The 57671-nt window shown below is 60.3% G+C and carries 50 protein-coding genes and 1 riboswitch (1 of these 51 running past the window's edge); of the genes, 36 read left to right on the top strand and 14 right to left on the bottom strand.

The features are described 5' to 3' along the window. The 12 genes from JMJ95_RS10515 to JMJ95_RS10460 form a co-directional block, all read left to right on the top strand. Nucleotides 1–469, top strand: partial view of a branched-chain amino acid ABC transporter permease gene (locus tag JMJ95_RS10515; protein WP_290685130.1) — the 3' portion only. The gene continues 383 nt to the left of window position 1, outside the view; the window shows 469 of its 852 coding nt (coding positions 384–852); its start codon lies beyond the left edge, outside the window; it ends in the stop codon at nucleotides 467–469. Continuing rightward, nucleotides 469–1242, top strand: a complete 774-nt coding sequence (locus tag JMJ95_RS10510; protein ID WP_290685128.1) for an ABC transporter ATP-binding protein — start codon at nucleotides 469–471, stop codon at nucleotides 1240–1242. The genes JMJ95_RS10515 and JMJ95_RS10510 overlap by 1 nt, the downstream gene beginning before the upstream one ends. Beyond that, the gene (locus JMJ95_RS10505) at nucleotides 1239–2003 is read left to right on the top strand and encodes an ABC transporter ATP-binding protein (protein WP_290685126.1); all 765 of its coding nucleotides are present in this window, start codon (nucleotides 1239–1241) and stop codon (nucleotides 2001–2003) included. The genes JMJ95_RS10510 and JMJ95_RS10505 overlap by 4 nt, the downstream gene beginning before the upstream one ends. Before the next feature lie 411 nt (nucleotides 2004–2414). Continuing rightward, nucleotides 2415–2858, top strand: coding sequence for an Rrf2 family transcriptional regulator (locus JMJ95_RS10500; protein WP_290685124.1), 444 nt, complete (start codon nucleotides 2415–2417; stop codon nucleotides 2856–2858). A gap of 24 nt (nucleotides 2859–2882) precedes the next feature. Next, entirely contained in the window at nucleotides 2883–4076 is a 1194-nt protein-coding gene (gene nifS / locus JMJ95_RS10495; protein ID WP_290685122.1) for a cysteine desulfurase NifS, read from the top strand. 4 nt (nucleotides 4077–4080) lie between these two features. Then, a complete protein-coding gene (nifU, locus tag JMJ95_RS10490; RefSeq protein WP_290685120.1) occupies nucleotides 4081–4512 on the top strand; it encodes a Fe-S cluster assembly scaffold protein NifU in 432 nt (143 codons plus the stop codon). 3 nt (nucleotides 4513–4515) lie between these two features. Then, on the top strand, nucleotides 4516–5094 hold the full coding sequence (locus JMJ95_RS10485) for a DNA-3-methyladenine glycosylase I (protein WP_290685119.1): 579 nt from the start codon (nucleotides 4516–4518) through the stop codon (nucleotides 5092–5094). A gap of 618 nt (nucleotides 5095–5712) precedes the next feature. Further along, complete coding sequence (locus JMJ95_RS10480) at nucleotides 5713–6048, top strand: hypothetical protein (RefSeq protein WP_290685118.1); 336 nt, start codon at nucleotides 5713–5715, stop codon at nucleotides 6046–6048. Further along, nucleotides 6021–6323: a hypothetical protein gene (locus tag JMJ95_RS10475; protein ID WP_290685116.1), complete on the top strand. Its 303-nt coding sequence runs from the start codon at nucleotides 6021–6023 to the stop codon at nucleotides 6321–6323. Before JMJ95_RS10480 ends, JMJ95_RS10475 begins: the two co-directional genes overlap by 28 nt. A 195-nt stretch (nucleotides 6324–6518) precedes the next feature. Beyond that, on the top strand, nucleotides 6519–6794 hold the full coding sequence (locus JMJ95_RS10470) for a hypothetical protein (protein ID WP_290685114.1): 276 nt from the start codon (nucleotides 6519–6521) through the stop codon (nucleotides 6792–6794). Between the two features lie 10 nt (nucleotides 6795–6804). Beyond that, nucleotides 6805–7275, top strand: a complete 471-nt coding sequence (gene msrB, locus JMJ95_RS10465) for a peptide-methionine (R)-S-oxide reductase MsrB (RefSeq protein WP_290685113.1) — start codon at nucleotides 6805–6807, stop codon at nucleotides 7273–7275. Between the two features lie 40 nt (nucleotides 7276–7315). Beyond that, entirely contained in the window at nucleotides 7316–7885 is a 570-nt protein-coding gene (locus JMJ95_RS10460) for a carbonic anhydrase (protein WP_290685112.1), read from the top strand. On the opposite strand, the gene larE is transcribed toward JMJ95_RS10460, so the two are convergent. Beyond that, complete coding sequence (gene larE / locus JMJ95_RS10455; protein WP_290685111.1) at nucleotides 7784–8695, bottom strand: ATP-dependent sacrificial sulfur transferase LarE; 912 nt, start codon at nucleotides 8693–8695, stop codon at nucleotides 7784–7786. The genes JMJ95_RS10460 and larE overlap by 102 nt on opposite strands. 160 nt (nucleotides 8696–8855) lie before the next feature. On the opposite strand from larE, the gene mnmA reads away from it, so the two are divergent. The 3 genes from mnmA to JMJ95_RS10440 all read left to right on the top strand — a co-directional run bounded on the left by mnmA (nucleotide 8856) and on the right by JMJ95_RS10440 (nucleotide 11854). After that, on the top strand, nucleotides 8856–9977 hold the full coding sequence (gene mnmA / locus JMJ95_RS10450) for a tRNA 2-thiouridine(34) synthase MnmA (protein ID WP_290685109.1): 1122 nt from the start codon (nucleotides 8856–8858) through the stop codon (nucleotides 9975–9977). Next, nucleotides 9965–10801 carry an XdhC family protein gene (locus JMJ95_RS10445; RefSeq protein WP_290685108.1) on the top strand — a complete coding sequence of 279 codons (837 nt, stop codon included), beginning with the start codon at nucleotides 9965–9967 and terminating at the stop codon, nucleotides 10799–10801. The genes mnmA and JMJ95_RS10445 overlap by 13 nt, the downstream gene beginning before the upstream one ends. Nucleotides 10802–10918: 117 nt before the next feature. Next, nucleotides 10919–11854, top strand: a complete 936-nt coding sequence (locus JMJ95_RS10440) for a DnaJ C-terminal domain-containing protein (protein ID WP_290685107.1) — start codon at nucleotides 10919–10921, stop codon at nucleotides 11852–11854. On the opposite strand, the gene pbpC is transcribed toward JMJ95_RS10440, so the two are convergent. Both pbpC and JMJ95_RS10430 read right to left on the bottom strand, forming a co-directional pair. Further along, entirely contained in the window at nucleotides 11838–14090 is a 2253-nt protein-coding gene (gene pbpC, locus JMJ95_RS10435; RefSeq protein WP_290685105.1) for a penicillin-binding protein 1C, read from the bottom strand. The two genes, JMJ95_RS10440 and pbpC, sit on opposite strands and share 17 nt — an antisense overlap. A gap of 4 nt (nucleotides 14091–14094) precedes the next feature. Continuing rightward, nucleotides 14095–19443: an Ig-like domain-containing alpha-2-macroglobulin family protein gene (locus tag JMJ95_RS10430; RefSeq protein ID WP_290685103.1), complete on the bottom strand. Its 5349-nt coding sequence runs from the start codon at nucleotides 19441–19443 to the stop codon at nucleotides 14095–14097. A 468-nt stretch (nucleotides 19444–19911) separates the two neighbouring features. Here JMJ95_RS10430 and clpB point away from each other — a divergent pair, with 468 nt between their 5' ends. The 3 genes from clpB to JMJ95_RS10415 all read left to right on the top strand — a co-directional run bounded on the left by clpB (nucleotide 19912) and on the right by JMJ95_RS10415 (nucleotide 24242). Then, the gene (gene clpB / locus JMJ95_RS10425; protein ID WP_290685101.1) at nucleotides 19912–22554 is read left to right on the top strand and encodes an ATP-dependent chaperone ClpB; all 2643 of its coding nucleotides are present in this window, start codon (nucleotides 19912–19914) and stop codon (nucleotides 22552–22554) included. 28 nt (nucleotides 22555–22582) lie between these two features. Then, nucleotides 22583–22894: a hypothetical protein gene (locus JMJ95_RS10420; protein WP_290685099.1), complete on the top strand. Its 312-nt coding sequence runs from the start codon at nucleotides 22583–22585 to the stop codon at nucleotides 22892–22894. Between the two features lie 157 nt (nucleotides 22895–23051). Continuing rightward, nucleotides 23052–24242: an MFS transporter gene (locus JMJ95_RS10415; protein ID WP_290685097.1), complete on the top strand. Its 1191-nt coding sequence runs from the start codon at nucleotides 23052–23054 to the stop codon at nucleotides 24240–24242. Between the two features lie 55 nt (nucleotides 24243–24297). Here the strand turns inward: JMJ95_RS10415 and ablA are convergent, their stop codons facing one another. The 7 genes from ablA to JMJ95_RS10380 all read right to left on the bottom strand — a co-directional run bounded on the left by ablA (nucleotide 24298) and on the right by JMJ95_RS10380 (nucleotide 30210). Continuing rightward, on the bottom strand, nucleotides 24298–25620 hold the full coding sequence (gene ablA, locus JMJ95_RS10410) for a lysine 2,3-aminomutase (RefSeq protein ID WP_367153794.1): 1323 nt from the start codon (nucleotides 25618–25620) through the stop codon (nucleotides 24298–24300). Nucleotides 25621–25681: 61 nt separating this feature from the next. Next, nucleotides 25682–26143 (bottom strand): N-acetyltransferase, encoded by a 462-nt coding sequence (locus JMJ95_RS10405; protein WP_290685096.1) that lies wholly within the window; start codon nucleotides 26141–26143, stop codon nucleotides 25682–25684. Beyond that, nucleotides 26137–27171 (bottom strand): ATP-grasp domain-containing protein, encoded by a 1035-nt coding sequence (locus tag JMJ95_RS10400; RefSeq protein ID WP_290685095.1) that lies wholly within the window; start codon nucleotides 27169–27171, stop codon nucleotides 26137–26139. The genes JMJ95_RS10405 and JMJ95_RS10400 overlap by 7 nt, the downstream gene beginning before the upstream one ends. Further along, nucleotides 27168–28244 carry an ATP-grasp domain-containing protein gene (locus JMJ95_RS10395; protein ID WP_290685094.1) on the bottom strand — a complete coding sequence of 359 codons (1077 nt, stop codon included), beginning with the start codon at nucleotides 28242–28244 and terminating at the stop codon, nucleotides 27168–27170. The genes JMJ95_RS10400 and JMJ95_RS10395 overlap by 4 nt, the downstream gene beginning before the upstream one ends. A 254-nt stretch (nucleotides 28245–28498) precedes the next feature. After that, on the bottom strand, nucleotides 28499–28885 hold the full coding sequence (locus tag JMJ95_RS10390) for a rubrerythrin family protein (protein WP_290685153.1): 387 nt from the start codon (nucleotides 28883–28885) through the stop codon (nucleotides 28499–28501). Nucleotides 28886–29047: 162 nt separating this feature from the next. Further along, nucleotides 29048–29839, bottom strand: a complete 792-nt coding sequence (locus JMJ95_RS10385; RefSeq protein ID WP_290685093.1) for a family 1 encapsulin nanocompartment shell protein — start codon at nucleotides 29837–29839, stop codon at nucleotides 29048–29050. Between the two features lie 35 nt (nucleotides 29840–29874). Then, a complete protein-coding gene (locus tag JMJ95_RS10380; RefSeq protein ID WP_290685091.1) occupies nucleotides 29875–30210 on the bottom strand; it encodes an encapsulin-associated ferritin-like protein in 336 nt (111 codons plus the stop codon). A 1150-nt stretch (nucleotides 30211–31360) separates the two neighbouring features. Then, nucleotides 31361–31480, top strand: a riboswitch (molybdenum cofactor riboswitch). Between the two features lie 104 nt (nucleotides 31481–31584). On the opposite strand from JMJ95_RS10380, the gene JMJ95_RS10375 reads away from it, so the two are divergent. Beyond that, nucleotides 31585–32409 carry a substrate-binding domain-containing protein gene (locus JMJ95_RS10375; protein WP_290685152.1) on the top strand — a complete coding sequence of 275 codons (825 nt, stop codon included), beginning with the start codon at nucleotides 31585–31587 and terminating at the stop codon, nucleotides 32407–32409. A gap of 55 nt (nucleotides 32410–32464) precedes the next feature. On the opposite strand, the gene JMJ95_RS10370 is transcribed toward JMJ95_RS10375, so the two are convergent. Continuing rightward, nucleotides 32465–32950, bottom strand: a complete 486-nt coding sequence (locus JMJ95_RS10370; protein WP_290685090.1) for an Hsp20/alpha crystallin family protein — start codon at nucleotides 32948–32950, stop codon at nucleotides 32465–32467. Nucleotides 32951–33246: 296 nt separating this feature from the next. On the opposite strand from JMJ95_RS10370, the gene JMJ95_RS10365 reads away from it, so the two are divergent. Beyond that, nucleotides 33247–33822 carry a flavin reductase family protein gene (locus JMJ95_RS10365; RefSeq protein ID WP_290685088.1) on the top strand — a complete coding sequence of 192 codons (576 nt, stop codon included), beginning with the start codon at nucleotides 33247–33249 and terminating at the stop codon, nucleotides 33820–33822. An 89-nt stretch (nucleotides 33823–33911) separates the two neighbouring features. Here JMJ95_RS10365 and JMJ95_RS10360 read toward each other — a convergent pair whose 3' ends face one another. Both JMJ95_RS10360 and JMJ95_RS10355 read right to left on the bottom strand, forming a co-directional pair. Continuing rightward, nucleotides 33912–35795, bottom strand: coding sequence for a TRAP transporter permease (locus JMJ95_RS10360; RefSeq protein ID WP_290685086.1), 1884 nt, complete (start codon nucleotides 35793–35795; stop codon nucleotides 33912–33914). Nucleotides 35796–35914: 119 nt separating this feature from the next. Further along, a complete protein-coding gene (locus tag JMJ95_RS10355) occupies nucleotides 35915–36922 on the bottom strand; it encodes a TAXI family TRAP transporter solute-binding subunit (protein ID WP_290685085.1) in 1008 nt (335 codons plus the stop codon). A gap of 139 nt (nucleotides 36923–37061) precedes the next feature. Here JMJ95_RS10355 and pepF point away from each other — a divergent pair, with 139 nt between their 5' ends. Continuing rightward, nucleotides 37062–38915, top strand: coding sequence for an oligoendopeptidase F (pepF, locus tag JMJ95_RS10350; protein WP_290685083.1), 1854 nt, complete (start codon nucleotides 37062–37064; stop codon nucleotides 38913–38915). A 25-nt stretch (nucleotides 38916–38940) separates the two neighbouring features. Here the strand turns inward: pepF and JMJ95_RS10345 are convergent, their stop codons facing one another. Then, nucleotides 38941–39849 (bottom strand): LysR family transcriptional regulator, encoded by a 909-nt coding sequence (locus JMJ95_RS10345; RefSeq protein ID WP_290685082.1) that lies wholly within the window; start codon nucleotides 39847–39849, stop codon nucleotides 38941–38943. 389 nt (nucleotides 39850–40238) lie between these two features. Between JMJ95_RS10345 and JMJ95_RS10340 the strand changes: the two genes are divergently transcribed. The 15 genes from JMJ95_RS10340 to JMJ95_RS10270 form a co-directional block, all read left to right on the top strand. Further along, nucleotides 40239–41468 (top strand): YgeY family selenium metabolism-linked hydrolase, encoded by a 1230-nt coding sequence (locus JMJ95_RS10340; RefSeq protein ID WP_290685080.1) that lies wholly within the window; start codon nucleotides 40239–40241, stop codon nucleotides 41466–41468. A 16-nt stretch (nucleotides 41469–41484) separates the two neighbouring features. After that, nucleotides 41485–42732, top strand: a complete 1248-nt coding sequence (locus tag JMJ95_RS10335; protein WP_290685078.1) for a threonine synthase — start codon at nucleotides 41485–41487, stop codon at nucleotides 42730–42732. Further along, the gene (gene glyA, locus JMJ95_RS10330) at nucleotides 42726–43985 is read left to right on the top strand and encodes a serine hydroxymethyltransferase (RefSeq protein ID WP_290685077.1); all 1260 of its coding nucleotides are present in this window, start codon (nucleotides 42726–42728) and stop codon (nucleotides 43983–43985) included. Before JMJ95_RS10335 ends, glyA begins: the two co-directional genes overlap by 7 nt. Before the next feature lie 11 nt (nucleotides 43986–43996). Then, entirely contained in the window at nucleotides 43997–45472 is a 1476-nt protein-coding gene (locus JMJ95_RS10325; protein ID WP_290685076.1) for a pyridoxal-phosphate dependent enzyme, read from the top strand. 138 nt (nucleotides 45473–45610) lie between these two features. Beyond that, nucleotides 45611–46648 carry a DctP family TRAP transporter solute-binding subunit gene (locus JMJ95_RS10320; protein WP_290685075.1) on the top strand — a complete coding sequence of 346 codons (1038 nt, stop codon included), beginning with the start codon at nucleotides 45611–45613 and terminating at the stop codon, nucleotides 46646–46648. Nucleotides 46649–46683: 35 nt separating this feature from the next. After that, complete coding sequence (locus JMJ95_RS10315; RefSeq protein ID WP_290685074.1) at nucleotides 46684–47307, top strand: TRAP transporter small permease; 624 nt, start codon at nucleotides 46684–46686, stop codon at nucleotides 47305–47307. Then, the gene (locus tag JMJ95_RS10310; protein ID WP_290685072.1) at nucleotides 47304–48593 is read left to right on the top strand and encodes a TRAP transporter large permease; all 1290 of its coding nucleotides are present in this window, start codon (nucleotides 47304–47306) and stop codon (nucleotides 48591–48593) included. Before JMJ95_RS10315 ends, JMJ95_RS10310 begins: the two co-directional genes overlap by 4 nt. 40 nt (nucleotides 48594–48633) lie before the next feature. Next, entirely contained in the window at nucleotides 48634–49842 is a 1209-nt protein-coding gene (locus JMJ95_RS10305; protein ID WP_290685070.1) for a YgeY family selenium metabolism-linked hydrolase, read from the top strand. 28 nt (nucleotides 49843–49870) lie between these two features. Next, a complete protein-coding gene (locus JMJ95_RS10300; RefSeq protein WP_290685069.1) occupies nucleotides 49871–50857 on the top strand; it encodes an ornithine carbamoyltransferase in 987 nt (328 codons plus the stop codon). Nucleotides 50858–50968: 111 nt separating this feature from the next. Then, on the top strand, nucleotides 50969–51958 hold the full coding sequence (locus JMJ95_RS10295; RefSeq protein WP_290685067.1) for a BMP family protein: 990 nt from the start codon (nucleotides 50969–50971) through the stop codon (nucleotides 51956–51958). A gap of 77 nt (nucleotides 51959–52035) precedes the next feature. Further along, nucleotides 52036–53559, top strand: a complete 1524-nt coding sequence (locus JMJ95_RS10290) for an ABC transporter ATP-binding protein (protein ID WP_290685066.1) — start codon at nucleotides 52036–52038, stop codon at nucleotides 53557–53559. Continuing rightward, nucleotides 53556–54668, top strand: coding sequence for an ABC transporter permease (locus JMJ95_RS10285; protein WP_290685065.1), 1113 nt, complete (start codon nucleotides 53556–53558; stop codon nucleotides 54666–54668). The genes JMJ95_RS10290 and JMJ95_RS10285 overlap by 4 nt, the downstream gene beginning before the upstream one ends. Continuing rightward, nucleotides 54665–55585 carry an ABC transporter permease gene (locus JMJ95_RS10280; RefSeq protein WP_290685063.1) on the top strand — a complete coding sequence of 307 codons (921 nt, stop codon included), beginning with the start codon at nucleotides 54665–54667 and terminating at the stop codon, nucleotides 55583–55585. The genes JMJ95_RS10285 and JMJ95_RS10280 overlap by 4 nt, the downstream gene beginning before the upstream one ends. Nucleotides 55586–55600: 15 nt before the next feature. Further along, nucleotides 55601–56950, top strand: coding sequence for a dihydropyrimidinase (gene hydA, locus JMJ95_RS10275; protein ID WP_290685062.1), 1350 nt, complete (start codon nucleotides 55601–55603; stop codon nucleotides 56948–56950). A gap of 401 nt (nucleotides 56951–57351) precedes the next feature. Next, the coding region (locus tag JMJ95_RS10270; protein WP_367153795.1) for a formate--tetrahydrofolate ligase at nucleotides 57352–57671 on the top strand (320 nt) is incomplete at its 3' end.

Here is a 57671-nt window from a genome sequence, read left to right as displayed (position 1 = left end):
CCTCGCCTTTTTCCTGGTGCTGGCGGTTTTCATGTTCAACCTGATCAACAGCCGTTTCGGCAGGGCCTGCAAGGCTTGCAGGGACGATTACATCGCCTCGTCCCTGCTCGGCTTTAACACAGCACGGATACGGGTGCTCAGTCTCATGATCTCCGCTTTCTACTGCGGCGTGGCCGGAGCCCTCCTCGGAGGATTCCTCTCCTTCATCCAGCCCGTCATGTTCGACATGCTCAAGTCCACGGAGCTCACCGCCGTGGTGGTCTTCGGCGGACTGGGGTCCATGAGCGGATCACTCCTGGGGACAGCGGTGATTACCTTGGTGACGGAACTTTTCCGTCCCATTTCCCAGTACCGCATGCTTATCTACGGAGCGGTTCTCGTCATTATCATGGTCCTTCGGCCCGAGGGAATCATGGGTAACCGTGAGTTCCTCTCCTGGGTGAAGGCGCCCTTCCGGAGGCGTGCCTGATGAGCTCATTCTTCGAACTTTCCGGCGTAACCAAGAACTTCGGCGGCGTGCAGGCGGTGAGCAAAATGACCTTCTCCCTAGAGAAGGGGGAGCTCGCAGGCCTCATGGGCCCCAACGGAGCGGGAAAGACCACGGTGTTCAACTTGATCACCGGCGTCTATGACCCGGACGAAGGGAGCATTTTCTTCAAGGGAGAAAACCTCGTTCCGCTGAAGACCTACCAGGTCACGGCACGGGGAGTGGCCCGGACATTCCAGAACCTCCGGCTCTTCCAGCGCTCCACGGTCCTCGAGAACGTGATGACCGCGGCCCAGCACCACGTGCCCTATACCTTCGTGGAGGGGATCACTCACCTCGGCAGGTGGCGGGCAAAGGAGCGGGAGATCCGGAAAAAAAGCATGACCCTCCTGGAGCGGGTGGGGCTGGCCGACAGGGCCGAGCAGGCGGCGGGGACCCTCCCCTACGGCTACCAGCGGAGGCTCGAGATCGCCAGGGCCCTTGCCCTTGACCCGGAGCTTCTTCTGCTTGACGAACCTGCGGCAGGAATGAACGCCGAGGAAGTGGCCTCCCTGAATATTCTGATACAGGACATTCACAGGGATTTCGGACTGACCATCCTCGTCATCGAACATCACATGGACCTCGTGATGGAAATCTGCCCGCACATCATCTGCATGAACTTCGGGGCGAAAATCGCCGAGGGCCCCCCCGGGGAGATTCAGAACCACAGCGAAGTGCTCAAGGCCTATCTCGGAGAGGAGGAAGACGAATGACCGGGACTGAGGAAAGAAACGTCCTCCTCGAAGTGAAGGATCTGCATGTCAGCTACGGGGCGATCAAGGCCCTTTCGGGGGTGTCCCTGAAGGTTTTCGAGGGTGAGATCGTCAGCGTTATCGGTTCGAACGGCGCGGGAAAGTCGACCCTCATGAACGCCATCATGGCCATGGTGCGCCGGGAGAAGGGGGAAGTGCTCCTCGGCGGCGTTCCCCTCGAGGCAAAGAGCTACAGGGTCGTCCAGCAGGGTGTTTCCCTGAGCCCAGAGGGGCGGAAGGTCTTTGCCCCCCTCACCGTCCTAGAAAATCTTCGGATGGGGGCGTTCCCGAGAGGAAGCGATACAAAGGTCGAGGAAGATCTGGAATGGGTTTTTTCCCTCTTCCCGAGGCTGAAGGAGCGGATCGGCCAGTACGCCGGCACCCTGTCCGGAGGAGAGCAGCAGATGCTGGCCATAGGCAGGGCCCTTATGGCCAGGCCGAAGGTTCTGCTTCTTGACGAACCGTCTCTCGGACTGGCCCCTATCATCATCAGGGACATATTCAAGGAACTGCGGAGGATCAACAACGAAGGGGTCACCATCCTCCTGGTGGAGCAGAACGCCCGGCAGGCCCTTCTTCTTTCCCACAGGGGATATGTCCTGCAGACGGGGCGCATGGTCCATGAAGGTTTGTCGGAGGAGCTTCTTGTCAACGCCGACATCAAGGCGGCCTATCTCGGCGGAGCCCACGGAGGCGGAAAGACCACCCGGGCCCTTTCCTAAGGCGTTCACAAAAAGAAAAGAGCCTGCCGGATTTCCCCGGCAGGCTCTTTTCTTAAATCAGCACCTCAGCGGGAGCGTCGCCGGGACTCGCTTGGGCGGGGGGTGCAGATTGTCGCCTTTGACAACTGCCCAAGCGAGTTCCGCGGCTCCCTGCGTTCGCCGGCTGCCTGCCTGTGAAACCGACATCCGTGTCGGTTTCACTCACCTCAGGCGCCCTCCCCCAGGGGCCTCTCCGCAAGGAGCGCGGAGCGAGATCTCTTCGCCCCTGGGGAGGGCGAATTCACCGTATGCCCGGCGACGCTCCCTCTGCCTGAAAAATGAGCGGATTTAGGCGGGCCATATAAAGTTGACAAAAATAGTAGGATATAGTATATTCTCTCCGGAAGATACAGGCAGGGGATGTGATAGGAAATGAAACTCTCCACCAAGACGAGGTACGGCCTCAGGGCCCTTTTATACATGGCCGAACGGTACGACGGGGACCGGGCTGTCCCCGTGGGTGAAATCGCGAAGGAACAGCAGGTTTCGGAGAAATACCTTGAACAGCTTTTCATCAAGCTGCGGCGCAAGGACATCATTGCAAGCGTCCGGGGAGCCCAGGGAGGATACGTGCTCCGGAGGCATCCCACGGAGATAACTGTAGCCTCGGTGGTGGAGGCCCTCGAGGGTGACATCACCTTTGCGGACTGTCTCAGCGCGGTAGGATGCAGAAACAAAGGGTCCTGCGCAACCCACGATCTCTGGAGCAGGCTCAAGGACAGCATCGACGGAATTCTGGAAGACACCACCCTTTTTGATCTCGTAAAAAAACGCGGGAGCGGGGAAGACGACGCCCCCGGTGTAGCGAACGGCTGAAGCCGAAGAAAGGAGCAACCCGGAATGTCAAGGCAGGTTTATCTCGATTATGCCGCAACAACCTTTACAGCGCCCGAAGTGGTTTCCGCCATGGCACCCTATTTTACCGAATCCTTCGGTAACCCTTCGTCCATCTATTCCTTTTCCGAAAGGAACAGGAAGGCTATCGAAGCCGCCCGGCAGAAAGTAGCGGATGTTCTTGGAGCCTCGAAGGAAGAGATTTATTTTACCAGCGGGGGAACCGAGTCGGACAATTGGGCCCTGAAAGGCGTGGCGTGGAGAAACCGTTCAAAGGGCAACCATGTGATCACTACAAAGATTGAGCACCATGCCGTGCTCCACACGGCCCAGTTCCTCCAGGAAAACGGCTTTGACGTGACCTTTCTCGGCGTGGATGCCGAAGGGCGCATCAGCCTTGACGACCTGAAGAAGGCCGTGACGGACAAAACCGTTCTTGTGTCGGTGATGTTCGCCAACAACGAGATCGGAACCATGCAGCCGGTAGCGGAGATCGGTGCCTTCTGCAGGGAAAAGGGGATTTCGTTCCATACGGATGCGGTTCAGGCAGTGGCCCATGTGCCCATCGACGTGAAGGCCATGAACATCGATCTTCTGTCCCTTTCGGCCCATAAATTCTACGGACCCAAGGGCGTCGGGGCCCTCTATATACGGAAGGGTGTCAGGATTGACACCTTCATGCACGGCGGGGGACAGGAAAGAGGACGGCGGGCCACCACGGAGAACGTGCCCGGGATCGTAGGCCTGGGCGCCGCCATCGAGATGACGGCGGGCAGGATGGAAACAGCATCGGCACGGATCGGCAGGCTGAGGGACATGCTCGTGGAAGGCGTCATGAAGAGCATCCCCCACGCGAAACTGAACGGGGCGCCCTCCGGAGAGCGGCTTCCCAACAACGCCAACTTCAGCTTCATCGGCATTGAAGGGGAGACCCTTATCCTCGACCTGGACGGGGCGGGAATCTACGGGTCCACCGGCAGCGCCTGTTCCTCGGGATCCCTGGATCCCTCCCACGTGCTCATGGCCATCGGCCTGTCCCATGAACAGGCCCACGGTTCCCTCCGCCTCACCCTCGGCGAGGAAACCACGGAAGAAGATATACGGTATGTCCTCTCGACCCTTCCCGGGATCGTGAAGCATCGAAGGGAAATGTCTCCCCTCTGGGAGGACTACCTTAAGAGCAGAGAAGGAGGAAGGTGATTTCATGTACAGCGAAAAGGTGCTGGACCATTTTCAGAATCCCAGGAACGTGGGAGAGATAGAGAACCCTGACGGAGTCGGGCAGGCGGGGAACCCCAAGTGCGGCGACATCATGAAGATCTACCTGCGGGTGGAGAACGACGTCATTACTGACATCAAGTTCAAGACCTTCGGCTGCGCCTCGGCCATAGCCTCGTCGAGCATGGCCACGGAACTTGTGAAGGGCAAAACGGTGGAGGAGGCATGGAATCTCACCAACAAGGCGGTGGCCGAGGCTCTTGACGGACTTCCGCCTGTGAAGATGCACTGCTCCGTTCTCGCCGAGGAGGCCATCCACGCCGCCATAAACAACTACAGGAGGAACAGGGGCCTTCCCGTATGGGAAGAGGAGAGCCACGACGAACTGGTGGACCGCCACGCCCATCACCACGCCTGAGCCATGGCGGACGGTACGCTCGCCCGGTGTCCCTGGCCGGGTTCCGATCCCCTCTACGTGGCCTACCATGACGAGGAGTGGGGGACGCCTGTCCGCGACGACGGGAAGCTCTTCGAATTCCTTCTTCTTGAGGGAGCCCAGGCGGGGCTCTCCTGGATAACCATCCTCAGGAGACGGGAGGAGTACCGGCGGGCTTTCGACGGCTTCGCCCCGGAAAAAATCGCCCGGTACGACGAGGGAAAGATAGATGCCCTGCTTAAGGATTCCGGGATTATCCGGAACAGGAGAAAGATCGAGGGAGCTGTGAAAAATGCCAGGGCGTATCTCCGCCTTCGGGAGGCCAAGGGGTCCCTTTCATCCTTTCTTTGGGGATTCGTGGACGGAGAGCCGGTGGTCAACCGGTGGAAAAGCCTTGAGGAAATTCCGGCCGTCACTCCCTTGGCGGAGAACATCAGCAAAACCATGAAGCGGGAGGGGTTCGTGTTCTTCGGTCCCGTCATAGCATATGCCTATATGCAGGCCACAGGGCTTGTAAACGACCATCTCGTTTCCTGCTTCCGGCATCCGGACGCGGGACAGTAGAAATACAGGGGAGACCCGCATGTGGCGAGGTCTCCCCTTATTTCCTCTAGCGGAGGCCTTCAAAGGGGCCTCTCCACCGAATTTCAGACGGCGAAAAGGAGGCTGGTTCGGGAGCCTCCACCTTCCTCACTGCGGAAAAGCCTTCAAAAGGGCCCCTCCAACTGACTGAAAACATGCCGTTGAGGTGCCGGTCGTCCCGACGGTAAAACTCGCACTGTCCTTCCGTTTCCCTCATGCCAGTTTCCATCATGCCGGTGTGTTTCTTTTCCATTTTCTGCATCTCCCTTCCGAAATAAAAAAGATAATGACAGGCCGAAAACAAGCCACAAAAAACCGGGGACCCCTTTGAAAGCGGTCCCCGGTTCCGGTGTCTGGTGTACGGCTCAGGTGCCGAACCCACCGGAAGGGGGACCGCCAATAATGATAAGTACGAGGAGCAGAACAAGGGAAGACCGTGAAGCTCTCATTATGTATCCTCCTTTCCGGCGATATGCCTGTCTGAATATTGGAGGAGATGGTACCTTCTTTCTTGAGGGCTGTCAAGGCTGTTAATGACAGACTTTTCACTTCAATTCAATGCCGCGAAGCCGGAGTCCCGGAGCAGGCCGGCGACCTTTCTTGGCCTGCTCCGCGAACATCGGCTCGGCGCTGACGCTCATCGGCAATCCCCAGGACATGCTCATCGGCCAGTACCTCGGTCTTCCCTTCGGGGGATACCTGGTCTTTGCCGCCCTTGCCGACCGCCCTTTCGCTGCTCTTTCTCCAGGGCATCGTCCTCGTGCTCTTCCGGGGAAAATTTCTTCTTCCCAGGGCGGTGAAGGAGGAGCCGGAACGGCCCTTCAACGCATGGCAGACGGCGAAGGGAAGAACCCGTCCTCGGGACGGTGGTACTCCTTTTTCTCTTCACCTCCCTTCATCGGGATCTCGTGGCTCCCTCCCGGCTCTACGGGCTGACCACCGTCCTGTCAAACCCGGTGTCCAACGTGTCCGCGGTCATGCTTCTCCTGCCCCTGGTCCGGGACATTTCGGAGGCCGGGTATATTCTTGCGGTGTCACGCACTTTCGCAGGGAACCTGCTCATCGTGGGGAGCCTTGCCAATATCATTGTCGCAGGGAAAACGCCCGGCCGTCATGAAAGGGGCCGGCAGGCATCCGTAATGGGGCAGAAGGGGCGCCGTCCGGCGGCTATGGAAAAGACGGTCATTCCCCCATGGCCACATAAAACATGAGGTCACTGCTGTCCAAAATAAATCGAAATCAAAAAATAGCACCCTGAATTTCCAGGGCTTTGCGGAGCTGTTTGAGACAGATTTGGGAAAGAACCGCTTTTTCACCGATTTTCCATTTGCCCCATGATCTTTTTCCATCGATGGCGTAAAATAAGAATATATTTCCCGTAACCGGGGAGGGGAGGATATTTCTCAATGGAGCATGTATCCGCTATCATTACCCGTTTTATCCGTCAAAACATAGAAGAGAGAGGCTTGGTGCTGTATTTTACCGATGACGACAAGCTGCTTGCCATGGACGACCGGTTCGAAACCCATTTCAAATTCGACCTCATCTTTTCGGACAACGACTTCAGCTGCCAGGTCCTCGCGAGGGGAGAGAAGAGCCTGGAGGTCAGGCAGAGATTCAACATTTCCTGGACCAATGGGAAGGGCATCCGGGAATTCATGGACTATGTCCGGGCGTTGTAGGAGAGGGAGCATGACCGCCGTCCTGCTCATCCTGGCGGGGGTTTCCCTGCTGGTCCCGGTTCGGGCATGTCCTGCGGCCGTCCCCGACAGGGTGGAGAAGTCCGAGGAAGAATGGAAGGCTCTCCTCACCCCCGAACAGTTCCAGGTCACCCGGCTGAAAGGGACGGAACCTCCTTTTTCCGGGAAATACTTGGACTTTCATGAAAAGGGTATTTACGCCTGTGTCTGCTGCGGCGCGGAGCTCTTTTCCTCCAGGGACAAATTCGATTCCGGTTCGGGCTGGCCCAGTTTTACCGCCGCCCTGGAACACGCCCCCATAACGGAAAAAAGGGACTTTTCCTACGGCATGATCCGTACCGAAGTCCTGTGTGCCCGCTGCGACGCCCACCTGGGGCACCTTTTCAGCGACGGGCCGCCTCCCACGGGGATGCGGTACTGCATCAACTCCGCCTCCCTCCTGTTTCATCCAGAACCCAGGTAAGGGATACAACTTTATTTCGAGAAAGGTCGCTGTTATCTTTATGGACACTCTTCTTCAGGGATACAGTCGGTTCCGGGCGCGGGCCGACAGAAACGCGTACCGCGCCCTCTGCTCCGGGCAGGCTCCCCATTCTCTCGTCATCACGTGCTCCGACAGCAGAATAATTCCGGAGGATATTTTCGACGCCCGGCCAGGGGAGCTCTTCGTTCTCAGGAACGTGGGCAATCTTGCCAGGACAGATGAACCGTCCGTGGCGGCCGCCCTCGACTATGCTCTGCTGCACCTGGGAGTGAAAAACGTGGTGGTGCTTGCCCATGCGGACTGCTGTGCCGTCAAGGCAAGCCGCAACCCGGAGCACCTGGACACGGAAGGGCTCCGGCTCTGGCTCGGAGAGGAACATTACGACGGGACGGACGCGGAGGAAGCCGCCAAAGAGACAGGCGTGAGGCAGCTCGACCGGGTTCGGAAATACCCTCTCTTCAGGAAGCTCGAGGGGGAAGGAAAGACGTCAGCGTCCCTGTGTTTCTTCAATATCGGAACGTGCAGCCTTGAAATCTACCTCAACGGCCAGTGGGTCACTCCCGGAACGGTTTCGGCGATCTGCAAGTAGCTCGTTCATGCTGCCCATGCGGTAGCCGGCGAGATCCAGGGTAACCCAGGCAAATCCGAGGGCGGCGAGGGATGCGGCAATCCGGGCCGCCCTTTTCGGTTCGGCGAGCAGGTGAAGGACCTGAGGCGCAGCCTCTATCCTGGCGAGGGCACCGTGATGGCGTACCCTCACCTGGACATTTGGGGGGCAGCAGGACCGGACGATTTCCTCAGCCTGTTCGACCTGGCGGAGATTTTCCGCGGTGATGGGGGTACCGTAGGCTATCCTGCTCGCAAGGCATGCCGCTGCGGGTTTCTCCCAGGACGGAAGGCCCCATTCCCTGGAAAGTTCTCGTATGTCCGCCTTGGAAAATCCCGCCTCAAGAAGAGGACTTCTCACCCTGTCGATTTCGTCCACAGCCCTCATCCCGGGCCGGTAATCCCGCAGGTCGTCGGTATTCGATCCCTCGATCACCCAGAAAATGTCCTGTTCACCGGCCCAGCGGCAGAGCAGCTCGAAACGGTATTTCTTGCAGTGGTAGCATCGTTCGCCGTCGTTTCGGACAAACTCGGGGCGCTCCAGTTCCGAGATGGGCAGCACCACGTGCCGTATGCCGAGACGGGCTGCGAACCGCTCGGCGTCCTTCAGCTCCCATGCGGGAAGGGTGGGCGAGGCGGCAGTGACCGCCACGGCATTGTTCCCCAGGACCTTTGCTGCGGCGGCGGCGAGGAGCGTGCTGTCAGCCCCTCCCGAAAAAGCGACGGCGGCTTTCCCCAGTTCCCGCAGAAGGGCCGTCAGGCGCTCCGTTCTCTGTTCTACAGAAGTGTTCATGGTTTTTCTCCTCCCGAATTCGATGCCCGTCCTCCAGGAATGGGCCCGGTTCCGATGCCCTTCCCCTGCGAGGGGGCGGAGAGTTTCCCTTGTAGGGTTTCCCGCTTTTCCCTATACTACACGAGAAAGGAATTCAATCCAATCAATCCCGGAGGAAAAAATGAACATACGCCCTTCAACAGGCTTTTCATCCCCTTCGCCGTCCTTCGGCCCCCGGTCGGTGGTGGTTTTGATGAGCGGCGGCGTGGACAGCTCCGTCACGGCGTGGCTCCTGAAAAGGGAGGGATGGCACGTGGTGGGGCTTACCATGAGAATACCAGGTCAGGACGGCCCGTCCTCCCGGTCTTGCTGTGGCCGCGACGCCGCCGCGGTGGCCCTTTCCCTTTCCATTCCCCACTACGTGGCCGACCTTGAGGATGAATTTCGGGAATCGGTCATCTCCCCCTTCGTGGAAAGCTATCTGGCGGGCGAAACCCCCAACCCCTGCGCCGACTGCAACGCCGTCCTGAAGTTCGGACGCCTCTGGGATGCCGTGGAAGACGCCTTCGGTCCCGTCTCTCTCGCCACGGGCCATTACGCCAGGGTTCTCCGTTCCGGGGAGGGATGGGCCCTCGCCAGGGGAGCGTATGTATCGAAAGACCAGAGTTACTTCCTCTACGGAATCAGGAGGAAACGACTTCCGAAACTTTTCCTCCCCCTTGGGGACAGGAGCAAGGAAGAGGTCAGGGAGCTTGCCCGGGAGGCGAAGATTGCCGTGGCGGAAAAAAAGGAAAGCATGGAGATTTGTTTCGCCGGTGAGGGCGACTACCGGCACATAATAGGTGACCGGTCCTTCCGGCCCGGGCTCATCGTGGACGAGAACGGCGTCCCCCTGGGCGCCCACGACGGAGTGTCCAACTTCACCGTAGGGCAGAGAAAGGGACTCGGCATCGCCTCTCGGCAAGGGCTGTACGTGCTCGGAATCGACGGCGAAAAGAACCTGGTGGTTGTGGGTCCCAGGGAGCGGGCTTTCCGCAGGATGGTCAGGGCGGAGGATACGAACGTCCTTCTTCCGGACCTGCTTGTTCCCGGCGCGGCCCTTTTCGGGAAGACCAGGTCAAGGGGGGAGCCTCAGCCTCTCACCGTTCTGGAATGCGAAGGGGGCGAACTCCTTGTCCGGTTTGCGGAGCCTCATTTCGCCCCGGCTCCCGGGCAGCGGCTCGTGGTGTACGATAAGGACGGACGGGTGACAGGCGGAGGCGTCATCCGCCGCCGGAAGGAGGAAGTAGAATGGACAGCGTGATTTCCAGGCGTCTTGCCGGTCTCTACGAAGAAGGACAGGCGGCGGTCCTTTGTATGGTGGTGGAGGAATCGGGTTCCACACCAAGGAGCATCGGATCGTCCATGCTCGTATTTTCCGATGGGGCCATCGAAGGAACCGTCGGCGGAGGCATCACGGAGCACCGGGTGATCGAAAAGGCCATGGAACTCCTGAGAAAAGGCACCGGATCCCTGATGTACAGAGAAACCCTGACCGCCACGGAGGCGGCTCTCGAAGGCGCGGCCTGCGGCGGATCCATGGGGGTCTACCTCGAGGTGGTCGGCCGGCGGAGAGAGCTTGTGATCTTCGGCGGCGGGCACGTAGGAAAGGCCGTCGCCAGGCTCGGAGACATGACCGGGTTTGCCGTTACCGTCTGGGACGAGCGGGAGGAGTTCGCAAACCCTGAACACATTCCCTGGGGAAAAACCCTCTGCTGTTCCCTGGAGGAACTGCCCGGCAGGATGCCCCGGTTTCACGGGGACACCTATGCGGTCATCGTGACCAGGGGCCATGCCCTGGATGCCGAAGTGGTGAAACTCCTTGAGGGCAGGGAGGCGGCCTACATGGGCATGATAGGGTCGCGCCGGAAGATCGCCTTCGTTCGGGAGCGCCTTCTCGGCCAGGGGGTCTCCCCGGAATTCCTGGACGGAATTTACCAGCCCGTGGGACTCCCCATCGGGGCTGAGACCCCCGAGGAGATCGCCGTCTCCGTCCTGGCGGAAATCGTGGCTGTGGCGAGAGGAGCGGATGTGCAGGCCCTTCGGAATGCTGTGAAAGTGAAAAATGGAAAAAATCAGAGCAAATAAAAGATAGAAGCGGAAAACAAGCCTTTATTCCCCTCCGGTGTGTTTGAGATGACGGCAGAAAAGGGTAGAATATAAAGGTCAGCATTGGTTAGATTTTTTAGGAAAGCAGGTGGGAACATGGCCGTCTCGTACAAGGACTACTACGAAATACTCGGCGTCAGCAGGACGGCTTCCCAGGAGGAAATACGGAAGGCCTTCAGGAAGCTGGCGAAGGAATACCATCCCGATGTCAACAGGGATGCCGGCTCCGGGGAGAAATACAGGGAGATCAACGAAGCCTACGAGGTCCTGAGGGACCCGGAAAAGCGAAAGAAATACGACACCCTGGGCGCAAACTGGAGCTCGGGGCAGGATTTCACTCCTCCTCCGGGATGGGGCGGCGGGGTGCATATGGATTTCGGCGGGGATGCCGGCGGCTTCAGCGATTTTTTCCGCACCATCTTCGGCGGGTTTTCGGGAGGAGACCGTTCCGCCTCCATGGAGGGCATGTTCTTCGGCGGCGGAGCAGGCAGAGGAGGGGACCAGGAGATGGTTCTCGAGCTTTCCCTGGAGGAAGTGCTGAAGGGCGGCACGAAGACGCTCTCCTTCGAAAGGGCCGAGCCCGGGCCGGACGGAAGGCTGCGGAAAGCCAGGAAAACGATGAAAGTAAACCTTCCCGCGGGAGTGACGGACGGATCCAGGATTCGCCTGAAGGGACAGGGCAGCGGAGGCGGGGATCTCTTTCTTCTCATCAGGATAGCTCCCCATCCCCGGTTCACCGTGGAGGGGTACAACATCTCCACCACCCTGAAGGTGTCCCCCTGGGAGGCGGCCCTCGGGGCGAGCCTTCCCGTGGAGACGCCCTCAGGTTCTGTCATCGTGAAGCTTCCCGGCGGTACTCAGGCCGGGAAAAAGCTCCGTATCAAGGGGAAAGGGCTTCCGAGGAGGAAAGGCGCCCTTCCGGGCGACCTTCTCGTCAGGGTGGAGATCGTTATCCCGGAGAAGCTGACGGACAGGGAGCGGGAGCTGCTGGAAGCTCTGGCGAGGGAATCCCGGTTCAATCCACGGGTGTAAGAAGAAGGGGTGAAGGGCCGGGGCGCTGCTCCGGCCCTTTTTCAATGGCCTCGACAATTACCCACGAGGATGCCGTTCTGCCCCGGGAATCCACCAGGGATACGGTGTGGCGCCCCTTTCTGAGCCTCCAGAACAGGGGGATGCTTCCTTCCTGCCTGCCTGCGAAGGTGCCTCCCACGAACCAGTACACCGGCGGGACAGCTCCCTCTGCCTTCAAAGCCGTTTTCTGCTCCCCTCCGAGGGGAGTGAGGAAATAGCGGGACCCCGGAAGAGGGGAGACGATGGATACGGTCCTTCCCGTTTCGAATTCCAGCGAGCGGCGAAGAGCAAACTCCTCGAGTTCCGCCGGCCAGCGCTCCGCCGGTGAGCCGTTCCGGATTACGTGCAGGGTGCACGGTGTGGTGGACGAAATGCCGGCAATGGCGTATTCAGTCCGGGTTGAGGGGCAAACGGGAGACGGAGGGGCCCCGGACAGGGTGCAGACGGTGCGGGATTCCACTCCGGGGGGCGGTTCGTACCAATCTGTTGCGGGAAGGGCCCTGAGAATCTCGACGATGGCCGGCGCCGCGGCGGAGAGCCCCACGAGTTCAGGGTGGGATCCCCCCGACGGGTCGCCCATCCAGACCACCACCGTGTGCCGGGGATTGTAGGCCGCCGTCCAGGCATCCCGGTACCCGTAGGATGTGCCCGTCTTGAAGGCGAACCAGTCCCTCCGGCTCTCTATTCGCCTGCCGTGGACGGGGAGCAGCCGCCCAGTGTCCTTCAGGATGTCTGCCACGAGAAAGGGAGCTGCCTCCGGAAGGATTCTTCTCTCGGGGAGACCTTCTCCGGCCAGAAAGCGGGGCTGCCGGCGTATGCCGAGGGTGGCGAGGACACCATAGGCCTCCGCCATCTGGAGGAGAGTGACTTCGCACCCGCCGAGGATGAGGGAGTCTCCGTAATGGCCGGTGGGGTGGACCAGGGAGCGGAAACCGGCGTTCCGCAGCAGGTCGAGCACCAGTTCAGGCCCCGCCGCCCGGAGCACCCTCACAGCGGGGACGTTGAGTGAATCGGCCAGGGCGGTCCGTGCCGTGACGGGGCCCCGGTAGGTCAGGTCGAAATTTCTCGGGGCCTGGCCGGAGAAGGCGAGGGGAGTGTCCGCCAGGAGGCTTGACGGGGTGAGAATACCCCGGTCGAAGGCGGCGAGATAAGCGAAGGGTTTCAGGGCCGATCCCGGGGACCTGGGGCTCCCGGCGCAGTCGACCCAGCTTCCCGGCAGACCGCTCCCAAGCCTTCCGTTTCCCAAGTAGGCAAGGATGTCCCCCGTGTCGTTGTCCATGATGATGCCGGCCGCGGTCACTTCAGGCGGCATGGAAGAAAGGGCGGAGGCGAGGGTTCTCTCCAGGAGGGCCTGCACCGAAGAATCCAGGGTGGTCCGGATCGTTCCGCCCTCCTTCCTATCCCCCAGGGCGGCAAGGGCAAAATGCCACGCCTTCGCCGGGAGATTCCCTTTCGACGGAAGCAGCTTTTCCGCCAGGGCGTGGGTGAGCTGGTCCTGAGTGATCACCCCCCTGTCGGCAAGGGAAGTGAGGATAGCGTTCCTGCGTCCGATGGCCGCTTCCGGATTGCGATCCGGCCTGTAGACTGAGGGGCCCCTGAGCATGCCCACGAGCAGGGCGGCCTCGGCGAGGGAGACTTCCGCGGCGGATTTGGAAAAATAGATCCTGGCCGCCGCCTCCACCCCTCGGATGTTGCCGCCGAAGGGAGCCCGGTTCAGGTACAGTTCGAGAATGCGGTCCTTGGAAAAATGCCGTTCTGTCTTCACCGCGGCGGTGAACTCGAGAATTTTCGTTTTCACGGTCCTCTGCCGGGGTTCTGAAAGGCGCACGAGCTGGCTGGTGATGGTGGAAGCGCCGGAGACCACCCGGCGGGCCCGGGCATTCTGAATGGTAGCCCGGAGCAGGGCGGTCCAGTCTATTCCGCTGTGTTCCCGGAAGCGGCGGTCCTCCACCTCCACGGCCACGAGGGGCAGCCATTTCCCCATGGTGTCGAGGGGAACAGGGATGGACCATTCCGAATCCCCGGAGAGAAAAACGGCGAAGACTCCGCCCTTTCCATCGAGCAGCACGGGCGAGGTCGGCCACCGGGTTATTGTGTCCTCCGAATAGGGAAGGGATGCCAGGAAGAAAAAGGCTCCTCCCGCCAGAACCACCGTCAGTACGATGGCCCGAAGGAGGAGGCGGAAGGAGCCTCTCATGGCGTCAGCGGATTTCCACCGTACCGGCGGCGGTCACTGCACCGGTGTCGGGAGCGTACATTCCCTCCGCAGCCAGGGGCGGAAGGGTGAAGGTCCCCCTGCTGACGGCTCTGACGAGGTACCTGTACTGGAGGGGCTTGTCCAGATAGTCGATGAAGAGAAGCATCCGGTCGTCCCGCATCTCCGCCCTGACACCGTAGGTCCTGTTCGGGGACGGCGGCAGTTCCGCTCCTCCGGAAAGGCGCAGGTTCTCTATCTCCATCCCTCCCGGGAGCATGTCGATGACCACAAGATCCCTCAGGGGAGCCGACGGGGTGATGGTAAGGGTGACCTCGATGCTGTCGCCCCGCTCCACCGGGGTTCCCTTGGGAAGGGGGGTTCCTTTCCTGTCAGTCCATGTCCGGCTCACAGTGACTCCCCGCGAGCCGGGAACCGGAGCCTTTTCCGGCACTCCGGCGGCGGCCCAGGCGTAATAGGCGGTTCCATCTCCCGTCAGTTCGAGGGAGAGCGGTCCTTCGGGGAGATCATTCAGGAGGAGGGACATCCTCTTCCCGTCGGAGAAAGAGGCGACCCGGGCTCCCGACTGATCCCTGAGGACCGCCGTGAAGGGTTTCCCGGCTTCCTTCGTCCGCTCGATCCACCGCCCCAGGGCGAGGACGCTCATGGCGTTGTCCTGGGTGGTGCCCCACGCTTTTTTTCTCGCCTCGCTGATGAGCTTTCCGGCAAGTTCGGCCGCGGGGGCGGACAGGGGATCCACCTCCGTCCACATGAGCAGTTTCAGGGCATCGGTCCTGGAGACCGATTCCAGGGTGGAGATGTCCCCCTCCCGGAGGGAGGGTGCCGAAGTTCCCAGATCCTTCAAAGGTTCGGATGTTTTCGACGAGAGAGCGTAGGCGCCGGCGAGGAACACCGTCCCCGATTCCCTGAGCAGGTTTTTGTGTTCGCTGATGTGGGCCATCCACCCAAGGGGAGGTTCTCCCGCAAGGGCAAGGACATAGGAAGCATAGGCCTTCAGCGTCATGTTTTCCCTCATTCGCCATTCGCTTTCATCGTCCGGCATCAGGGGCAGAAGGGCCCTGACGTAGGAGAGGGCCCCGCCGACAAGGTCTTCAGGGACCGGAATTCCGCTCTTTTGCGCCTCCACGAGGAAGTGGGCAGTGTAGACGGATCCCCATGGGTAGGCCGAGGAGCTTCCCGGCCATGAGGCGAAGGCGCCGTGGTAGAGCTGCATGGCGCCGATCTGCCGTATTCTGAGAGCCAGGGCGGCGTCAAGTTCGTCCCTGTTCACCAGGGCGGGATCGATGTCGGCGGCCAGTTCCGGTAGGACGAGAAGGGGCCATGCACCGGAAACGGTCTGTTCCAGGCATCCGTAGGGATAGGTCATGAGGAATACGGAGGGGCCCAGGAGATCCAGCTCCGGGAGGTCGGAAAGGACCAGGCGCCCTTCCTCCGTTCCGCTGAACCATGCCCTGGGGATGGCGATCTCTCCGCTCTCGCCTCCCATGACGACTCCCGACCCGGAAAGGGCGATCCTCGGGAAAGCGGGGCGTACGGGGAGATCGAGCTCCTGGGTGAAGGTGCCTCCCTCCCACTCGGTGACCACCGAGAGAGAGGCCATTCCCGCCTCGGGCCCCGCGGTGAACCGGGCGGTGAAGAGGGCTTCATCCCCGTCCTTTTTCAGATCGGCGATGAACTCCCTTTTGCCGTTGACGGAGAGAGGACCTTCCGCGGCGATCTTCACCGTGGCTCTCCGTTCTCCGGAAGCCCCTGAAAAGATCTTCAGGGGCGCGAAGAAGTTGTCGCCGGGCGAGACTGCTCTCGGCAGGGACAGTTCCGCGGTGATCTCCCGCGCCATGACGATGCGGGTCTCCGCCATGCCGAAAGCGTCTCCGGATGCGGCCACGGCCATGAGCCGGCCCTTGCCGCTGAACTCGGGCAGATCAAGCTCCGCTTCGAAAGCGCCCCGGTCGTCGGTGGTGATGTTACCGGCGAAAACGGACAGGAGCAGGAACGACCGGGCTGAAAGGGGCGACAGACCGGCCCTGAGGGCGGCCACGGCATCTTCCCCCGCGCCTCCGCCGGGCTTCAGGAGAGGCGTTTCCCTGGATTCCAGGGGAAGGAGCAGGTCGTACATGTCATGGACCGAAAGGCCGAGAGCCCGCTTGGCCATGAAGTGTTTCCAGGGATCGGGGGTGGCGAAGCCGGTGAGGGAGAGGATACCCTCGTCCACGAAGAACAGGGAGACTTCGCCTTTTCTCGGGATGCCGGCCCCGTCCTCCAGAGTTCCGGTGACCTTCACCTTTTCGCCAGGAAGGACGCGGTCCGGAGCCTGAAGAAAGACGGAGAGCTTTTTCTCCGGCCGCTCCACGGGAACGGGGAGGGTTCCCAGTGCCCTGTGGCTGCCCCACGTTTCGCCCTCCTTGACGGGCCGGATGACCCACGCGGTGATGTAAGCGTTGGGTATCATCTCGTCTGACAGGGGGATGTCAAGGGTGATCTCCCCCTTGTCGAAGGGGATGACCTTCCGGAAAAGCTCCCTGTCGGTGTCCACCGTCACGAGGAGGTTGCCTGCGAAGGGGCTCCGGAAGGAGACGGAGGCCGTTTCACCGGGAGCGTACTTTTCCTTGTCGGTCCTGATGAGGACCCTGTCGATAAGGGAAGAGCCCGCCGTCTCAGCCGTTCCGTAGGGAGCCCAGGCGTACATCCGGGTGGAAGCCGTGCTTCCGGAGGTCTCGTCCGAAAAATGGACCACGTACTCTCCCCAGCTTTTCGGGGTGAAGGAGAAGATGCCTATACCATCCTTCAGGACGACCGTTCCTTTCGACTGGGGGATAAGTTCTGTCTGGACCTGCATCCTGGTCTGGTTGTCCATCCTCACCAGGTTGTAATGGCGCTGCACGAGGAAGAGGGTTCCCACCACTCTCTCGAGGTTGGCGGGGGCTCCCTCCGGGGTTACCGCCGCCAACCTGACGGATGTCTCCTTGCCGGGAACTGCGTCTCCGGAAGGTTTTTCGATGCCGAGGTAGACAGGGTAGGGGTGGAAGGGAATGGAAAGGGAGGTGGAGACCCACCGGCCGCTTTCCTCCATGACCCTCAGGAGGAAGAGGAGGTTCACCGAGGCCGGAGGCGACCAGCCTTCCGGAGCCTCGAAGGACACCCTTCCCTTTCCCGTCTCGTCGAGGGTTCCGTTACCGACGAACTCGGCGAAGGGTTCGAACTTCTTCTCCGTGTCGCCGAAGGAGAAGGCTTCCCATCCTTCTGGCCGGAAGGGTGCGGACGAGGCCCGGACTTCCGCTTCGAAAGGAAGGGCCGCCGCCGATGCGCCGAAGAGATAGGAGGATACGATTTCCACGCCCGCTGTCTCTCCCGGGAGAAGGTATTTCGTTTCGGACGCTGCCTTCACCTCGAGGCGGGGAGCGACGAAATCTTCCACGAAAAACGATGTGCGGCCGAGGGGGTTCTTTTCGTCGCCGGGAAGGGACACTTCCGCGCTATAGTTCCCTGTGGGCGATCCCGGGGCCAGGGCCGCATGGAAGGAGGCCATTCCCTCGGGGGAAAGCAGAGCCGTTCCCCGGGCGACTTCCCGCCCGAGGGACGAGCGTACCACGTAGAGTACGGGGAAGGGGTCGGGAGGCATCCTGCGGGCATCCCGGACGATGGTTGAAAAATCCACCCGTTCTCCGGGCCGGAAGACTCCTCTCGGAGTGAATACCATGGCGTCGTACCCGGTGCTCCAGGACCGGCCGCCGGTGTCGAACCCACCGTCGGCGAGGAGGTTGGTATCCAGCTTCAGGAAGGAGAGGTCGTCCCCCTTTTCCACGGTGACGATGGCGGGGACGAGCTGGGGATCCCAGGGGTCCTTCCCGCTCCAGGACCAGATGCCGACACCGTCGGTGGACCCGGAGGCGATCAGCTGGTTGCTCTTTGAATACACCTTGACGGAAGCATTGTCCACGGGCTTCATTCCGAGAATGGTGTTCACCCAGACGGTGATTCCCGCCGAGGCGACCCTCGCCGTGATGCCGAGGTCGGTCACGGCCACGAGCTGTTCTGCCTCGCCCCAGTATTCGCCGGAGACGTCTGAAGCTGTGAGAAGGAAGACACCCTTGGATTCACCGGCGAGCTCCCTCAGGTCGATGGCCCTGCGGACGGGCGTGTTCAGCGCTCCTTCAGGCCGGGCATTCTTCGTGACGATTCTCCTCGTGAGGTCCCGGGGAACGGAATACCCCTGCATGGTCATGGCCAGGGGGATGTTGTTCTCGTACACCCTCCAGAGGCTCAGGCTGATTTCCTCGATATTCACCGTTTCTATGGGGACTCTCAGGTCGCCGGCGGGAGAGAGAAAGGTGCCGGCGGCGGGGAAGAGAAGCACCGGGTACATGTCGGGGAAGATGACCGCCTTCGTGTAGTCGGCTTCGAGTTTCGGGCCGTCCCTGGAAGGAAGCCCCTTTTTCAGGGTCACTTCGAAGCGCTGTCTGGGCTTGAAGTCTCCCAGGATGGTGAAGCCGTTGTATTCCGGTTCCACTGTGAAGGGGACCTTCGGGGAAAGCTCCACGAACCGGGCCGCCGAGGCCATGTCCGCACCGATGGAGGTGTTGATGGTGATGCCGCTCTGTTCGGGATAGTTGCTGGAAGCGTAGGCTCCCCGTATTTCCATCTTCCGGGTGACCATGACTTCCTGCCGGACATCCTTCTCTATTCCGAGGGGGCCGGCATCGCTGGTCATTCCGGCGGCCAGGATCACGTGGAGTTTCCGCTCGCTGAAGGGGCCGGTGAAGACCTGGATGCGGGATGACGGGGCGTTGCCGGAGAAAAAATACTCCACAGCCTGATTTTTGTCGTTGACCAGAACAAGGTATCCCCGGAGCCTGAAGGGCGATACGGGAAGGTTGAAGGTCAGTTCGAGAACGGCGTTGCCGTTTTCGGTGAAGTCCACCTGCTGGACCCGTAAAAGCTTGAGGGATTCTGTGGAGAATTCCCAGCTCTGCCTGCCGACGAGCCTGCGTCCCGACGTGTCCCTGAGATCATCCCTGAGGGTGGCCCGGAAGAGCGTGGCGGAAGGAAGGTTTGCCAGGGGAGTGAAGACGAAGGTTTTGGCATCGGTCCATTTCCCTTCTCCCCGAATGGAAGGGGAAAAAACCACTGGATGCCGGTCCGCCGGGAGGGTCTTGCCGATCAGGTTTTTCGGGACCGCCGGCTGGGAAAACACGATCTTGACGGGGGGTCTCCCCTTGACCGTCCCCGAAGGGGAGAACGAAAGGACAGAGAACTCGTCCGCCGGAGCTCCTTCGGAGAGTCCGGTTCCCCCCGCGAGAAAAAACAGCGCCATGAACACCAGGACCAGTCTTCTCATGCATATCCTCCTCTTCCGCTGTGTTTCGGCATATTGATCTTTTGTCAAAGGGGCGCAGGAATCCTAAATCCGCAGGCGGCGGGGAGCACCGGCGACGCTCCCCGCCGCCTGCGGATTTAAGGGACCATCTGTATTATACCCCTTTTCCCCAGGGGGATGCCTCACCCTGAAACCACCTCAAATCCGCAGCTTTTCCCGGCAGAGGAAGTTTCTTCCAGCCACCGGCTGAATCCGCACCCCAGAGGGAGCGCCGGCGACGCTCCCTCTGGGGTGCGGATTTGGAACCACCCGTTCGGGTGGTCTTGAAAGGTGGTAGGACGGCTCTTTCCGCTTACGGGACGAAGGACGGCATACAGGGGGAGAAAAAACGTTTTTCTCCCCAAAAAATTCGTTTCCCCTCTTGCATAAGGGAAAAAGTCCGTTATAATCATATTGGTTAGTAAAGGTCAATAAAAAGGAGGCCTTTCGATGGACTTTGCAAAACTCACGAAAAAATCACAGGAGGCCCTGTCTGAAGCGCAGAACAAGGCCATTTCCTACGGACACGCCGATGTGGACGGAGAGCATCTGCTCCTTGCCCTCCTGGAACAGCCGGAGGGGCTCATTCCCCGCATTCTTTCCAGGGCGGGTGCGGATCCTTCCGCCATCGCCGGAAGGATAGAACAGGATCTTTCCCGGCGGACGAGGGTCAGCGGTCCCGGCGTGGAGCCGGGGAAAATCAGGATATCCCCCCGCCTGTCAAGGCTCCTTCTGAAAGCGGAAGAACGGGCGGACAGGCTGAAGGACGAATACGTTTCCGTGGAGCATCTCTTCGCGTCCTTTTTCGACGAGGGTCGAACCACGGCGGCAGGCCGCATTCTGGCCGAGGGCGGGGTCACCGAGGAGAAATTTTTGTCGGCCCTCACTGAGGTTCGGGGCCGGACCAGGGTACGCAGCGACAATCCCGAGTCAACCTACGAGGCACTGGAGAAATACGGCCGGGACCTGGTGGCCATGGCCCGGGCGGGGAAGCTGGACCCCGTAATCGGGAGGGATGAGGAGGTCCGGCGGGTCATCCGGATTCTCAGCCGGAAGACGAAGAACAATCCCGTGCTCATCGGCGACCCAGGGGTGGGCAAGACCGCTATCGTAGAGGGTCTCGCCGGGCGGATCGTGAACGGTGACGTGCCCGAAGGGCTTCGGGACAGGTCCATCTTCGCCCTTGACATGGGGGCGCTGGTGGCCGGAGCCAAGTTCAGGGGCGAGTTCGAGGAACGGCTGAAGGCCGTCCTCAACGAGGTGAAGGAGAGCGACGGAAGAATCATTCTCTTCATCGACGAGCTCCACACCATCGTGGGGGCCGGAGCCGCCGAGGGGGCCATCGATGCGGGGAACATGCTCAAGCCCATGCTTGCCAGGGGAGAGCTTCACTGCATCGGCGCCACTACGGTGGATGAGTACAGGAAGCATATCGAAAAGGACGCCGCCCTTGCGAGGCGGTTCCAGCCCGTACTGGTGGAGCAGCCCTCCGTGGAGGACGCCATCTCCATCCTGAGAGGACTGAAGGAGCGGTTCCAGGTCCACCACGGAGTGAAGATCAGGGACAACGCCCTCGTGGCGGCGGCGGTGCTGTCGAACAGGTACATCACGGAACGGTTCCTTCCGGATAAGGCCATTGACCTGGTGGACGAGGCATGCGCCATGATCCGCACGGAAATAGACTCCCTTCCGGCGGAGCTCGACACCGTCTCCAGGAAGGTAATGCAGCTCGAGATCGAGGAGGCGGCTCTGATGAAGGAAAAGGACGCCGCCAGCCTCGGGAGGCTGAAGGATCTCCGGGCTGAGCTCCAGGAGGCCAGAGAGGAGCAGGCTGCCCTCAGGGCGGGGTACGAGGCGGAAAAACAGGCTCTGGCTGAAGTCCGGGAACTCCGGGAGCAGATCGAATCGGTCCGGAGGGAGATCGCGAAGGCGGAAAGGGAATACGACCTCAACCGGGCCGCCGAGCTGAAACACGGCACCCTCCCCCAGCTGGAGGACCGTCTCAGGGCGAAGGAGGAGGAGATCCAGGCCCGCGGGAAGGGAACCAGGATTCTCAGGGAGGAAGTTACGGAGAACGAGATCTCCGAGATCGTGAGCCGCTGGACGGGGATTCCGGTAAGCAGGCTCCTGGAAGGGGAAAAGGAAAAACTCCTCAGGCTGGGGGACATCCTCCACCGGAGGGTGATCGGCCAGGACGAGGCTGTGGACCTGGTGGCGGATGCCGTGCTCCGGGCACGGGCGGGAATCAAGGATCCCAGGCGGCCCATAGGTTCTTTCATCTTCCTCGGCCCCACGGGCGTGGGGAAGACAGAACTCGCCAAGACCCTTGCCGAGGCCCTCTTCGACAGCGAGGACAATCTCGTCAGACTGGACATGTCGGAATACATGGAGAAGCACTCCGTCTCCCGAATGGTGGGGGCGCCTCCGGGCTACGTGGGGTACGACGAGGGCGGGCAGCTTACCGAGGCAGTCAGGAGGAAGCCCTACTCGGTGCTCCTCTTCGACGAGATCGAGAAGGCCCACCCGGACGTGTTCAACATCCTGCTCCAGATTCTCGACGACGGCAGAATCACCGACAGCAAGGGGCACGTGGTGAACTTCAAGAACACGGTGATCATCATGACGAGCAACATCGGGGCTCCCTTTCTGCTCCAGGGCATAACGTCGGACGGGGAAATCCGGGAGGATGCGAGAAAGGCCGTGATGGACGAGCTGCGGCGTTCCTTCAGGCCGGAGTTTCTGAACCGGGTGGATGACGTGGTCCTCTTCAAGCCCCTCACCCCGGCCGAGATTGCACGTATCGTCCGCCTGCTGGCCTCGGCTCTTTCGGACCGCCTCAAGGAGCGGAACATTTCCCTGGAGATCACTGACCGGGGAGCGGCCTTCATTGCAGCCGCGGCATACGATCCCGTGTACGGCGCCCGGCCGCTGAAACGGTACATGGTCAGGAACATCGAGACCCCCGTGGCCAGGATGATCATCTCAGGAGAGGCCGGGGACGGAACGGTCATCACGGTGGACGAAGCGGAGGGGAAGCTGGTGCTTCGGACGGCGCACTCAGATGAGGAGGATGTTCAGCCGAATAACAGGTAAAGACGTTTCGCGAAGGGGGATGGCGGAAGTGGAAATCGAACCGATCCGGAGCGGAGGCATCCTTCCTCCTCTCCCGGCCGTGGAAGGCGGCCCAGACAGGGAGGAAGCCCTGAAAAAGGTGGAGAAGGTCAGGCGAAAAGTGGAAAGAGAGAGGCTCGACATCATGGACCGCCATCACGAGACAGTGAAAAAATCCGCCGAGACCTACGAAAAGCTAGTGAAGAAGAAGCTCCTGGAGGAGGAGATCGAAAAGCGGCGGCTCCTCCTGAGGGAATTCCTCGAAGAACGGGCGGAGGAAGCGAAGGTCCGGAGAAAACAGGAGGCTGACAGGCCGGATTGACGGCGTTCGCTGCGAAACAGCGGTTCAAAAAACCGGAAGGCTGATCATGCCTTCCGGTTTTTGTATTATGTATTTTTTAAGGCCGGGTGGTATTACAGATTCCTTCATTCGTGGTACTATTTGCCTCGATCATTATCCAAAGGAGTGATTTTTCTTTATGACGTCAAAAACTTTCCGCCTCTTCCACACCGAGAGCTCGGGGTTCAAGTTGTCCATGCTCTCGGTGGGGCATTTTTTTAACGACCTGTACGCCTCCTTTCTGCCCACCTTTATTCCCACGCTTATATCCCGCCTGGGCATCACCATGGCCCAGGCCGGTTTTTTCAGCACCCTCCTCGGCGTGATCCATATCGTCTTCCAGCCCGTGATAGGCTACCTTTCCGACCGGTCAGCCAATCCCTGGCTGATCATCTGGGGTCCCATCCTCACCTGTTTCGGAGCCACCATGATCCCCCTGTCGCCCACCTACGGCGCCGCTCTCTTCTTTGTCGGTCTCTGGGGACTGGGGAGCGCCATGTTCCACCCCCAGGGACACGGAGGGGTGGGACACGTTGTACCCCGGGACAGGCTGACGGTCTCCCTGGCCCTCTTCGCCGTGGCCGGGACTGCGGGAGTGACAATGAGTCCCCTCTTTGCCGTCGCCCTGGTGAACACCGTCGGCCTGAAGCTCATGCCCGTGGCGGCCATTCTTCCTGTACTTATCCTCGGACTTTTCACATGGCGAACCATGCCCTCCATCTCCCACGAGAGCGGCGATGCCATGATGCCCCAGAAGGGGCTTCTCTCCACCATGAAATCTGTCTTCGCAGTCATTTACCCCATCTGGGCCATGTCCACCGTGAGGGACGCCACAAGCCAGGGTGTGCGGATGTTCTTTCCGATCCGCATCGCCGCTGAAGGAGGGGACATTGCCTTCGTGGGGACGGTCCTTTTCCTGATCATGCTGGGAAGTACCATCACCATGCTGGTCATCGGCAGGATGGCCGACAGGTACGGCAAGAAGAAAACCTTGACTGTCACAATGGCGCTTTCCTCCCTCTTTCTTTTCACGGGGCGGGTGTCGGGGGGATGGACAGCCATCCTCTTCTTCGTCTTGGGGACGGCGGCGGTGAACGCCACCATGCCCATTACGGCGGCTATCGCCCAGGAAATGGTGCCCAACTCGAGGGGCATGGCCAGCTCCATCGTCATGGGGCTTTCCTGGGGCATGGGGAATATGCTCATGGCCCCCTTCGGCAGGGTGGGAGACCTCTACGGGGTGAACGCCACCCTCTTCATAGTGGCGCTCCTTCCCCTTATCTCCCTTCCTCTGCTTTTCACCCGCCCCTTCAGGGAAGCGAAAGACTGAATTCCCCCGATATAGCGGGAAATGACGAAGGGCGCGGAAGATTCCGCGCCCTTCGTCATTTGTTCTTTTCGCCTTCAACCCAGTGTTTTCTTCGCTTCTCCCGGGCGAGTTCCCGGGGTTCCAGCGAAACCGCTTCCCCTTCGAACAGGGATTCAATTCCTCCCGTATAGATGTTCTTTGCCTTTTCGCAGGTCTCTCTGCATTTCCCGCCGCAGACGCTCCTGTTGTCGTCCGGCTCGGTGTATACGGTGACGACCCCCTCGAAGTTCCGGAGCACCGTTTTTCTGTCGGACCTCGAGAGAACATAGTTCGGCATGACGGGGATCTTCCCGCCCCCTCCCGGTGCATCCACCACGAAGGTGGGTACGGCCAGGCCGGACGTGTGGCCCCGGAGATATTCCATGATCTCGATGCCCTTGCCGATGGAGGTGCGGAAGTGCTCTATACCCCGGGAAAGATCGCACTGGTAGATATAGTAGGGGCGCACCCGCATCTTCAGGAGCTTCTGGTTGAGGTCCCGGAAAATATAGGGACAGTCGTTCACCCCCTTGAGGAGGACTGACTGGTTTCCCAGGGGGATCCCGGCGTCCGCCAGCTTCGCGCAGGCCGCCGCCGCCTCGGGAGTCAATTCCCTGGGGTGATTGAAGTGCAGGTTGATCCAGAGGGGGTGGTACTTTTTGAGCACGGAGCAGAGCTCCTCCGTCACCCTCATGGGGAGTACCGCGGGAATCCTGGTACCGATACGGATGATCTCAACCGTAGGTATGGCTCGCAGCCGGGACAGGATAAAATCGAGGGTCCCGTCCGACAGGGTGAGGGGATCCCCTCCCGTGATCAGCACGTCCCGTATCTCGGGAGTCCGGGCGATATAGTCCACGCAGCGGCTGATCTGCTCCTCCGTCCTGGATGTGTCGTTCTGACCGGCGAACCGCCTCCGCGTACAGTGGCGGCAGTACATGGCGCATTGGTCCGTGACGAGGAGGATACACCGGTCAGGGTACCTATGGGTCAGTCCCGGCACGGGGGAGTCTACGTCCTCATGGAGAGGGTCGAGGAGGTCGGTAGGGGATATCAGGGTCTCCTTCAGGGTCGGGATGGCCTGCTTCCGTATGGGACAGGCCGGGTCGCTTCCGTCGATGAGGGAGGCGTAATAGGGGGTTATGGCCATCCGGAGGGAGTTCAGGCTCCGCTTCAGTGTTGCCGATTCCCCCTTGGAAAGGGGGAGGATCTTTGCCAATTCTCCCGCAGTGGTGATCCTGGCCTTCATCTGCCAGCGCCAGTCGTTCCAGAGTCCTTCCCCGGCGGACTCCCGGAGTGCCTCCAGGTAGGGCCTGTTCGAGGGGAAGAGGGGGAGCACCGGAAGGGCGCCTTCTTTCACTTTTTTCGTCCTCGGGGACGGGGGGCGGGTTTCCTCCCCGTTCCTCTCCGCCTGGATTTCGTTACTTTTCGATTTTTTTGCAGTAGAGGACAAGGTCGTCACCCTCCGAATAGAAGTCTGGAATGCGTCCGCATTCCTTGTAGCCTGTCGCAAGATAGAAATGGCGCTGCCCGAGATAGTCGTCCCGTCCCGCGGTTTCCACCCGCACGACCGCGCTGGCGGATTGTTCGAGCAGGGCAGAACACATCTTTTCTTCCAGTATCCTGCCTATTCCCTTTTTCTGGTGCGCCGGGTCCACGGCGATCCAGTACAGATCGTAGGCGAACCGGGTCATGGGTGTCGGGCCATAGATCAGGAATCCCGCCAGGCTCCCGCAGTTCCACTCGGTAAGAAGGATGTAGTCCTTTCCCGGGTGGAGAGACCATTCGATCAAAACATCCTCGAGAACGTCAAGCTCTTCGGGGGTAAAGGCCCCGGTCGCCTTCGCCACACTCAGGCAGCGGTCTGCCGGCAGATTCACCACTGTTGTTCTCCTCCCCGCACACTTTCGAGGGCAAGCTCCACGATACGGGCCGCCACCTCTTCCATCTCCATGCCGCCTTCGCGGCACTGCCTCAGAAACCCGCCGCCCGGACCCATGTCGGGGTTCGGGTTAACGTCGATCACGTAGAGCGAACCGTCCTTCTCCCTCAGATCGGCCCGGAAGTACCCTCTGCAGCCGAGAGTCTTTCCCGCCTCGGCGGCCAGTCGTTTCGCCCTTTCCTTCAGGGCTCCTTCCGCCGGTTCGGGGACCAGGTCGTAGAGAGGGGAGGCCGGATCCCACTTCGAGCCGTAGTCGAGAAAGGGGAGCCCGGCGTTCCACTTCCCGTAGTCGATGACGGACACGGCGGGAATGAAATAGGGGCCGTTTCCTATGCAGGAGACGGAGTACTCCTTCCCAGGAAGGAATTCTTCCACCCTAATTCCGCCGGAGAAGAGCGTCAGTTTTTCCATGGCCCTCCGGGCGAGGTCCATCCTGTCAGTCACGAGGGATTTTTCGTCGACGCCCACGCTTCCGTCCTCCCGCAGGGGTTTCAGGAACAGGGGAAGGGGGAGATCGTCCAGGAGGGAAAGGGAACTGCCCGGAAGGAGGGTCTTTCCCTCAGGGACGGGGATGCCGTTTTCCCTGAGCAGAGAGGAAACGGTCTCCTTCGACAGGCAGGTTTCAAGGACCGCCGCGGGGTTCCCGGTGCAGGGGATGCCGGTTTTCTCCAGCAGGGCGCGGAATCGGTGCTCCGCTCCGCTGTCGTTTCCGAAACCTTCGAAAAGGTTGAAGACGCATGTCGCCCCCGTTTTTTTCAGGCACCCGAACAGCCGTTCCGATGAAGTGAGCAGAGACTGAGTGATGTCCCAGGCCTCCGCCGCCCATCCCGCCCGTTCGAGGGCACAGCAAAGCGACGCCCTGGCCTCCAGGGCGTCGGCCACGTCGGGCCGCGCCTCCGGTTCGACGGCGGCGGCCACGAGTATGAGCAGCTCTTTTTGAGGAGGTTCCTGGGCTGCGCCAGGTTTCATAGGGCATCTGCCCCCACGGGAAGGGCGGAGAAGGCGAGGCCGTTCCGTCGGAAGGCGCACGCGAGGATGGAGCGGACCAGGTCCGGGTAGCTGCCGCCGCTCAAGCGGTGCAGAATAGGCAGATCGCTGTACTGCGGGGAGAGGCCGGGGAGGGGGTTAATGTCGATGATACGGGGGATTCCGTCCCCGTCGAGCCGGAAGTCAATCCTGGCCATGTCGCGGAGCTCCAGTGCCCGGAAGGCGCCCACGGCAAACCGACCGAGCTGTTCCCGCAAGGGGGCGGGTATGGACTCGGGGCCGTCGTACCGGATCCGTTCCAGGTAGTTTCGTTTTTCTTCCAGGGAGTAGAGGAATTCCTCCTTGGGGTGAACCGGGGAGATCCGCATCATTCCTGCTATTCCGGGCCGCCCGTTGCCCGTGACGCCCACGGTGATCTCCGCTCCGGGGAGGTATTCCTCCAGCAGGGCGGGCTGACCGTACCGCCGCCATATCCGGTCTATCCGGTCTTTGGCCTCCCGGGGCGAATGGGCCACCGAGTCGGTGAAGATGCCCTTGGAGGAGCCTTCGTACCGTGGCTTGACCACGTAGCGGGGCCGCTGCCGGAAAAGCTCCGGCAGGACGGACAGGTCGTCCTCCTCCCGGAATGAGGAGGAAAGGGGCACGGGAATTCCCTCTGAGGAAAGGGTGCGCCCGGTGAGGAGCTTGTCGAGGGCAACCGCCATCGAGACGGCGTCGGATCCCCAGAAGGGGATGGACTCGCTCTCGAGGATGCAGGGAACCTGGGCTTCCCTTCCCCTGGCGTCGCCCCGTCCTTCGGCGAGATTGGCCACGAAATCGGGTGCCTGGTCCCGGAGCCGGGGAAAAAAGTTCTCATCCTGTTCGCACAGGGACACGGAAAACCCGAAGGAAGCGATGGTCTCCGCCACAGATTCAACGGTACTCAGGGGGTCGTACTCTTCGTACTTGTCGTCGGGCTCTCCGGCACCGGCGGCTTTTTTCAGGTTGTAGACGACGGAAATGCGGGAAACAGGGCGCAACGGAACTTCAGGATCACAGCTGTATTCGTCGTTCACGGACAATCTCCTCCCGGAGTATGAAATTACAGGCCGTCCTCTCCGGACGGACCGGGGAAACATCAGATTGCGGGCAGGCCCGCCGATGAAATAAACGCCATGTCTCCCCTCCTCCCGGAGTCCGCCCCGGAGTGAATCAAGGGCTATTATCTGCGGATTATAGGTGTTTTTGACGGAAAAACAAGGGGTAAAAAATGGAAGAAACAGACCGGGAAGAGAAAGGAAAAGGGGCATCAGAAGAGGCCTCGTGCACGTTATGCCACGGTAATGAAAACGTCCTTCTTTGCCGTGCAGACAGGGCACGCGTCGGGACGTTCCCTTCCTCCACGCAGCCGCGCACCGGACAGAGGAAGAAGGTGGAATCTTTCCCCTTTTTCATGGAGGCGAGGGCTTTTTTTGTACAGCTCTCCGTGGACCTTTTCCGCTTCGTCGGCGAAGGTGAAGGCGCGGACGGCGTTCTTCTGCCCCTCTTCCTCGGCGTCCCTGATGAAGCCGGGGTACATCTCGGTGAATTCGTAGGTCTCACCGTCAAGGGCGGCCTGGAGGTTTTCCGCCGTGGATTTCACGCCGCCCATGGTCTTGAAGTGAGCGACGGCATGAAGGGTTTCCGTCTCGGCGACGGTTCTGAAAAGTTTGGCTATCGCTGGGGGAGCCTTCTTTCTCAGCCTGCTGGTCGAAGGCTTCAGAGAGACCTTTCATGGCCTTTCCCATTTTTCCGTTCCTCCCACAGTAGATGAGGCAGTGAAAAAAGGCGGCCCCCCCTGTGAGGCCGCCCCGTGTGCCGGATGTGTGCGGTGTTTCTGCTAGGAAAGAGCCACCGCGGCCTCCGGGGTGATCACCCGGAAGGTGAAGGATTCCGTGAAGAAAAGGCGGACCTTGTCGCCGTTCCGCTCATCGAAGCCGAGGGAGAGGTCCTGGCCGAGGACGAGTTCGAAATCCCCGCCCCGGAGGGAGACCACGTAGGAATCGTCCTGGGAGGAAAGGATAATCTTGTCCACCAGGCTCCCCAGGTGCTTGGATATGGGGTAGCAGGAAGCGGTCCCGTAGATGGCCTTCCAGAGTTTCGGAGACGCCACGAGGGCGTAGGGGCCCTCTACGGCGTCTCCAATGAGCTTGAAGATGGCTGTGGATACGGCATTCACGATCTTTTCCGCGTCATCGCCGCCGAGCTTCACCGACCGTCCCTTTGCGGCGGCGGCAAGTCCTTCGATGCCCGCTTCGGCAAGGCCCTTGTAAACTGCCTTTTCCTCGAACAGGGCGATCTCCTTCGCCGCCTTCTCGAGGCCGGAGAGGTCCGGATCCTTCGCGCCGCGGCTGATATTGTCCAGCTCCCAGATGTCCATCTCAAAGGTGTGCCTGGTTTCAACCAGTGGAAGCACCCTGTTCATGCCGTACTGGACGCCGTCCTTGGGCTGCTTCTGGGCGACGTCGAGCCTGCCGGTGGGATGAGCGCTGTATGACCAGCCCTTCGGACCTTCCACGTCCACGAACTTCCGGGCGGAAAGATTCGCCGCGAGGACCTTTTTCGCCCGGTCGTCAAGCTCCGCCCAGGCCTCGGGGGTGATGAGAGAGGCTGCTCTTCTCAGAATATCCATTGTATTGACCTCCTTGTTATCGGGTATCTCCGGTACTATTTCAGGCTGCCTATGCCCAGCCCGCCGGGTGTGCCGTCCGCTCCGCCACCGGTTTCGACATCGAGCAGGGAAGCCGTGGTGAAGAGGTATGTTTTGAGTTCCTTATCCCATCCCTCCATGTTCCGGCGGAGCCACTCGATAAGCATGACGGCGTGCTCGATTTCTTCATTTCTGTTGTGGGCCAGGAGCTCCTTCAGTTCGGTGTTTGGCGTCGCGGCCACTCTCTGGTTGTAGTAATTGATGGCTTCCACTTCTTCCATAAGGCTCTTGAGCGCCCTTGCTTCGTCGGCTGTCTTCTGGTCGAGAATATCGGCAGGTTCCGTGAACTGCATGGTATCTCTCCTTTCATTCTTTTCGCCGGGGGCTCGCTGCTTCACTCCAGCCTCACCGGTATGATTTTTTCCTATTATACCCCGTGGAGAAAAAAATGAAGGGGTATTTCGGGGCAGAAATTGTTATATTGTAATCGATTTAATACGCCAGACGATAGTATAACAAAAACGGAACACGTCAACATGAGTCAGGTGACCTAAGGAAACCCTGAAAAGGAGAGCACCGTCATCACATCGCCCTACAGGGACATGATCACCGGGGAGCTTATCGTGAGCGTAACGGCCCCGGTGATCGCTCCTTCCGGAAAGCTCCGCGGCGTCTTCGGCATTGACGTGAGCACGGCTCACGTGAGGGAAAAAGGTTCTTTCCCGAAAGGTTTTCGGCGCAGGGGACGGCTTCCTCGTGGACAGGAAGGGCTTTTTCCCGGCAGCTCCCATCCCGGGAAGGGAGCTTTCGGAGAAGCATCGTCATTCCCCCGGCGGCGGTGCCCCCCTCCACAGCAACCAAGGCGCTGTTTCACAGGGAGCCCGGCATGCAGTCATTCCTTTCTGTGGCGAGAGAGCCATGCTCTTCCATTGGCCGGCAGGGGAGCGCTCCTCATTCGGGATAATACTGTCCGCGATGGTGTTCAGCCGCTTCACCCAGTACATCCCCACCCTTACCGAAGAGGCTCCGGCCATACAGGACACAATCTCGCCGATGTAACCGGGAGCCCCCGGAGAGGCAGAAAGATCTGGAGAAACACCTCGAGCGTCATGGAGATCGTTTCGGGCACGGGAGCGGAGCTCATCGGGGGAGCGGAACGGCTTGCCGCGGCCGGGCGCATCTGCATGACCCGCCATGAAAAATGGGACGGCAACGGATACTCCCTCGACCTTGCGGGGGACGAAAATCCCCTGGGAGGGGCAGGTGGCGGTCCTGTCGGACGGGTACGATGCCTGCGGTCCCGGAGGGTCTGCAAGGATTCGCTGCCCCACGAGGAAGCGGTCCGTATCATCCTGTCCGGCGACGGCCGGACGGAACCCCGCCGTTTCAGCCCGGAAGTTTTCGGATTTTTCAGGAACAGCCAGGGGAAAATGAACAGAAATTTCGAAAATCCGCCGGGTGAGGTAACAAAACAGGCCCTTCCGTGGTATCATAAAATCAAAAGAATAGACTTATCTCCGAGCCCGTCTTCCTACAGGAATTTCCCACGGCGGCGGGCCGTCAGGGTCCGTCCGGAAACAGGCGGGCCTCCCGTGTTCGGCAAGGAGATTCAACGGACTCCCCGGAGCCGTTCCCTGCCGTGTACGGGCGGGGAACGGCTTTTTTGATTCCGGCGTTTCGCGTTTCTGCACACAACATAAACATACGAGGAGGAAAGAAAAGTGAAAATGAGAAAACTGCGGTCGGTTCTGTTTGTTTGTCTGTTCGTTTTAGTCCTGGGAGGAGTTGCCTCCGGCGCCGAGGTTCTCCGGATGGCCACCACCACCAGCACGGACAACACGGGGCTTCTCGATTATCTGGCCCCCCTGCTGCTTCGGGAGAAGAACATCGAGCTCCAGTGGGTTTCCGTGGGCACGGGCAAGGCCCTCGAGTACGGCAGGAACGGTGACGTGGACGTTCTTCTGGTCCATGCCCCCGAGCTGGAGAAGAAGTTCGTCGCCGACGGGTGGGGCGTCAACCGCCGCCAGGTGATGTACAACGACTTCATCGTGGTGGGGCCTGCTTCCGATCCCGCGGGGGTCAAGGGAATGGCCGCCGCCGACGCCCTGAGGAAAATCGCCGCCTCCGCAGCGCCCTTCGCCAGCCGGGCCGACAAGTCGGGAACCCACGTGGCGGAACTTACCCTCTGGAAAAACGCGGGGATCCCGGAACCCGACAAGGAGAAATGGTACATCCAGACAGGCCAGGGAATGCTTGAAACCCTCATGATCGCCGATGAGCGAAAGAGCTACTGCCTCACCGACAGGGGGACCTTCATCAAGTACGAGGATTCCCGGAAGGAACAGGGGGGACTGGTGATCATCGTCGAGGGTGACGAATCTCTGAAAAACCAGTACAGCGTCATCGCCGTCAACCCTGCCAAGTGGGAGAACATTCGGTACGACCTTGCCGTGACCTTCATTGACTGGATGGTGTCCCCGTCAACCCAGAAGGCCATTGCCGACTTCCAGCTACTCGGAAAGCAGCTCTTCTTCCCGAACGCCGTAAGGTAAAAAACAGGGGAGCGACGGAATTCCCGGCGCTCCCCTCTCTTCAGACTCCAGCTTTCTATGCTTTTTCCTCGATGGCCACTTTCTTCATCTTCTCGGCCTGGACCTTTTCAGCGACTTCCACGGTAAGCACCCCGTTTTTGAACGTCGCTTTCGCCGATTCAGGGTCTACTTCCATGGGGAACTGAATGGACCGGGAGACCTTTCCGTAATACCGCTCCGACCGGAGAATGTCGTTCTCTTCCACCGTTTTCTCGTCCGACTTCTCCGCCTGCAGGGTCAGCCTGTCCTCGAAAACGTTCAGTTCAACCTTCGACGGGTCGATGCCGGGAAGTTCGAACTCGGCGAAAACCTTTCCATCCTTCCGGTAAAAGTCCCCCCTCGGAATCGCAGGAACCCTTTCCGTCTCCGGGGCATACCCCATATCGGAAGAAAACTCGCCGAAAGCCCGGAGCATGTCCCGCATCATCTTGTCCACTGAAGCGAAAGGTGTGATGGGCTGAGTAATGTCATTGGGCCGCATGGCCAGAAATCTCCGTGCCATTGTCTCCACCTCCATAAATTTGATCTTTATTGACCTTACGCTAACAATTATATTCGTCAGTTTTGGTTAGACAAGGGCGAAAAGGAAGAAACAGGAAAAAATATCGGGAAATAGGGCTGAATTTCCTCTGCACCCTTCTGATTTCTCTTTTTTTCTTTGTATTTCTTTTCAGAATGGGGAAGGGACCCTAAATCCGCAGGCACCGGTGACACTCCCCGCTGAGGTGCGGATTTAGGGGGACCCCGCAGGAGTATAATGAAAACAAAACAAATTTTACCGGCAAGGGAGAGTATGCAATGAAAAAAGACATAGGAATCTCCACCCCCCTCTATCCTGCGCCTGCCTTGGTCGTGGCGGTCTATGGCACCGACGGGCGGCCCGGCGGGCTCATGGTCGCCTGGGGAGGAGTCTGCAATTCGGAACCGCCGTGCATTTCTGTGGCTGTTGCGAAATCCCGCCATACCCTGGAGGGAATACTGGAGAAGAAAGCCTTTACGGTGAATGTCCCGTCGGAGAGCCAGGCCGCGGAGGCCGATTTCTTCGGTGTTGCCTCGGGGAGGGATGTGGACAAGTTTTCCAGGACGGGCCTCACCCCGGTAAAGGGGGAGATAGTGGACGCACCGCTGATCGAGGAGTTTCCCGTTTCCATGGAGTGCGAAGTTGTTCAGTCCCTTGATCTCGGCTCCCATATTCTCTTCGTGGGAAAGGTGGTCAAAACCTGGGCCCGGGAAGAATGCCTCGACGAAAAGGGGTATCCCGATCCTGAAAAAGTGCGCCCTCTGGTTTTCGCCCCCCGCACCGCGAAGTACTTCGGCCTGGGAAACCTAGTGGGAAAGGCCTTCGGCGAGGGGAAGAAATATCTGGGGAAATAGGCTCGATTTTTCCCTGGTCCCGAAAAAGTGTCCCGGCCATGGTCTTCGGCCGGGACACTTTTTCGGGACCTCTCTCTTGATACCGGAATCTAAAATGCGCCGGAGGTTTTCTCCCTGGGCCGGAAGATCAGGAACAGTCCGATGACTGCTGCGGTGCTCCCGAGAGCTATGGGCAGGCTGCCGTGGAGGGCGAGAAGGCCGAAAAGGGCGAATGCCAGTCTCTCCGGCAGGGAGAGTCTCCGCTTCGTGAATCCGGTGATGGAGAATCCCAGCCCCGCCATGGCGGCGGCGCCGCTGACGATGGAGATGATGTTGCCCATGAAGGTGCTTTTGAGGAGCAGGCCCGGATCGTAGCAGAACGCAAAGGGCACGATGAAGGCAAGGATCCCCAGCCGGCAGGCGGCAAAACCCGTCTTGTTGGGGGGAGAACCGGCGATGGACGCAGCAGCGTAGGCTGCCAGGGCCACGGGGGGGGTAATGTTCGAGATGATGGCGTAGTAGAACACGAAAAGATGGGCTGCCAGGGGCATGATCCCGATCTGGGCCAGAGCGGGGACGCCGAGGGCCGCGCCCAGGATGTAGGCGCTCGTGGTGGGAAGCCCCATGCCGAGGATCAGGGAGACTATGGCTATGAAAATGAGGGCCAGGAAGGGGATGCCGCCCGAAAGAGCGAGAACGGCTCCCACGAATTTGAAGCCGATGCCTGACAGAGCCACCGAGCCGATGACGAGGCCGGCGGAGGCGCAGGCGGTGCAAATCATGGGGATGTTCTGTGAGCCGTCGTGGATGGCCTGAAGGATTTTCTTCGGTCCCATTCTTTTCCCGGGATTGAAGAGGGAGACAGCCCAGGCGAGGGAGATGCCGGCAATGGCACCGTACATGGGCGTATACCCCGCGAGAAGCATGTATACCAGGAGGACGATGGGGGACATCATATAGAGTTTCTTCATCACCGACCTGATTGAGGGAAGCTCGTCCGCGGGGAGCCCCTTGAGGCCGTCCCGGAGGGCCGTCAGGTGGACCATGAGGAGTACCGTGCCGTAGTAGAGCAATGCCGGCAGCATGGCGGCGATCATGATGGTGTTGAAGGGCACACCGAGGAGGGCGGCCATGACGAAGGCGCCGGCTCCCATGACGGGGGGCATGATCTGTCCTCCCGTACTGGCCACCGCCTCCACGGCACCTGCAAAGAAAGGCTTGTAGCCGATCCGCTTCATGAGAGGAATGGTGAAGGACCCGGTTCCGTAGACGTTGGCCACGGCGGAGCCGGAAATGGAGCCGAAGAGGGCCGAGCTGAGCACGGCGATTTTCGCCGGGCCGCCGGGGGCGGTTCCGGTGAAGGCCTGGGCGAACTCCATGAAATACTCTCCCACGCCGCTCTTTTCAAGGAAGCCGCCGAAGATGAGGAAGATCATGACAAAGGTGGCCGAGACTCCCAGGGAAGAGGAGAAAATGCCTTCGTCGGTGAGGTACATCCCTTCGATCAGCCTTTGGAACTCGGTGGGAACACCCCTGAGGAGCCGGGGCAGGAAGGGGGCGTCGCAATAATAGGTGTAAACCGTGAAGAACACCGCCACGATGACCAAGGGAAGGCCGACGATCCGCCTCGTTGCCTCGAGCAGAAGGAGGATCAGCAGGGTTCCCAGGACGAGCTGGGCGGTTGTCAGGTCGTCCACCCCCTGCATCCGCATCATGATCTCGTCGTAGTTCAGCATGATATAGACACCCGGCAGAGCGGAAAGGGCGGCAAAAATCCAGTCGTACCAAGGGACGGAAGTTTCAATAGCCTGTTGCTTCCTGCCTGCCGCAAAGGGGTAGAGAACGAAGCACATGGGGAGGACCCAGGTGAGGTGGATCGCTCTCTGAAGATACGCCTCGAAGGTTCCGAAAACCGCGGTATAAATGTGAAAAAGGCCCATGGCCAGAACGTAGACATACAAACCCTTTGCCACGAAGCCGTCGAGTTTCCTCATGGAAAAAACTCCCTCCTTGAAAACACAGGGCTGCCGAAAAAGGCAGAAATGTCCGGAACGAAGGCAAAGGCGGGCTGGATCAGCCCGCCTTCCGGTTCAAAGTGCGAAAAGATGGGGTGCTATTTCTTGGAGACTTCGTTCCAGTAGCGGACGGCGCCGGGGTGGCTTTTGACGGCTCCGCCTGGGATCGCCGTGGCGGGGGTAAGTTCGTTGATGTCCACCACTGCCTTGGAGAGAATCTCCTGGTTCTCGTGCATCACCTTGCACAGGTCGTAGACAAGCTGCTCGTCGAGGTCGCCGCGGACCACGATGCAGGTGTAGTCGCCCACGACTCTCACGGTGGGAGTCTGCTCGGTCACGGACTTGTAGATTCCGGGATCCACCGTGAAGGTGACAGTGCCGTAGGCCTCGCCGACTTTATCGAGGGTAGCCTGCTCCATGCCCAGAAGGACTATGTCCGTCTGGCTCTCGATCTGCATCACGATGGAAGCGACTTTGCCCACGGAGAAGGCGAAGACGTCCAGGTGGTTGTCCGCCAGAAGGTCTGCGCCGCCGGAATAAGAGGCGTATTCCACGGAACCGCCCCAGTCCTTCAATTCCTTCCTGTAGTCGGCGATACCGAAGCCGGCCTTGAAGATGCCGTTCACGATGAACTCGGAACCTGTGCCCGTCTTGAGGGTTGCGAACCGGGTGGGAATCTTCTTTGCGATGAGGTCGTCGAGGGACTTGATGCCGTGCTTCTCCGCGAAGTCCTTCCGTGCGATGAAGTAGGTGTACTGGGTGTAGAGGTTGGCCATGATGACGGCGTTGTCGGTAGTTTCCTTGAAGGGAGCGTCGCTCGCCTTCTGTCCCACGGCGACCATGGAAGTGTTGGAGAATCCGAGCTCGCCCTTGGCGTTATGGACATTGATGATGTTGGCCACGGCGCCGCCGGTGATGCTGGTGGTGGGGATCAGCTTGGAGGTCCAGAGGTCGGCGAGGGCTCCGCCGAGGGCGAACCAGTTACCGCCCGGAGGGCCCGCCAGGAAGCGGAGCTGGTCCGGCGTGACGGTCTGGACGGCAAAGGCTGAACCGCTCAGGGCGAAAATGAGCGCAAGAGCTGAAAGAACGAGAACGCGCTTTTTCATTTTTTTATTCACACTCCTGTTAATATGGGTTAGAATTCCTTCGAATTCATTAAAGAAATAATAAGGGCTTTACAAAAAGGTGTCAATGAACCGGCGGACCTTTTGTCTTGAGTCTCCACAATGAAAGGAGTTTTCAATCATGAACCACTGTCGCCTGTTTTCGGGCACCGTCACCGGAGAAGCCGATCCCTCGGGCAGGATTCCGGCGAGAAGCGAAATTCCAAGGGAATACACCTGGGACCTGGAGGCCGTCTTTCCTACAGCAGAGGCATGGGAGGAATCGTTTCGCCTTCTGGGAGAAGAAATGGAGCGGCTCGGAGGCTATAACGGAAGGCTTTTCGAGTCACCGGAGACACTGCTGGAGTTTCTGAAACTGGAGGAAGCCGCTTCGGAAAGGATGGGCAAGCTCTATGCCTATGCGGTGATGAAGAGCCACGAGGATACCGCCGACGCTGCCCGGCAGGCACGGGCCGACAGGGCGGGCTCTCTCTTGGCCTCCTACGGCGCCGTCCTCTCCTTCTACCGGCCGGAAATCCTTGCCGCCGGAAAGGAGAAAGTGAACAATGCCATAAAAGCCTGTCCCGGGCTTGAAATGTACCGCCATCACTTCGATGATCTCCTCCGGACCGCCGGGCATGTTCTCGGACCGCAGGAGGAAGAAATTCTCGCCCGGTCCGGGGAAATGGCCCGCACGCCGGAAAATGCCTTCTCCCTTCTGACGAACGCCGACCTCACATTCCCGGTGATCCGCGACGAATCGGGCAGGGAGACCGAGCTCTCGGAGGAACGCTACTACCTTCTGAGCCGGTCGAAGGACAGGAGAGTCCGGAAGGACGCTTTCGAAGGGCTTTTCACCACCTACGGGAAATTCAGGAACACCCTCGCAGCCCTGTACTCCGGGAGCGTGAAATCCGACCTCTTCTTCTCCCGGGCCAGGAAGTACACCTCTGCCCTCGAGGCGTCTCTCCACGGCGACAATATATCCCCATCCGTGTACGACATGGTGGTGGACACGGTGAACAGGAACCTCGACGCTCTCCACGGCTACATGGCGCTTCGGAAAAAAACCCTCGGGCTGGAGGAGCTGCGGATGTACGACCTCAACGTGCCCCTTGCCGACGAGCCGGAAACCAGGATCCCCTACGGAAAGGCTGTTGAAATGGTGACGGAGGGGCTTGCGCCTCTCGGGACGGAATATCTTGACGTGCTGAAAAAAGGATTTTCCTCCCGGTGGATCGACGTATACGAGAATCAGGGGAAGAGAAAAGGGGCTTATTCCTGGGGAAGCTACGGAACCCACCCCTACATCCTCCTGAACTACAACGGCACCCTCAGGGACGTGTTCACCATCGCCCACGAGGCGGGGCACTCCCTCCACACGTGGTTCTCCCATGCCGGCCAGCCGCAGGTCTACGCCGACTACACCATCTTCCTCGCGGAGGTGGCATCCACCACCAACGAGGCTCTCCTCCTGGAATTCCTGCTGGAAAAAGCGCCGAAGGAGGAGAAAATCTTCCTCCTGAACCACTATCTTGACCAGGTGCGGACCACGGTGTACAGGCAGACCATGTTCGCCGAGTTTGAACGGGAAACCCACGCTCTGGCCGAAAAGGGAGAGGCTCTTACCGCCGAGCTTCTCTGCTTCCTGTGGAGAGGGCTGAACGAGCGGTATCACGGCCCCGAAACGGCCGTGGACGAGGTCCTGTCAGTGGAATGGGCCAGAATTCCCCATTTTTACAGCGCTTTCTACGTCTACAAATACGTTACCGGATTCGCCGCCGCAGGCTGCCTGAGCAGCGGTATCCTCAAGGGCGGGGAGGAAGAGAGGCGGCGCTATATCCGCTTTCTTTCCAGGGGCAGTTCGGCCTACTCCCTGGATATCCTCCGGGAGGCCGGGGTGGATATGACCTCACCTGTTCCACTGGAGCAGACCATCCGCACTTTCAGGGAAAAAACAGCCCTCCTGGAAAACCTCCTGGAATCAAGATCATAAAAAAGGCGGCCCTCCGGGGCCGCCTTTACCTGAGCAGGCTGCGGCACTGTTCCTCGAGCCGCTTCACCATCTCCCACCCCGCATAGGACAGCCCCCTGGTGGAGGAATAGACACACTGGATCTCCCAGGACAGTTCCTCCATTCCCTCGAGCAGTACGGGGGTCAGTTCTCCCGAGCCCAGCTCCTTCCGGACCGAGAGAGCGCTGGTAATGGCCACTCCTACGCCCCGAAGGGCAAGGTGTTTTGCCATCTCGATTTCGTCCGTCTCCACCTGTCCGCCGAACCGGATTCTGTTCCTGAGAAGAAATTCGTCCACGTAGGTTCCCAGGGGGCAGTCCCCCGCAAACCTGATGAGCGTCTCGGCGGCGGTCTCAGCAAAGGAGGCCCGGCCCCGCTGTGCCCACGGGTGGAATGGCGCGGCAACCAGCACAAGAGGGTCGTCTCCAAGGACACGGTACGTCAGGTCCGGTTCCCGGGATGAGGGGAAGTTCCGCCCGAGGATGACCAGCTCGACTTCGCCGCTCCTGAGGTCGGAGAGAATTTCCGTAGTGTTTCCCGAGGAAACGGACACCGAGATTGAGGGAAAGGCGGTCCGGAAATCGGCCAGGGCCTGGGGAAGGATGTAGTAGCCCGCAAAAGGGGAGACTCCGGTCACAAGCCTTCCCGACCGCAGGGCCTGCATGTCCCGGAATCGTGCGGGGATTTCGTCCGCCTGGCGGAGAAGATCGGATGCCAGAGCATAGAGGGCCCTGCCCTCCGGGGTGAGGGAGATGGTCCGTCCCTTTCGTTCGAAGAGGCGGATGCTGTGGTCCTTTTCCAGGGAGGCCACGTGCTGGCTGACCGAAGGCTGTGAGAGAAAGAGCTTCCCGGCCGCCTGCCGGAAGGATCCTTCCTCGACGACGGCGCAGAATATTCTCAGCTGATGGAGGTTCACGTCAATAAGCCTCCCCTGACCTCAATCCGCTCATTTTTCAGGCAGAGGGAGTGTCGCCGGGCAAAAGGTGAATTCGCCCTCCCCAGGGGCGGAGAGATCTCGCTCCGCCCCTGGGGGAGGGCGCCCGGGGGAGAGAAACCGACACGGATGTCGGTTTCACAGGCAGGCAGCCGGCGAACGCAGGGAGCCGCGGGACTCGCTTGGGCAGTTGTCACGAACGACAATCTGCACCCCCCGCCCAAGCGAGTTCCGGTGACGCTCCCCGCTGAGGTGCGGATTTAGGCCTGATTTTGATATAGGAAATCCTGATGAATTATATCATTATTTCTTTCTTGAAAATAATACTGTCTGGTGTATCTTGTTGCTGTCAGAGAAGGGAGCGGTGAGCCGTGGAAATAAAACGGCAGGAAGATCTCGTCCAGCTCTGCAGGGAACTCCTCCGCCGCCCCGCCGTTTCCGGCAGGGAGGGGGAGGTGGCCCGGTTCGTGTCCGACGTCATGACCGCCCTTGGTTATGACCGGGTGACCACCGATTCCTACGGCAACGTGGTGGGTACCATGATTTTCTCCGGCGCCGGGGAGAGGGTTCTCCTCATTTCCCAGATGGATCACGTGGACGTGGGGGACGCCGCCGAGTGGTCGAAGTATCCCTACGGTGCCTTCATCGAGGACGGCAGGATTTTCGGCAGGGCGGCTTCCGACCAGAAAGGAGCCCTCTCTGCCATGATCATGGCGGGCGCCTTTCTCAGGTCCGACCTGGGCCCTTCGCTGAAAGGACAGCTTTCCGTGGCCGCCGCCGTACACCAGGAAACCTTCGAGAACGTGGCCTCCAGGGCGATCGCCGACACGGCGGATCCGACCTGCGTCCTGGTAGGGGAGGCGTCTTCCCTCCTGCTGGAGCGGGGACAGCGGGGCAGGGCGGAAATCCGGCTGGACACATTTGGTAAAATGGCCCACTCCTCCCACCCTGAATACGGCGTCAATGCCGCCGAAACGATGAACGCCCTTCTTTCCTATCTGAAACAAAACTTTTCCCCTCCCCGGGACCCTTTTCTCGGCGAGGGAATCCTTGTACTCACCAGCCTTTATACATCTCCTGCGGGAGCCGGAGGCGCCGTTCCGGAAAAATGTACCGCCCTCTTCGACCGCAGGCTTCTCCGGGGGGAAACCCTCGAAGGGGCCGCCGGAGAGCTGAGAACCATCATCGCCCGTGCGTCGGAGCAGATTCCGGGACTCCGGGCAAGGGTCTCCTTCCCGGTGATGGAGGACCGGTGCTATACCGGGGCCCCCATCAGGGGAAACCACTACGCTCCGGCCTGGGCCATGCCGGAGAATTCGGCCTTTCTGAAGGTCCTTTCGGCGGCCCTGGCGGAAGCGGGACTTCCCCACCGTGTCTCCGACAGACCGGGATTCGGGACGAACGGATGCCACTTTGCCGTGGAAAGAAAAGTGCCGACGGTCATATACGGTCCCTCCCGGAGGGAACTTGTCCACGGGGTGGACGAATATATCGAAATACGGGAACTCCTGGGGGCCTGCCGCGGATATTACGCCATGGCCGCCCGGCTTCTTTCCGGGCGGGACGGTGTGCTTGCCCCGGCGGCGGGAGTAGCGGTTTAGGAAGGAGGAAGACAGGATGGGAAAACCGGTGGAGCTGCGGTGCGTTCTCTGCGGGACGTCCTACGCGCCGGGGGAGGTTGAGTACACCTGCCCGAAATGCGGGCTCGACGGAACCCTCGATGTGTTCTATGACTACAAAGAAGCCGCCCGGACATTGACGGCCGGGGCGCTGGCCGGGAGAACCTCTTCCCTGTGGCGCTACGGCGAGATCCTGCCCGTTGAAGAGGAGGAGAACATACCCTCTCTCTCGGTAGGGTGGACTCCCTATTATGACTGTTCCGCTCTTGCGGAGGAGTACGGGGTCAGGGAGTTCTTCGTGAAGGACGACGGACGGAATCCTACCGGCTCCCTCAAAGACAGGGCGAGCGCCGTGGGGGTGGCCCGGGCGATTGAGCTCGGGCAGCGGACCGTGGCGTGCGCCTCGACGGGAAATGCGGCGAGCTCCCTCTCAGGCTTCGCAGCGGTGGGGGGACTGAAGAGCTTTATCTTTGTCCCGGAGAAGGCTCCTGCGGCCAAGGTGACCCAGCTGCTTGTCTACGGGGCGACGGTGGTGCTTGTCAGGGGGGATTATGCCGACGCCTTCCGGCTTGCCACGGCGGCCATAGAAAAGTACGGGTGGTACAACCGGAACTGTGCAATCAACCCCTACCTCGTGGAGGGCAAGAAGACCTGCGCCCTCGAAATGGCTGAGCAGAGCGGCTGGAATCCCCCCGACAGGGTTTTCATCTCCGTGGGGGACGGCTGCTGTATCGGCGGGTTGTACAAGGGATTCAGCGACCTGATGAAGATGGGGCTCATCAGCGAGATGCCCAAAATTACGGGCGTCCAGGCCGAGGGTGCGAAGCCCATCTTCGACGCCTTTCAAACCGGTGCAGAGCGGGTGGTTTTCGGCCCTGCCGATACCGTTGCGGACAGCATTTCAGTCGGTGCGCCCAGGAACTGGGCAAAAGCCCTGAGGGCGGTACGGGAATCCGGAGGGGACATGGTAGCCGTGTCGGACGCCGAAATTTTATCCGCCATACCCGAACTTGCGAGAAAGACAGGAGTCTTCGGGGAACCCGCCGGGGCGGCAGCCTTCGCGGGATTCAGGAAGATGGCGGGCGAAGGCCGACTGGGAAGAAAGGAACGGGTGGCCGTAGTGATTACCGGCAACGGTCTGAAGGATATCGAGAGCGCGCGGAAGTCCGCCGGATCTCCCATAATATCGGAGCCTGACATCGGCAGGTTCTCTGAACAACTTGAAAGGAGTGGGTTCCCATGTTAGAAAAAGGCCAGGAATTTCTTCGCGACACCGACCCCGAAATTTTCAGCGCTATCTCCGACGAACTCGAGAGACAGAGGAACGGCATCGAACTCATTGCCTCGGAAAATTTCGTCTCCCGGGCTGTCCTCACCGCCATGGGGTCGGTGATGACAAACAAGTACGCCGAAGGGTACCCCCATGCACGCTATTACGGCGGCTGCCACGTGGTGGACAGGGCTGAGGACCTCGCCAGGGACAGGGCGAAGGAGCTTTTCGGCTGCGACCACGTAAATGTCCAGCCCCACTCGGGGTCCCAGGCGAACATGGCCGTTTACTTCTCCGTCCTCCAGCCGGGGGACACTGTCCTGGCCATGAACCTCGCCCACGGAGGGCACCTTACCCACGGATCCCCGGTCAACTTCTCCGGCAAGCTCTACAACATAGTGCCCTACGGGGTCGACAGGACCACGGAGAGGATAGACTTCGCCGAGGTGGAGCGTCTCGCCGTGGAGCACAAACCGAAGATGATCGTCTGCGGCGCCTCCGCCTATCCCCGGGAGATCGACGCCGAAGAGTTCCGGGCCATCGCCGACAAGGTGGGCGCCCTGCTGTTCTTCGACATCGCCCACATCGCGGGCCTCATAGCGGCGAAATGTCACAAGGACCCCGTCCCCTACTGCCATTTCCTTACGTCCACCACCCACAAGACCCTCAGGGGGCCCAGGGGCGGCATGATCATGACCACCGCCGAGTACGCCAAAGTCATCGACAAGAGCATCTTCCCCGGCATGCAGGGCGGTCCCCTCATGCATATCATCGCCGCCAAGGCAGTGGCCTTCAAGGAGGCCCTCCAGCCCTCCTTCAGGGAATACCAGAAGAAAGTGGCGGCCAACGCGAAGGCCCTCGCCGGGGAACTTCTCTCCCTTGACTATCATCTCGTCTCCGGAGGAACGGACAACCACCTGATCCTCGTGAACCTGACGACCAAGGGAGTGACGGGAAAGGCGGCGGAAGCGGCCCTCGACCGGGCTGGAATTACGGTGAACAAGAACGCCGTTCCCTTCGACACCCAGAGTCCCTTCATCACCAGCGGCATACGGATCGGAACCCCTGCGGTCACTACCCGCGGCTTCGGCGAAGATGACATGAAGCTCATCGCCCGCTGGATCGACAGGGTCATCCGGAACGTGGAGAACGAGAAAGAGATCGAGGTCGTCCGCGCCGAAGTTCTCGAGGCATGCGGAAATCACCCCCTGTACCCGGGACTGGAATAAAGGAGAGCGCCATGAAATACGGAATCGACCTCACCATTCATGAAGAAGGACTGAAGCACGCCGTCGAGGTGGCGAGGAAACGGAACATCGTCATCCCCACGTTCAAACAGATGAAGGATCCTGAGACCCATACCCCCGCCTCCGTGAAGGAGAAGCTGAAAAAGACGGGGCTGTGGGACGTGGATTCGGCAAACCTCTTCAGGATCACCTGGAAAAACCAGCCGGTGAAATCCGGCGGACTGTTCGGCGGAGTGAACTACATCGAGCTGCCTCCGGCCCTCACCGGGGTTGACGCCCGGATTATCGCCATCGTGGGCAAGTGGTTCCCCACGGGAGCCCACAAGGTGGGAGCGAGCTTCGGATGCCTGGCCCCCCGCCTGGTGACGGGGCAGTTCGATCCCCTCCGCCAGAAGGCCGTCTGGCCCTCCACCGGGAACTACTGCCGGGGCGGGGCCTACAACGCCCAGCTCCTGGGCTGCGAATCCATCGCCATCCTTCCCGAGGGTATGAGCCGCGAGCGTTTTGACTGGCTCGAAACGGTGGCGGGAGAGATCATCGCCACCCCCGGGACGGAGAGCAACGTCAAGGAAATTTACGACAAGGTCTGGGAGCTTCGGAAGACCAGGGACAATATCGTCGTGTTCAACCAGTTTGACGAAATGGGCAACCACCTCTGGCACTACGAGGTGACGGGACACGCCATGGAAGAGGTTCTCCGCGAGATTATGAGGCCGGGAGACAGGTATGCCGGCGTGGCCGTCACGTCAGGGTCCGCCGGGACCACAGCCTGCGGAGACTATCTGAAGGAGATTTTCCCCGGAAGCAAAGTGGCCGTCGGTGAGGCCCTCCAGTGTCCCACCCTGCTGGAGAACGGCTTCGGAGCCCACAGGATCGAAGGCATCGGCGACAAGCATGTCCCCTGGGTTCACAACGTGAAGAACACCGACATGGTCATGGCCGTCGACGACGAGGACTGCATGGGGTTCATCCGGCTCTGCAACGAGCCCGCCGGAAAGAAGTATCTCCGGTCTCTGGGACTGACGGATGAATTCATTGACCGGCTTCCCCTCATGGGCATCTCCGGTGCGGCCAATGTTCTCATGGCCGTGAAGATGGCGAAGTATTACGAGCTGACGTCGAAAGACGTCATCCTCACCGTCTTCACCGATTCCATGGAGATGTACGGTTCCCGGTTGAAGGAGATGGAGGAGGAGCACGGCCCCTACACGGACATGGACGCGGCCGCAGGCCACGCCCGCCATGTTCTCGGCGTGCGCACCGACGGTCTTCTCGAGCTGACCTATGCCGAGAGAAGACGGATCCACAACCTGAAGTACTATACCTGGGTGGAGCAGCAGGGCAAAACCTCGGACGAGCTCAACGCCCAGTGGTATGACGCCGAGGAGTACTGGGGCGGCATCCACACCATGGCGGACAAAATCGACGAAAAAATCGAGGAGTTCAATCGCCTGACGGGATTGCTGTAGCCTCTCCCGCCGGAAGGAAAGTGTGGTGGTTTGACGCCTGTTCCCTGTTCCATGACGGCCCGGGGGGCCGGACAATGCGCACCGTGGCGGAAGAGATGAAATGGAGAGTTCATTGTCAAACAAAGGGAGGAGAACAAAATGAAAAAGCTCGGGATACTGTTTCTCGCGATCTGTATCGTGGCGACCTCAGCGGCGGCCTTCGCGGCCCCGAAGACCATCAAGCTGGCCCATCTGAACCCCCAGCAGCCCTTCGAAGTGGCCACCGCAGCCATGGCGGCCGTCTTCAAGAGCATGGTCGAAGCGGAGAGCAACGGGTCCCTGAAAGTGGACATTTTCCCTGCCGGGCAGCTCGGCAACGAACGGGAAACCATGGAGCAGGTCAAGGTCGGCGTGGTTCAGAGCTACATCGCCTCCGCCGGCGGCATGGCCGCGTTCTACCCCCTTTACAGCACCGTGGACATTCCTTTCGCCATTCCCAACTACGATGTAGCCTGGAAAGTCTATGACGGTCCCTTCGGCCGGCATCTCGCCTCCGAAATCGAAAACAAGGCCGGCTTCAAAGTGCTCGGCTACGGCGAAGCGGGCGGTTTCTTCCAGCTCTCCAACAGCAGGCGGCCCATCAAAACAGTAGCCGACATGAAGGGCCTCAAGATGCGCACCATGACCCTTCCTTCGCACCAGAATCTCATGAAGGCCTACGGCGCAGCCGCTACCCCCGTGGCATGGGCCGAGGTGTACACCGCCCTCCAGACGGGTGTGGTGGACGGCCAGCATAACCCCATCCCCATCGTCCTGACCGGGAAGCTCTTCGAAGTGCAGAAATATCTCACCCTCACCAACCATCTCTACAGCTCCTACTGCTGGGTCATGAACAAGGACTTTTATGCCGGGCTGACCGAGAAGGAACGGTCCATCGTGGACTCCGCCGCGCGGACGGCCATTGTGGCCGGCCGCGGACTGAACAGGATCATCGAATCCTCCGAGAGAGGCCTCCCCGCCCTTGCAGAGGCGGGCATGGAGATCAACACTCCCACCCCCGAGGCTCTCGAGGAATTCCGGAAGATCGGCCGGGAATCCGCCCTTGCCTTCATCCGGGAAACCTACAAGGATGAAGGCGTAGCCCTTGCCCGGATGTACCTCGACGCCGTCGAAGCCGCCATGAAGGAGGAAAAGTAGGGCTCCGGCCCTGCTTTTCCTCCCCGGGGAGTTTTATGATTACGAACAGTCCCGACGGGGCGAACAGTGAGGAAAGGGGAATTTTTCTCCTCGCAAGGAAAGTGGGGAACGGACTGGAGAGGATGATCGAACTGCCTGTGTTCATCCTCTCCATCCTCATGACCGCCATCGTGCTCCTCGGGGTCTTCTTCCGCTACGTGGTCCGCGACCCCCTCGGGTGGTCAGAGGAGCTGTCCCGGTACCTCATGATCTGGATGGCCCTGCTTTCCGTGGCGCTCTGCGTCTGGCGTCACGAACACGTGGGGGTAACCATGGCGATAAAAAAATTACCACGGACGGTCGCCAAAACACTGATTTTCGTCTCGAACGGCCTGGTGATGTATTTCCTCCTCGTTCTCACACGGTACGGCTTCCGGATGGCCGAGGGAGGAAAGGCGCAGCTCTCCACGGCCCTCGATACGTCCATGGAATGGTGGCTCATGGCGGTCCCCGTCAGCGCCCTGCTATGCATGATCATGCTTTCGTGCAAGATGGTTCTTGACGTCAGGAGAAAAAACATCGACGAAATGCTCATGTCTGAGGATATTATCGACACCGTGAAGCGGGAGGAAGGGCTCGACTTCGGCGATGTCCCCCTGAAAGAGGCGAAGCCGCGATGACCGGGTTCATTTCAGTCACCTTTCTGATTCTCATCGCCGTGGGCATGCCCATCGGCTTCGTGCTCGGCGTCAGCGGCCTCGCCGCAATGCTGAAGATGGAGCTTCCCTCGGTGCTCCAGCTCGTTCCCCAGCGATATTTCGCCGGGGTGGACATGTTTACCCTCATGGCCATGCCCTTCTTCATCCTGGCCGGGGAGATAATGAACAAGACGGGCATCACTTCCCGTCTCGTGAAGTTCAGCAATGTCCTCGTCGGACACCTTCAGGGCGGTCTCGCCCATGCCAATATCCTGGCCTCGGTGTTCTTCGCCGGAATCACGGGAGCGGCAGTGAGCGACACCGCCGCCATCGGATCCATGCTCATCCCCGCCATGGTGGACGAAGGGTACGACAAGGACTTTTCCGCCGCGGTCACGGCGTCGTCGTCGATCATCGGCCCCACCATACCGCCGTCGAACATCATGGTGATCTACGGAGCCTTCATGCAAGTCTCCATCGCCGGCCTTTTCCTGGCGGGAATAGTGCCTGGCCTGCTCGTGGCGGTGGCGCTCATGTTCCTGACCGCCCGCATATCAAAGAAGAGAGGATATCCCGTAGGATCCCGGAGGGCTACTCTGAAGGAAATGGCTCTTGCGTTCAAGGAGGCTCTCGTAGCGCTCCTCATGCCCGCCATCATTCTCGGCGGAATACTTTCGGGCATCTTCACGCCTACCGAGGCGGCGGCTGTTGCGGTAGCCTACTCCATGGTCCTCGGGTTTTTCGTCTACAGGAACCTGACCCTTGGGGACATGTGGCCCATATTCATGAAGATGGCCCGCACTACGGGCGTGGTCTTCCTCGTCATCGCGGCCGCGTCCATTCTCGGATGGGTACTTACCATCGAACAGATTCCCGAGAAAGTGGCGGCCCTCATGCTCAGCGTGAGCACCAATAAATGGGTGGTCATGGGCATGATCCTGGTGCTGCTGCTTTTCATCGGCATGTTCATGGACATCGCGGCGGCACTCATCATCCTTGGTCCCATCCTGCACCCCCTGGCGGTGAAGATCGGCTTCCACCCTCTTCACTTCGGCATCATCATGGTGCTGGCGCTGAACATTGCCCTTATGACGCCGCCGGTGGGTGCGTGCCTTTTCGTTGCCTGCGGCATAAGCAAGCTGACCATCGAGCAGCTGAGCAGGGAAATTTTTCCCTTCATCCTGGTGGTGCTCGCGGTTCTCCTGCTCATCACCGTGGTGCCTGAGATACCCCTTTTCCTTCCCAGGCTGATGGGTATGGTCCATTGACATCGGGAAACACGATCATTTGTATGAAAGAAGGTATTCCATGATTCCTTTCGAGAAGGTACTAAGCAAGGCGGAAGAGTACAGACCCAAAATATCCCGTTTCCTTCGGGACATGATCGCCCTACCCAGCGGAAGCTGCGGTGAGAAGGAAGTGATTTGCCGGATCAAGGAGGAGATGGAGGTCTGCGGGTACGACCGTGTGGAGATCGACCCCATGGGAAACGTCCTGGGCTTCATCGGGACGGGAAAACACCTTGTGGCCCTCGATGCCCATATCGATACCGTGGGTATCGGCGACCGCTCCCTCTGGCAGTATGACCCCTACGAAGGATACGAGGACGACGAGATCATTGTCGGCAGGGGGGCCAGCGACCAGGAGGGCGGCATGGCCTCTATGGTCTACGGAGGGAAGATAATAAAAGACCTCGCCCTCTCGGGGGATTTCACCCTCATGGTGGTGGGATCGGTCCAGGAGGAGGACTGCGACGGTCTCTGCTGGCAGTACATCATCAACGAGGACAAGTACCGTCCGGAGTTTGTGGTGCTCACCGAGCCCACGTCGTGCAACATCTACAGGGGACACCGGGGGCGCATGGAAATAAAGGTGAGCGCAAGGGGGATTTCCTGCCACGGCTCCGCCCCCGAGCGGGGGGACAATGCCATCTACAAGATGGCCCCCATCCTGCAGGAGCTCCGCGCCCTTCATGAAAATCTCCATTATGATCCCTTCCTTGGCAAGGGGAGCCTGACCGTATCGGAAATCTTTTTCAGCTCTCCCTCGAGGTGCGCCGTGGCGGACGGGTGCTCCATATCCGTGGACCGGCGGCTGACCCACGGGGAGACCTGGGAAAAGGCCCTCCAGGAGATACGGAACCTCCCGGCAGTCAAGGCCGCCGGGGCGGAAGTCTCCATGTACACCTACGACTGTCCTTCCTGGACCGGCCTCGTCTATCCCACGGAATGCTTCTTCCCCACGTGGGTGCTCGAGGAGGATCATCCGGCCTGCCGCACTCTCGTGGAAGGCTACCGGGAACTGTTCCGATCGGAGCCCCTGGTGGACAAGTGGACCTTCTCCACGAACGGCGTCTCCATCATGGGAAGGTTCGGCATTCCCTGCGTAGGCTTCGGCCCGGGACACGAGGACCAGGCCCACGCCCCCAACGAACGTACATGGAAGGACGAGCTGGTGAAGGCCGCCGCACTCTACGCGGTGGTCCCTTCCATCTATGCGGAAAAACACGCCCGCTAGAACGGGTATTCAAGGAGGAGAGAGAATCATGCAGACGCTTTTCCGGGGGAAACATTTCATCACCCTCCAGGAGTGGACGAAGGAGGAAATCGACACCCTTCTCGACGTTTCCTACGACTTGAAGATGCAGTTCGCCCTTGACAGGCCGACGAACTACCTGCCCAACAAGACCGTGTTTCTCATGTTCTTCGAGCAGTCCACCAGGACCAGGAACTCCATGGAGGCGGGAATAACCCAGCTGGGCGGCCACGCCCACTTCCTGGACACCAGCAACATGCAGATCGCCCATGGCGAAGTGCCGAAAGACACGGCCATCATCCTGTCCCGCATGGGTCACGCCATCGCGTGCCGGAACTGCTTCTGGAAGGAAGGGAACGCCTACCTCCGGGAGATGGCCAAGTGGTCTCCCGTCCCCATCATCAACATGCAGGACGACCTGTACCACCCCCTGCAGGGCATCGCCGACCTCATGACCATCCAGGAGAAGCGGGGGAAGAACGTCCGGGGCCTCAAGGTCTCAGTCATCTGGGCCTACGCCACCACCCACAAAAAGCCCATCTCCGTACCTCTCACTCAGGCCCTCCTGTTCCCCAGGTACGGCATGGAAGTCACCCTGGCCTACCCGAAGGGTTACGAGATGCCCGACTGGGTCATCGAGCAGGCGAAGAAGAACGCCCTTGAGAACGGCGGAACCTTCCGGATCACCAACGACCAGGAAGAAGCCTACCGGGGTGCCGATGTGGTCATTCCCAAGAACTGGGGCAACTGGGTGACGAACGAAAGCAAGGCGGTCATCGACAGCACCCTCGAGGCCAACCGGCACTGGAAATGCACCGAGGAGCGTATGGCTCTCACCGACAAGTATTCCCTGTACATGCACGCCCTCCCGGCCGACAGGGTGAACGAAGTGGAAGACCCGGTCATCGACGGCCCCCACTCCGTCATCTACGACGAGGCGGAGAACAGGCTCCACACCGCAAAGGCCGTAATGGCTCTCACCATGGGCGGAAGGTAAAGAACGTTTTTTCGAAAAGGATGCCCGGAAACACAGGGCATCCTCCGTTTTTCTTCGTGCTATACTCCTGCTGAAAACTACCATCATCATTATCGTCAAGGAGGGTTAAGGATGAAGCGGTTCATTCTGTTGGCAGTGATCGCGGCAATGGCGTCGGCGGGGATTTTCCATGAGGTGCCTGCTTTTGCGAAGGCTCCCGGGGAACACAAGATGGTGCTGATCCTCCCCGGGCCGATCAACGACCAAAGCTGGAACGCCACGAACTACGCCGGGCTCCAAGCGGTGAACAAGACCCTCGGCACGAAGATGGAATACGTGGAGAACGTCCAGGCAAGCGATTACGAGTCTACCTTCAGGAATTACGCTGAACGGGGATATGACCTGATCATGGCCGCCGGTACCCAGTTTGACGAACCCGCCTCCAGGGTGGCGCCCAAGTATCCCAAAACCGTTTTCTGTGTGGTGAACGGAATGGCCGCTGCCGAACCGAACGTCATGCCCATCCTTCCCAAGGAGTACGAAGCGAGCTTCCTCGCGGGAATCATCGCAGGGCACATCACCAGGTCCGGGAAGATCGGCGTTGCGGGAGGGTTCCCGAACAAGCTGATGATCCGGCTGCTGAATACCTTTGAATGGGCCGCCAGAGTCGGCCGGAGCGACCTGAGGGTCGCCAGAGCCTATGCCAACTCCTGGAGCGACGTGGCCCTTGGGAAACAGATGGCGAGCTCCATGATCGACGGAGGAGCGGACGTACTTTTCTTCTACGCGAACCAGGTCGGTCTCGGCGCCATCCAGGCGGCGAAGGAGAAAGGTGTAAAGTATATCGGCTTCGCCAGCGACCAGAACAACGCAGCCCCCGGAACAGTGGCGGCGAGTGTGTATTTCGACTTCGCCTCCATGTATACCTGGGCGGTGAATAAATATCTCGACGGCACGCTGAAACCAGTGGTCAACGAAGCCGGCATCGCCGAAGGCATAGTTAACGTGTCCTACTCCGACGACATACCCCCCGAAGTCCGCGAAACGGTGAAGGCGGCGGAGGAAGCGGTCAAAAATGGACATGTCCTCTTCTTCCTCTCCGGTTACCCGGAGAAGCCCTGATCCGGAGCCGGGCGAAACACGCCGCGGGGTCCGAACGATTTCCAGAAGTTCGCGCACTCTGTCCGGTGAGGTACATCATGAAATTCCCACAGCATGAAGCCCTTTCCCTCAGGGGAATAACAAAGGTGTTTCCCGGAGCGGTCGCCAACGCAAATGTGAACCTTTCCGCCGGCCGGGGTGAAATTCTGGCCATTTTGGGCGAGAACGGTGCCGGCAAGTCCACGCTGATGAAAATACTGTACGGCATGTACCGGCCGGACAGCGGCACCGTTTTCGTGAACGGCAGGGAGGTCAGGATACGTTCGCCGAAGGATGCTCTGTCCCTCGGTATCGGGATGATCCACCAGCATTTTACCCTCGTTCCGGTTCATACGGTCTGGGAGAACGTGGTGCTCGGCCTGGATCCTTCCTCCGGCCGTCCCACAGGCCGGAAGGGTGCCATCGCCGAACTGGCGGACCTGGGCAGGAGGTACGGCCTTGAAGTCGATCCCTGCGCTGTCGTAGCGGATCTTTCGGTAGGGATGCAGCAGAAGACGGAAATTCTGAAAGCGCTGTACCGCAGTGTCAGCATCCTGGTCATGGACGAACCCACCGCCGTCCTTACCCCCGGAGAGACAGAGAACCTCTTCGGGTTTCTCCGGGAATTCCGGGCTGCTGGAAACACCGTCCTTTTCATCACCCACAAGCTCGGGGAAGTCATGGAGATCGCAGACCGCATAGAAGTCCTGAGGGGCGGCAGAAACGCCGGATCCTTCCTTCGGGGTGAAGTGACCGAGAGGGAGCTTGCCGGCCGAATGGTGGGAGAGGACATCCCCCCTGTCGCTACGGCCAGGGTCCGGCCTGCGGGGCACAACGTGCTGGAAGTCCGGGACCTGTGGGTCAGGGACAGCCGCGGGCACCATGCCGTCCGGGGTGTTTCTTTTACCGTCAGGGCCGGCGAGATCTTCGGCATCGCCGGAGTGAGCGGAAACGGACAGGAGGAACTGGCCGACTGCGTCTGCGGTCTTGCCGGCCAGGAAAGGGGAGACATTCTCCTCGAAGGAAGGAGCCTCCCAAGAGCGGATCCCGGGGCTGTCTTTCGCGCCGGAGTGGGGTACATTCCTGCAGACAGACACAGGGAAGGCCTGGTGCTCGATATGACCGTGGAAGAGAACCTCGTGCTGAAGAACCTCGCCGCCTATTCCCGGAACGGCTTTCTTCGGGAAGGCGCCATGCGGAAAAACGCAGAGCGGCACATCGGCGAGTACGGGATCAGACCGCCCCTTCCGGGAATACGGACGGCCTCGCTGTCGGGGGGCAACCAGCAGAAAGTGGTGGCCGCCCGTGAGATCGAGGCGGGCAGAAAATGCATTGTCGCAGTGCAGCCCACCAGGGGCCTCGACCTTGGGGCCGCAGCCCACGTTCACCGGATGCTCACTGCAGCCGGAGACGCGGGCAGAGCCGTTATCCTCGTGTCCACGGAACTTTCCGAAGTCATGAGCCTTTCCGATAGGGTCGCCGTCATGACCGGCGGCGAGATTCGCGGAATCTTCCCCGGGGAGAGCGCCGACCTCCGTACGATCGGCCTGCTCATGGCCGGCGGAAAGGGGGAACCATCGTGACGGAGAAAAAACGGGAGAAACCCCCTCTGTACGAATCGCTTACCGATCCCGACGGGATCCCTGCATCCCTTTTCTTCCCCGCCCTGTCCGTCGTTCTCGGCCTCGCTTCCGCCGGAGCCCTCATGCTCTTCCTTGGGCACAACCCGGTGGCTGTATACCTGGACCTGTTTTCCTTCGCTTTCAGGGACATCTACAATATCGCCGACATCTTCGCCAAGGCTGCCCCCCTGATTTTGACGGGCCTGGCCTTTGCTTTCGCCTTCCAGGCCGGGCTGTTCAACATCGGAGCCCAGGGCCAGTTCTACCTCGGCGCCGTTGCCTCTGCGGCCTGCGCTCTTTTCTTCCCGTTCCTGCCCTCCCGGCTGCTGCTTCCCTTGTGCGCCGCCGTGTCCATGACAGCAGGGGGTCTGTGGGGAAGTATGACGGGCTATTTCAAGGCCAGGTTCAACGCCAACGAATTTCTCGTCAGCATGATGTCCACCTACGTGGCGGTGGCCGTCATGGATTTCCTTGTCCGAAGCCCCCTGAGGGAAGCCAAGGGGGAATACCCCCAGACGGACGTCCTCGCGGAGGCGGCCTGGATCCCTTCTTTTCTCCCCGGCACCAGGTTCCACTGGGGCTTTTTCCTCGCCCTTGCCGCCGCAGGGGCGGCATGGATTCTTCTCTGGAAAACGACCTTGGGCTTCCGCATGAGGGCGGTGGGCAGGAACAGGGCCGCAGCACGGTTCGCCGGTATCAGGGAAAAGAGCGTTTTCGTCTCCGTTTTTCTTCTCAGCGGGGCCTTCGCCGGACTGGCGGGTTTCATCGAGGTCAACGGCGTCCAACACATGGTCGTCCAGGGGTTCAATCCTCTCCTGGGGGCCGAGGGCATCGGCATCGCCGTCCTTGGCGGAGCCCATCCTTTCGGTGTTGTGCTGTCGGCCCTTCTGTTCGGAGCTCTCAAGGTGGGCGGTCTGCTGGTCACCCAGACGTCCTCCGTCCCATCGAGCATCATCGCCATTCTCGAGGGATTCGTCATGCTCTACGTGATCCTTTCCTTCTATCTCCGTCACAGGCTGAAGCTGGCCGGTGCCCGCAAGCGGGCCGCTTCGGGAGGTAAAGAACCGTGATTCTCGAGGGAATCCTCGTCCGGGCTGTGCAGATGAGCACCCCCCTCCTCCTCGGATCTCTCGGGGAAGTGATCGTCGAACGGACGGGGGTCATGAACATGGCCATCGAGGGAATTTTCCTCCTCGGCGCCTGGGCGGGATTTACAGGAGCCTATATCACGGGCAGCCTCGCGGCGGGTTTCCTGGGCGCCATAGCCGCTGGTGTCGTTGTCGGTGCTCTCTACGGCTGGATCACCGTCTTCCTGAAACAGCACCAGATCGTGACGGGGGTGGCTCTCAACATACTGGCTGCCGGAATAGGCATCTTTTTCTACAGGGTGCTCTTCGGCGTTCCCCTGCTGCCTCTCACGGTGGAGCCTCTCCGCCCCCTGGCCGTCCCGCTCCTGTCAGGCATTCCGATCCTCGGCCCGGCGCTCTTCAGGCAGAACATCCTCACCTACCTTGCCTGGGGAGCCATGCCCCTGGGGTGGTGGGTACTTTTCCGGACCAGGACCGGGCTGGTTCTCAGGTCGACGGGAGCCGACCCCGAGGCCGTCGACGCGGCGGGCCTCTCCGTGGAGCGGGTCCGGTTCGGCGCCGTTCTCGCGGCGAGTGCGCTCAGCGGTCTGGCGGGGGCATTCTATTCCATTGGCTACCTCGGCCTTTTTTCCAATGACATGATCGGAGGGCGGGGATGGATCGCCTTTGCCCTCTGTTTTCTCGGGAACTGGAATCCTCTGGGGGCTCTTCTCGGAGCGGTGGTCTTCGGGGTCGCCGATGCCGCAGCCATCACTCTCCAGACATCGGGCATCCGGATGGTGCCCAACGAGTTTCTCATCGCCCTTCCCTATATGCTCACCATAGCGGCCACCGTCGCCAGGAAGCGGTTCAACGTACCGGCCTCGCTGGGGACGGCTTATTTCAAGGAGGAAAAATGACGGGAGGAGACAGAAATGTATGACTTGGTGATCAGGGGCGGGACGGTGGTCACACCGGAGGCCCTTCTCGCCACCGATATCGGGATTTTCGGGGAAAAAATCGCCGCCCTCGGTGACGGCCTGGAAGGAAAATCTGAGACGGATGCCTCGGGAAAACTGGTTCTCCCCGGAATTATCGATCCCCACGTGCATTTTTCCCTTCCCGTGGGCGCTGCCGTGTCGAGCGACGATTTCTATTCCGGGTCCGTGGCCGCGGCCTGTGGGGGCGTGACTGCCGTGATCGATTTTACCGTGGGGGCTCCCGAGCGGACCATGGCGGAAGACCTGCGGAACCGCCTCGAGGACGCCCGCCCGTCGGTGGTGGATTATTCCTTCCACGGGGAAGTTGTCGGCTGGCGGCCGGGCCGAACCGCTGAAATAGCTGACGCCATGGCCCGGGGGATAAAAAGTTTCAAGTTTTTCACGGCCTACGGGGCTTCGGGAAGGAGAACCGATACTGGGCCCCTCTACCATGCCTTTCGGGCGATAGCGGAAGGAGACGGGGTGGCTCTGGTTCACGCGGAGGACGACAGTATGATCGAGGCCGCCGCCGCACTTCTCTCCAAGGAGGCGTGGGGGCGGATGGGAACCGTGGCGGAAGTCCGCTCCGACCTGTGCGAGGGCTCGGCGGTGAATTCCGTTGCGTGGATCGCCGCCAGGACAGGCGTGCGGTGCCACATCGTCCACCTCAGCTCCGCCCTCGGACTCGCGGAAGTGGAGGCGGCACGAACGAGGGGAGCTGCCATGACGGCGGAGACCTGCCCCCAGTACCTGCTGCTCACATCAGGCGTCTACGAAGGGCCCCAGGGGCACCTCTATTCCGCTACGCCTGCCCTCAGGACCCCTGATGACAACAAAGCGCTCTGGCGCGGCCTTGCTTCCGGCGCGGTGGATTTCGCCGCCACGGACCACTGCCCCTTCACCAGGACCCAGAAGGAATGGAAGGGAGCTTTCGACCGCCTTCCCGGAGGCCTGCCTGGAGTGGAGACCCTCCTTCCCCTTCTCTACTCGGAGGGGGTGCTCAAGGAAAAGCTTTCCCTGTGCGACCTTGTCCGTGTGACATCGGAACAGGCGGCGAAACTCTACGGTCTGTATCCAAAGAAAGGGTGCCTCCTTCCCGGCTCCGACGCAGACCTGGTCATCTTCGACCCCGAGGATGCCTGGACTATCCGTGCGGGCGCCTTGAGAATGAACGTGGACTTTTCCCCCTACGAGGGGATGGAGGTCAGGGGAAAGGTATGGCAGACCGTCTCCCGGGGGGAGATCATCTATGCCGACGGACGGTTTCTCGGCAGGAGGGGGAGGGGAAAGTTCCTTCCGAGATGACAGGGAATCCGTCCCGGCGAATCTGAAACCTAAATCAGCAGGCTTTTCAGGCAGAGGGAGTGTCGCCGGGCATACGGTGAATTCGCCCCCCCAGGGGCGAAGAGATCCCGCTCCGCGCTCTTTGCGGATGAATCCCCTGGAGGAGGGCGTCTGAGGGGAGAGAAACCGCCATGGATGTCGGTTTTACAGGCAGGCAGCCGGCGAACGCAGGGAGCCGCGGGACTCGCCTGGGCAGTTGTCACGGACGACAATCCGCACCCCAGCGGGAGCACCGGTGACGCTCCCCGCTGGGGTGCGGATTTGGGTGAAAGGGACGCAATTGATATTTATTTACCGGTAGAGTAATATATATTTCGAGAATTTCCCAAAGGAAGACAGACGAAGGAGGAACCACAATGAAAATACCGAGCGACATAGAGATTGCCCAGAGCGCGCAGCTCAGGCCCATCGTCGGGATCGCCGAGAAACTCGGAATAGGCGAGGACGACCTTGAACTCTACGGCAAATACAAGGCCAAGATCTCCCCGTCGGTGTGGGAGCGGGTGAAGAACAACCCCGACGGAAAGCTCATCCTCGTCACCGCCATCACCCCCACCCCGGCAGGGGAGGGAAAGACCACGACCACCGTCGGGCTTTCCCAGGCTCTGGCGAAGCTCGGTCAGAAGGTCAGTTTCGCCATCCGGGAACCGTCCCTCGGTCCCAGCTTCGGCGTCAAGGGCGG

The sequence above is a fragment of the Aminivibrio sp. genome, from assembly GCF_016756745.1.
In the GTDB taxonomy this organism is placed as follows: domain Bacteria; phylum Synergistota; class Synergistia; order Synergistales; family Aminobacteriaceae; genus Aminivibrio.
This window is presented reverse-complemented; position numbering and strand designations above follow the sequence as displayed.

Excerpts from the sequence above, each read along its gene's own strand:
- JMJ95_RS10300 (WP_290685069.1), top strand. The coding sequence starts at position 49,871 with ATGCAGACGCTTTTCCGGGGGAAACATTTCATCACCCTCCAGGAGTGG.
- JMJ95_RS10370 (WP_290685090.1), bottom strand. The coding sequence starts at position 32,950 with ATGGCACGGAGATTTCTGGCCATGCGGCCCAATGACATTACTCAGCCC.
- JMJ95_RS10460 (WP_290685112.1), top strand. The coding sequence starts at position 7,316 with ATGGACACTCTTCTTCAGGGATACAGTCGGTTCCGGGCGCGGGCCGAC.
- glyA (WP_290685077.1), top strand. The coding sequence starts at position 42,726 with ATGTTAGAAAAAGGCCAGGAATTTCTTCGCGACACCGACCCCGAAATT.
- JMJ95_RS10415 (WP_290685097.1), top strand. The coding sequence starts at position 23,052 with ATGACGTCAAAAACTTTCCGCCTCTTCCACACCGAGAGCTCGGGGTTC.
- pepF (WP_290685083.1), top strand. The coding sequence starts at position 37,062 with ATGAACCACTGTCGCCTGTTTTCGGGCACCGTCACCGGAGAAGCCGAT.
- larE (WP_290685111.1), bottom strand. The coding sequence starts at position 8,695 with ATGAACACTTCTGTAGAACAGAGAACGGAGCGCCTGACGGCCCTTCTG.
- nifU (WP_290685120.1), top strand. The coding sequence starts at position 4,081 with ATGTACAGCGAAAAGGTGCTGGACCATTTTCAGAATCCCAGGAACGTG.
- JMJ95_RS10305 (WP_290685070.1), top strand. The coding sequence starts at position 48,634 with ATGATTCCTTTCGAGAAGGTACTAAGCAAGGCGGAAGAGTACAGACCC.
- JMJ95_RS10470 (WP_290685114.1), top strand. The coding sequence starts at position 6,519 with ATGGAGCATGTATCCGCTATCATTACCCGTTTTATCCGTCAAAACATA.
- nifS (WP_290685122.1), top strand. The coding sequence starts at position 2,883 with ATGTCAAGGCAGGTTTATCTCGATTATGCCGCAACAACCTTTACAGCG.
- JMJ95_RS10500 (WP_290685124.1), top strand. The coding sequence starts at position 2,415 with ATGAAACTCTCCACCAAGACGAGGTACGGCCTCAGGGCCCTTTTATAC.
- hydA (WP_290685062.1), top strand. The coding sequence starts at position 55,601 with ATGTATGACTTGGTGATCAGGGGCGGGACGGTGGTCACACCGGAGGCC.
- clpB (WP_290685101.1), top strand. The coding sequence starts at position 19,912 with ATGGACTTTGCAAAACTCACGAAAAAATCACAGGAGGCCCTGTCTGAA.
- JMJ95_RS10505 (WP_290685126.1), top strand. The coding sequence starts at position 1,239 with ATGACCGGGACTGAGGAAAGAAACGTCCTCCTCGAAGTGAAGGATCTG.
- JMJ95_RS10355 (WP_290685085.1), bottom strand. The coding sequence starts at position 36,922 with ATGAAAAAGCGCGTTCTCGTTCTTTCAGCTCTTGCGCTCATTTTCGCC.
- JMJ95_RS10360 (WP_290685086.1), bottom strand. The coding sequence starts at position 35,795 with ATGAGGAAACTCGACGGCTTCGTGGCAAAGGGTTTGTATGTCTACGTT.
- JMJ95_RS10440 (WP_290685107.1), top strand. The coding sequence starts at position 10,919 with ATGGCCGTCTCGTACAAGGACTACTACGAAATACTCGGCGTCAGCAGG.
- JMJ95_RS10295 (WP_290685067.1), top strand. The coding sequence starts at position 50,969 with ATGAAGCGGTTCATTCTGTTGGCAGTGATCGCGGCAATGGCGTCGGCG.
- JMJ95_RS10485 (WP_290685119.1), top strand. The coding sequence starts at position 4,516 with ATGGCGGACGGTACGCTCGCCCGGTGTCCCTGGCCGGGTTCCGATCCC.
- JMJ95_RS10380 (WP_290685091.1), bottom strand. The coding sequence starts at position 30,210 with ATGCAGTTCACGGAACCTGCCGATATTCTCGACCAGAAGACAGCCGAC.
- pbpC (WP_290685105.1), bottom strand. The coding sequence starts at position 14,090 with ATGAGAGGCTCCTTCCGCCTCCTCCTTCGGGCCATCGTACTGACGGTG.
- JMJ95_RS10430 (WP_290685103.1), bottom strand. The coding sequence starts at position 19,443 with ATGAGAAGACTGGTCCTGGTGTTCATGGCGCTGTTTTTTCTCGCGGGG.
- JMJ95_RS10310 (WP_290685072.1), top strand. The coding sequence starts at position 47,304 with ATGACCGGGTTCATTTCAGTCACCTTTCTGATTCTCATCGCCGTGGGC.
- JMJ95_RS10335 (WP_290685078.1), top strand. The coding sequence starts at position 41,485 with ATGGGAAAACCGGTGGAGCTGCGGTGCGTTCTCTGCGGGACGTCCTAC.
- JMJ95_RS10365 (WP_290685088.1), top strand. The coding sequence starts at position 33,247 with ATGAAAAAAGACATAGGAATCTCCACCCCCCTCTATCCTGCGCCTGCC.
- JMJ95_RS10325 (WP_290685076.1), top strand. The coding sequence starts at position 43,997 with ATGAAATACGGAATCGACCTCACCATTCATGAAGAAGGACTGAAGCAC.
- msrB (WP_290685113.1), top strand. The coding sequence starts at position 6,805 with ATGACCGCCGTCCTGCTCATCCTGGCGGGGGTTTCCCTGCTGGTCCCG.
- JMJ95_RS10375 (WP_290685152.1), top strand. The coding sequence starts at position 31,585 with ATGAGAAAACTGCGGTCGGTTCTGTTTGTTTGTCTGTTCGTTTTAGTC.
- JMJ95_RS10400 (WP_290685095.1), bottom strand. The coding sequence starts at position 27,171 with ATGAAACCTGGCGCAGCCCAGGAACCTCCTCAAAAAGAGCTGCTCATA.
- JMJ95_RS10385 (WP_290685093.1), bottom strand. The coding sequence starts at position 29,839 with ATGGATATTCTGAGAAGAGCAGCCTCTCTCATCACCCCCGAGGCCTGG.
- JMJ95_RS10315 (WP_290685074.1), top strand. The coding sequence starts at position 46,684 with ATGATTACGAACAGTCCCGACGGGGCGAACAGTGAGGAAAGGGGAATT.
- JMJ95_RS10290 (WP_290685066.1), top strand. The coding sequence starts at position 52,036 with ATGAAATTCCCACAGCATGAAGCCCTTTCCCTCAGGGGAATAACAAAG.
- JMJ95_RS10445 (WP_290685108.1), top strand. The coding sequence starts at position 9,965 with ATGGACAGCGTGATTTCCAGGCGTCTTGCCGGTCTCTACGAAGAAGGA.
- mnmA (WP_290685109.1), top strand. The coding sequence starts at position 8,856 with ATGAACATACGCCCTTCAACAGGCTTTTCATCCCCTTCGCCGTCCTTC.
- JMJ95_RS10510 (WP_290685128.1), top strand. The coding sequence starts at position 469 with ATGAGCTCATTCTTCGAACTTTCCGGCGTAACCAAGAACTTCGGCGGC.
- JMJ95_RS10320 (WP_290685075.1), top strand. The coding sequence starts at position 45,611 with ATGAAAAAGCTCGGGATACTGTTTCTCGCGATCTGTATCGTGGCGACC.